Origin of the sequence: Collinsella sp. AF05-9 (assembly GCF_003465595.1) — a bacterium.
In the GTDB taxonomy this organism is placed as follows: Bacteria; Actinomycetota; Coriobacteriia; order Coriobacteriales; family Coriobacteriaceae; genus Collinsella.
This window is the reverse complement of sequence record NZ_QSBB01000003.1, coordinates 1-57671: the sequence shown is the minus strand read 5'-3', so window position 1 is coordinate 57671 and position 57671 is coordinate 1. Positions and strand designations below refer to the sequence as shown.

Sequence of the window (57671 nt, the reverse complement as noted above, 5' to 3'; positions counted from 1 at the left end):
GATTCTGGACGCTTCGTATTCGCAGAGCGAGGAGTGAGAATGGTTCCATCGCAGCATTCCGCGTTGAGGGGCGCTTTTGAGTGGGTCGCGGTCATCGCGATCGCGCTCGTGGCCACCTTCCTGATCCGCACCTTTGTGGTCGAGCCCTTTGTGGTACCCACCGGCTCCATGGAGGACACGATCGAGATTGGCGACCAGATCCTGGCACAAAAGGTGAGCCTCGAGCTCGGTCAGCCCGTCAAACAGGGTGATATCGTGGTGTTCCACAACCCCGATGCCACTTCCGAGCATGATGTTCTTGTCAAGCGTGTTATTGCCACGGCCGGTCAGACGGTCGACCTGCAGGACGGCAAGGTGGTCGTTGACGGCCAAGCGCTCGACGAGGACTATACGACGGGCATGAGTTGGCCGCTTTCGGTCCAAGCGCCTGGCGCCCAGGTGAGTTATCCCTACACCGTTCCCGACGGGTGCGTGTGGGTGATGGGCGACAACCGCGAAAACTCTGCCGACTCGCGCTACTTTGGTCCCGTCGATCGCTCCGATTTGATCGCTGTGGCGCTTGTGCGCTACTGGCCGCTCAACCGCATCGGCGCTATCGACTAAAAATCGCTATAGTACAGTACCTAACCGTGTAATCGTTTCGACGAGGGGATATTAGAGGCATGAACGCTTCATCGCTTTCCTTCCAAGACATCATCCTGCGCCTCCAGCAGTACTGGGGCGAGCAGGGCTGCGTCATTATGCAGCCCTATGACTCCGAGGTCGGTGCCGGTACCTTCCATACCGCGACCACGCTGCGCTCGCTCGGTCCCGCCGAATGGCGCACCTGCTATGCGCAGCCTTGCCGCCGTCCCGCCGACGGCCGCTACGGCGAGAACCCTAACCGCATGCAGCACTACTATCAGTTCCAGGTGCTCATCAAGCCGTCGCCGGTCAACGCCCAGGAGCTCTACCTGGGTTCGCTGGCCGCCATTGGCCTGGACCCCAACGACCATGACGTCCGCTTTGTCGAGGACGACTGGGAGAGCCCGACCTTGGGCGCCTGGGGCCTTGGCTGGGAGGTCTGGCTTAACGGTATGGAGGTCACGCAGTTCACGTACTTCCAGCAGGTGGGCGGTATCGAGGTCGACCCCGTGCCCGTCGAGATCACCTATGGCCTGGAGCGTATCGCCATGTACGCTCAGGGCGTCAACTCGGTCTACGATCTGGTGTGGAGCTATCTGCCCGACGGCACGCCCATGACCTACGGCGACGTGTTCCTCGAGAACGAGCGCGAGTTCAGTGCCTATAACTTTGAGGTCGCCAACGTCGAGATGATGCGTCAGAAGTTTGACGACTACGAGGCCGAGTGCCATTCCTGCCTGGAGCGCAAGCTGCCGTTGCCGGCGTACGACTGTGTCATGAAGTGCAGCCACGCCTTCAACCTGCTCGATGCCCGCGGCGCCCTGTCCGCGGTCGAGCGTGCCAACTACATCCTGCGCGTCCGCGCCGTCGCCAAGGCGTGCTGCGAGGCCTACATGGCCGAGGTCGCCGGAGTCAACGAGAATGCCGACCAGGAAGGCGAGGTGGCGTAAGCCATGGCAGACGCTAAGGATTTCCTGTTTGAGATCGGTACGGAGGAAATGCCCTCTGCACCGCTGAACAATGCCGTCAAGCAGCTTGGTACCATGATCGCCAAGGGTCTCGACGAGGCCGGTCTGGCCCACGGCGAGGTCCGCGTGATCTCGAGCCCGCGTCGCCTGGCTGCGCTCGTTGCCGACGTTGCCACCGCGACCGATGAGGTTCACGAGGTCAAGCGTGGCCCCGCGGCAAACATCGCCTTCGACGCTGACGGTAACGCCACCAAGGCCGCCCAGGGCTTCGCCCGCAAGTGCGGTGTGGCTGCCGAGGACCTGGTCCGTCGTGAGGATACCGACGGTCGCGAGTATGTCTTTGCCGAGAAGAACATTCCCTCCGCACCGGCAACCCCGATCCTGACGGCCCTGTGCGAGAAGACCATTGCCGGCCTGCAGTGGCCCAACTACCGCTCCCAGCGCTGGGGCCACGAGCACGCGACGTTCGTGCGTCCGGTCCGCTGGATTTGCTGCCTTCTGGGCGAGGATGTTGTGCCCGTGTCGTTTGCCGACGTGACGAGCGGCAACACCACGCGCGGCCATCGCGTGCTCGGCCCCGGTGACCACGTTGTCGCCAGCCCCGCCGCCTACGAGCAGGTACTCGAGGACGCCGGCGTGCTTTCTGCCGAGCGCCGTCGCGAGGCCATCCTTGCCGGTATCTCCGAGGTCGAGGCCGCTCGCCCCGGCTGCCATGTCGATACGCCCAAGAAGGTCTTTGAGGAGGTCATTAACCTCTGCGAGTGGCCGACGGTGCTCGTCGGTACTTTCGACGAGGAGTTCCTCAAGGTCCCGCACGAGATTATCTGCGAGTCCATGCTCACCAACCAGCGCTACTTCCCGATCTATGACGGGGAGGGCAAGCTGACGCGTGAGTTCGTGGTCGTCTCCAACAGCAAGCCCGAGAACGCCGAGCGCGTGATCGACGGTAACGAGCGCGTCGTGCGCGCCCGTCTGGACGACGCTAAGTTCTTCTACGAGGAGGACCTGAAGATCTCCCTCGACGAGTTCCGTGAGCGTCTGTCCAAGGTTGCCTTCCAGGAGAAGCTCGGTAGCGTGCTCGCCAAGTCCGAGCGCATCGAGCAGCTCGCGCTCGCTATCGCCCGCGAGGCTCACCTGGGCGCCCATCTTGCCGCCGACGCTGCTCGCGCCGCACACCTGTGCAAGGCAGACTTGGTGTCCAACGCCGTCGTCGAGTTCACGAGCCAGCAGGGCGTGATGGGCGGTTATTACGCGACCGCGATGGGGGAGAACGACGAGGTCGCCCATGCTATTCGCGATCACTATCGTCCCCGTTTTGCCGGTGACGAGCTGCCCGAGGGCACCGCTGGCTGCATCGTGGCCTGCGCCGACAAGCTCGATACCATCGCCGGTATCTTTGCCATCGGCGAGCCCCCGACCGGCTCCTCCGACCCCTACGCGCTGCGTCGTGCCGCTATCGGCATTATCAACATCCTGCGCGACCGTCTGCCGATCGACCCCACGTCGCTCATCGACTTTGCCCTCGAACTCTACAGTGAGCAGGGCATTGAGTTCGACGCCGCCGAGGTCGCCCAGCAGGTTCGTGACTTCTTCCATGGCCGCCTGGTGAGCATGGCCCGCGACGAAAAGATTCCGGCCGATACCGTCGCCGCCGTCTCCGCGGTGCACATCATCGCCCCGTCCGTCTTCTTTGCCCGCTGCGCCGCCCTCGACGAGGCCCGCAAGAACGACGCTGAGACGTTCGACAACCTGGCGACCGCCTATGCCCGCGCCGCGCATATCTCCAAGCCCGAGCTGGGTGCGGAGTATGACCGCAGCCTGATGGGCGAGGTCGAGCTTGCGCTCGCCGACGCCTCCGAGGCTGCTCAGACCGCCGTCGATGCCGCCCTTGCTGCCGAGGACTACCCGGCCGCATTTGCCGCCCTCGCCGCCCTGCGCGCGCCCATCGACCGTTTCTTCGATGAGGTCATGGTCATGGACAAGGACGAGCAGCTTCGCGATAATCGCCTTAAGCTGCTCAACCGCTTCGAGGCCGTTTTCTCCGGCATCGCCAACATCGGTGAGCTTGCCCGCAAAAAGTAAGCCAGCCTGCGCATAAGCGCAAAAGGAGCCCCGCATGGATTGCCCGGTCACCGCTCGTCCCACCGTTATCGTTATCTCCGATTCGCTCGGCGATACCGCTTGTGAGGTGGTGCTTGCGGCGTCCGGGCAATTTGATGAAGGGGCTTTTCGTCTCTTGCGCCTGCCCAAGGTGACCTCGGTGGAGCAGGTCAAGTCATTTGTGGGGCCGCGCGTCGATGCCGACCATCGCGATGTCGCCGTGTTCCATACCATTGTCGATCCGGCGCTTCGCGCCCGCGTGCTCGATTACCTGGGTATGCTGCATATCCGTTCGGTCGACCTGATCGGCCCGACGCTTGCCGTGCTGTCGTCGCTCATCGGTGTGCCGCCCAAGTGCGTTGCGGGCGTGATTCACAAGACCGATGACCGCTATTTCCATCGTATCGAGGCCATGGAGTATTTCGTTGAGCACGATGACGGTCGTGGTTGCGACGATCTGTCGGGTGCCGATATCGTGCTGCTGGGTGTGTCGCGTACATCCAAGACGCCGCTGTCGATGTATTTAGCCTATCAGGGCTACAAGGTCGCCAATGTCCCACTGGCGCATGGCATGGAGCCGCCCAAGTCGATTTACGAGGTTGACCCGATGCGCCTGTTCGGCTTGATTTCGACCGTCGATGTGATTTCCGAGATTCGCGATAGCCGCTTGGGCGACGACTACGCCCGCGCCGTCGCAGGCTCCTATGCCGAGCCCGAGAGCGTGCGTAGTGAGCTTGCGGAAGCCCGCGCGCTCATGAAACGCCTGGGCTGCTTTGTAGTGCGTACCGACGGCAAAGCCATCGAGGAAAGCGCTGCCGAGATCATTGCTCACCTCGAAGAGATTCAAGAGGCAAGAGCACGCCGTGCCGCCCGCCGCGCTCAACAGCAGTAGTCCTTTCTGTGATGATTTTTCTGGGACGGGGATTAAAAAATCATTAGGTACTCAATGATTTTTTTAATCCCCGTCCCAGAAAAATCATCGGAGTGGCTAAATAGCCTGAATTGATAAAGCGATTTAGCAAATACATCGCATCTGACCTGCATTCTTCTTGTAGTGGTATCTTCATAAGGTAACCAACTTTACCTACCGTTTACCGCCTGTTTTAGCACGTTTACCAAACCGCGCACCCTCTGCTCAAGCCTGCCCAAAACCCGCCGTATAGTTCCCTCACGGCCTGCATCCGGCGGGTCGATTCGTTACCACGGTCGTGCGCGTAAGCGCATGGAAGGGGAAGTATCGTGAGCGATTGCAAGAGGGTTTACCGTTTTGGAACCGACGCCCAGGGCACCTGTGTCACCGAGGGCGACAAGTCCATGAACTTCGTGCTTGGTGGCAAGGGCGCTAACCTTGCCGAGATGAGCCGTATCGGCCTGCCGGTTCCCGGTGGCTTTACCATTACCTGCCAGACTTGCGTTGAGTACTCCGGCGCCGGCAACGTGTGGCCGGAGGGCGCGCTCGACGAGATCGTTGCCGCCGAGGTCGACCTCGAGGCCCGCTGCGGCAAGAAGCTCGGCGATGCCTCTGATCCGCTGCTCGTGTCGGTCCGCTCGGGCGCTCCGTTCTCCATGCCCGGCATGATGGACACGGTTCTCAACCTGGGCCTCAACGACGATTCCGTCCAGGGCCTTATCGCCCAGACGCAAAACCCGCGCTTTGCCTGGGATAGCTACCGCCGCTTTATCCAGATGTTCTCCAACGTCGTCATGGGTGTCGATGCCGACTTGTTCGAGAATGCCCTGACCCAGGCCCGCCTGGTCGCCGGCGTTCGCGTCGATTCCGAGCTTTCGGCCGAGGACCTGCAGGAACTCGTCGAGACCTTCAAGGGCATCTTCTCCGAGAACGTCGAGGCTGCCCTGTATCCCGAGCTCGAGGTCGCTGACGGCAAGCCCGTCTTCCCGCACGACCCGGAGCTTCAGCTGCGCCTTGCCATCCAGGCCGTCTTTGGCAGCTGGATGAACGAGCGCGCCTGCATCTACCGCAAGCAGCATGGCATTTCCGATGAGCTCGGCACCGCCGTCAACGTCCAGGCTATGGCCTTTGGCAATAAGGGCGAGACCTCGGCGACCGGCGTCGCCTTTACGCGCAACCCGGCCGACGGAACCAAGGAGTTCTACGGTGACTTTCTGGTCAACGCCCAGGGCGAGGACGTCGTCGCCGGCATCCGCAACACCGAGCCCATCGCCGACCTCAAGACCACCCCAGGCCTCGAGTCCGCAGGTGAGGAGCTTGAGCGTGTCTTCCTGACGCTTGAGGACCACTATCGCGATATGTGCGATATCGAGTTCACCATCGAGCAGGGTAAGCTCTGGATGCTCCAGACCCGCGTGGGCAAGCGCACCGCCACCGCCGCCCTGCGCATCGCCATCGAGATGGTCGAGGAGGGCCTCATCACCCGCGAGGAGGCCGTGAGCCGCATCGACCCTGCACAGCTCGACCAGCTCCTGCACCCGCAGTTCGACGCCTCCAAGAAGTACGAGGCGCTCGCTACCGGTCTTAACGCCAGCCCCGGTGCCGCCGTGGGCGAGGTCGTGTTCTCGAGTGATGACGCCGTCGCGCGCGCCAACGAGGGCCACAAGGTCATTCTGGTTCGCTGGGAGACCAACCCCGACGACCTGAAGGGCATGGTCGCTGCCGAGGGTATCTTGACGAGCCATGGTGGCAAGACGAGCCACGCCGCCGTTATCGCCCGCGGCATGGGTACGCCCTGCGTCTGCGGTGTCGAAAGCTTCCATATCGACGCCGCCGAGAAGGTCGTGCACATCGAGGGCAGTGACCGCCTGCTGCATGAGGGCGACATCATCTCCATCGACGGCACCCAGGGCATCGTCGTCGACGGCGCGGTCGACTTGGTCTCTGCAGAGCTCACCGGCGACTTGGACACCATCCTGTCCTGGGCCGACGAGATCCGTCTGGACGAGACCAGCGGCCACGCCAACCACGTGCGCGTCAACGCCGACAACCCCGAGGATGCTGCACTCGCGCTCGAGTTTGGCGCCGAAGCCATCGGCCTGTGCCGCACCGAGCATATGTTCCTGGGCGACCGCAAGAACATCATCCAGAGCTTTATCCTGTCCGATGACGAGGCCGTAAAGCAGCAGGCCCTGGCCGACCTGCTCAAGGTCCAGACCGAGGACTTCCTGGCGATGTTCAAGACCATGTCCGGTCGCGATGTGGTCGTTCGCCTGCTCGATCCGCCACTTCATGAGTTCCTGGATGATCCTCGCGAGCTCGAGGTCGCCATCACCAAGAAGGAAGCCGCTGGCGCCAGCGAGGAAGAGCTTGCCGCCCTGCGCACCCGCCTGCGTCGCATTGACAGCATGGTCGAGTCCAACCCCATGCTGGGCCTGCGTGGTGTGCGCCTGTCCGTCGTCTTTAGCGATCTGCCGCTCATGCAGGTTCGCGCCGTCGCCACGGCTGCTGCCCGCCTTATCAAGGAGGGTGTCGACCCGCGCCCCGAGATCATGGTTCCGCTCGTTTCCATCACGGCCGAGCATGTCCAGACCCGCGAGGTTATCGAGCGCGTGATCGCCGAGGTTTCCGCCGAGGAAGGCGTCGAGCTCAATATTCCCGTGGGCACGATGCTCGAGCTGCCGCGCACCTGCATGGTCGCCGACGAGATCGCCCATCACGCAGATTTCTTCTGCTTTGGCACCAACGACCTCACCCAGACGACCTTTGGCTTCTCGCGCGACGACGCCGAGGCCAAGTTCATCCCGCTGTACCTGCACAAGAAGATCCTGAAGGACAACCCCTTCGAGACCATCGATACGGCGGTGCTGGAGCTCGTGCGCATGGCCGTCGAAAAGGGTCGCGCCACCAACCCTGGCATGCACTTTGGCGTGTGCGGCGAGCACGGCGGCGACCCCAAGTCCATCAAGGGCCTGTTTAACGTGGCCGATGTGGACTATGTGTCCTGCTCGCCCTACCGCGTGCCCCTCGCGCGCCTAGCTGCCGCTCAGGCCAAGCTCGAGGCCAAGCGCAACGCCTAGCCCCCCCTGCGCATCGACGCCTAGCGTAGCCCCCCCCTTCATGCCGCCCGTCTCATTCGTGAGACGGGCGGTTATCATGTGCGGGTTTTGTCTTTTTGTCTGCGTAAAAAATTGTTCTTGCAGCAGAAACCCGCGCGTGTATACTCGAATACGTTTGTTCAACTACGTGCCGGCCAAGGTGGTACGGCACCTCTAGAAGAGTAAGGAATTGCACATGGATTACATCCGCGCAATCGAGCGTCAGCAGATCCGCGAGGACATTCCTCAGGTTCGCGTCGCCGACAACGTCAAGGTTCACTACCGCATTAAGGAAGGCGACCGCGAGCGTATTCAGGTCTTCCAGGGCGACGTTATCCGCATGGCCGGCGCCGGTGCCCGCGAGACCTTCACCGTCCGCAAGATGTCCTTCGGTGTCGGTGTTGAGCGTACCTTCCCGCTTCACAGCCCCAAGATCGCCAAGCTCGAGGTCGTTCGTCATGGTCGCGTCCGTCGCGCCAAGCTGTACTACCTCCGCGACAAGGTGGGCAAGGCTGCTCGCATCCCCGAGAAGCGCTAAGAAGATCGCAGCGTCTGTCCACTCGTTTGGACACAAGGGTCACCTTCGGGTGGCCCTTCTTTTTATCTGATTTGCATGCAAGGAGGGCCTGGTATGGCCAACATGACGAGCTCGGTTTCGGCATCGCAGGTTGCCGGTGAGTTGGCGAGCGCTACGTTTGAGGAGATTCCCGCCCTCGTGGAGCATTATCGCGAGGACCCACGCCAGCAGGTGATCAAGGCTTGTGAACGCGCCCTCAAACGCCATGCCAAAGAGCTTGCCGAGCGCGAGCGCGTCAATGACATGTACGAGCTTATGCATGAGCTTGGTGGCGATGGGGTGGTCGTTGGTGTCGACGAGGTGGGTCGCGGATCGGTGGCCGGCCCTTTGACGGTATGCGCCGTCTGTCTTCCTATGGAGCCGCGCGTCTGGGGTATCAACGATTCCAAAAAGCTCACGCCCGCGCGCCGCGAGTTGCTCTCAGTGAAGATTGCCGAGGTGGCGACGGCGATCGGTTTTTGCCATATCGCGCCGAAGGATATCGATGAAATGGGCATGGCCCGTGCTATCCGTACTGCCGTTGCGGGCGCCGTGGCCGATACGGGACTTGAGCCCGACTGCGTCCTCATGGATGGTAACCCCTTGGGCGCCGTTCCTAACGAGCGCGATGTGGTAAAGGGCGATGCCAAAATCGCCTGCATCGCCGCGGCGTCCATCATGGCCAAGGTCACGCGTGACGAGATGATGGTCGAGTACGACGCCGAGTATCCCGAGTACCATCTGGCCGAGTCGAAGGGCTATGCAAGCCCCGAGCATATCGAGGCCATTCGCAAACATGGACTTTGTCCACTGCACCGCGTGAGCTTTTGCGGAAACTTTCTGCAGACTGAGCGCCTTTTCTAGGTCAATTGTGGAGACAGGGACCTCTGGGGTTTTATAAACTTGCTGGTAACGGGCCGTATGCAACACCATTGCTGCGTACGGCCCGTTTTTTGACGGCATTTGGTCAGCTTTTGGTTTGCTTCCGGTACTTACCCGCACGAAAGGTGCCCTCATCATCGGGGCAATGCAGCGTGCGGGAAAGGAGACCCCATGAGTGCCGCAAGCAAAAAGAGCAAGACGCAGCAGCTCAAGGAGCGTTGGGAAAACGGCGAGCTCGACTGCGGGGCGATGACGCCCGAGTTTATCAAGGGACTCAGTCCCCGCGAGCTGGGCATGCTGGGCGAGCTGATCACCATCGACTACTTTAACGAGCGCGGCTACACCTTGCTGGAGCAGGGTTATCGTTGCACCGAGGGCGAGGCCGATCTGGTGCTGCTCGATGAGCTCGACGATGTCGTGGTGATGGCCGAGGTCAAGACCAGACGCGTCGCACTGGATTGCAACACGCGGGTCTTTCCTGAGGAGGCCGTGGACGCCCAAAAGCAACGCCGCTACCGCCGCATCGCAAGTTGCTATCTCATGGAGCATTATCCGCTCAAGGCGATTCGCTTCGATGCCGTGGGTGTCACCATTCGCGGCGGGCATATCGCCGAGATCGAGCATCAGTACAACGCATTCGATTGGCAGGTGTCGTGATGGCGTTCGAGACGTTTGCCGTTCACGCGGCCTGCATCCGCGGCGTCGAGGCGATTCACGTCACGGTCGAGGTCTCGCTTGCCGGTGGTGTTCCGGGCATCCAAATGCTCGGCATTCCGAGTATGGAGGTGATGGAGTCACGCGGTCGTATTCGCTGCGCGATGCGCTCCGCCGGGTTCGAGATCCCACGCTCGGGCATTACGGTCAACCTAGCGCCCGGCGATATTCGCAAGACCGGTAGCGGCTTTGATCTGCCCATCGCCATCGCGGTTCTGGCGGCCGATGGGCAGATTCCCCGTGACAACCTCGATCGCTGCCTTATCGCCGGCGAGCTCGGCTTGGACGGTACGGTGCTTCCCGTCAAGGGCGAGGTGGCGTTTCAGCTGCTGGCTCGCGACATGGGGCTGTCTTTTATCGCCGGCAGGTCAGACCAGCATGTGCCACTCGCGGGCGTGGATTGTGGATTCATCGATCATTTGTCTCAGCTTGCCCATGGCATGGGCGATGCCGCGCGGCACTACTTGGATTCTGAAGTGCTCGAGGCGACCTTTGAGCCCGAGCTCGACTATGCCGACGTACTGGGGCAGGAGGTCGCCAAGCGCGGCATGGCGCTTGCGGCGGCAGGAGAACTCGGCTTGCTCATGATCGGGTCCCCGGGGTCGGGCAAGACGATGCTCGCGCGTCGTATGACCGGCATCCTGCCCGAGCTTTCCGTTGAGGATCAACAGGAGGCGCTGTGCATCCATTCGGTTTTGGGTGAGAACATTGATGGCTTGTTGGCGGGGCACCGGCCCTTCCGCAGCCCCCATCACAGTATTTCGACCGCAGGTCTTATCGGCGGTGGGCGCCCGGTGCACCCGGGTGAGATCAGCCTTGCTCATGGCGGCGTGCTATTTTTGGACGAGCTTGCCGAGTTTCCCACGGGTGTGCTGCAGACGCTGCGTCAGCCCATCGAACGCGGCTACGTCAGGATCGTACGCGTCGACGGGGCTTTTACCTTCCCGTCGCGCTTTCAGCTGCTGGCTGCGAGCAATCCCTGCCCCTGCGGCTTTTTGGGCGATCGTGAGGTACCGTGTCGCTGCTCGGCGGCGATGGTCGAGCGCTATCGGTCTAAACTGCGCGGTCCTTTGGCCGACCGTATCGACATGATGATCGATGTGACCCGTCCCGACCCTCAGGTGATTATCGAGGGCGCGGAGGGTATGTCGTCAGCTGAGTTACGTGACTACGTTGTGCGCGGTCGCGCTTTTCGCGCTTGGCGCGAATCCCGTATGGACGATGCTGATGCCGAGGCCGGGGATGACGAGACACGGTCCATTGACGGCGTCGTTTCGACCTTTGAGCTCGATGATGCGGCGGAGAAGTGTGTGCTCGGCCTGTCGAAGCGCACGCATCTCACGGGCCGCGGCATCGTGCGCCTGGTGCGTATCGCGCGTACAATCGCTGACGTCGCCGAGAGCGAGCAAGTGACGCAGGACCACGTGCTCGAGGCAGCGATGTACCAGGGAAGGAGGGACCAATGATGGCCGAGGGGACCTTCGAGCTGCATCCAGGTGACGCGTTGTATCCCGAGACCGTTTTGGAGCTTTCTGATGTGCCCCAGACACTCTATGTGCGCGGCAACCCCGAGGTGCTTTCGACGCCCGCGCTCTCCATCATCGGCGCGCGCAAGGCCTCTCCGTATGGTCTTGCCGTGGCAGAGCTTGCGGCAAAGGTTGCGGTCGAGGCGGGCGTGACGGTAGTTTCGGGCGGCGCGGTCGGTTGTGACCAGGCCTCGGGTTGGGCTGCGGTCAATTCCGGCGGCAAACACGTCGTGGTGCTGGGGACGGGCGCCGACGTGGTCTATCCGCGCTCGAGTGCTGGCCTCATCACGCGCACACTCGATACGGGCGGCGCGGTCGTGTCGATCTCCCCGTGGGGCATGGGTCCGCGCAAGTTTGCCTTTCCGCGCCGCAATCGCGTGATCGCGGCCCTGTCGCAAGCCCTCTTTGTATCCGAGGCGGGTATGCCTTCCGGGACGTTTTCTACAGCCGAGGCTGCTATGGATTTGGGGCGAGAACTTCTTGCCGTGCCGGGGTCGATCCTATCGCCCGAGTCGCGTGGCACGAATTACCTCATTGCGAACGGTGCCTGCTGCATCATCGACGAGGAATCTATCGAGATAGCTATCTCACGCATCTACGGCACCCTGCGCTACTCGCGCCCCGATGCTCCCGGCATTGCCGACCTGGATCCAACGCAGCAGACCGTGATGCATGCGCTCATCGCCTCTCCGCTCAAAGTCGACGACATCGCGGCGCTCGTCTCGCTCGATGCCGTCGGCGTACTTAAACTCCTGGGTTCGCTTGAGCTCGAGGGCCTTATCGAGCGCATGATGGATGGAAGGTATGCGCCCTCCAAGTTTGCTCTTCACGCCCAGACACCCTTCGGTCACAATGGAAAACATGTCAATTAGAAAGGTGTTTGCAGATGCTGTTTGATCAGGTGACGGTTGTCGGTGGCGGTCTGGCGGGTTCGGAGTGCGCGATTCAGCTGGCAGACCGCGGGTTTGCCGTAAAGCTGCGCGAGATGCGCCCCCAGGTGAGCTCCCCGGCCCACCATACCGATCACCTGGCAGAGCTCGTCTGTTCCAATTCGTTTAAATCGACCCGTCCGGACTCTGCGGCGGGCTTGTTAAAGGCCGAGCTTGAGCGCATGGGTTCAGTCCTGCTCGATTGCGCCCATCGCGCGGCTGTTCCCGCCGGTGGCGCCTTGGCGGTCGACCGCGTCAAGTTTTCCGAGCTTGTCGAGGCCGAGGTTGCCGCCCGTCCCAATATCGAGGTCGTGCACGGCGAGGTCACGCAGATTCCCGAGGGCCACGTGGTCATTGCCGCGGGCCCGCTGTGTTCACCGGCGCTGAGCGAAGAGGTCATGAAGCTCGTTGGTGGCGACGCCCTTGCGTTCTTCGATGCCGCGGCGCCGATCGTCGATGCCTCCACGCTCGATATGGACGTGCTGTTTTCGCAGTCGCGCTACGAGGAGCAGGGGAGCGGCGACTATCTCAACGCTCCGCTCAACAAGGAGGAGTACGAGGCCTTTATCGAGGCACTTACCACGGCCGACCGCGTGGTGCTCAAAGACTTTGAGGGCGGCGATCTGTTTCAGGCCTGCCAACCTGCCGAGGAAGTTGCGCGCACCGGCAAGGACGCCATTCGCTTTGGCGCCATGAAGCCCGTCGGCCTCACCGACCCGCGTACCGGACGTCGCCCTTGGGCGGCGATTCAGCTGCGTGCCGAGAACAAGGAGAAGACCGCCTATAACCTGGTGGGCTTCCAGACCAACCTGACCTTTGGCGAGCAGAAGCGCGTCTTCCATATGGTGCCGGGCCTGGAGAACGCTGAGTTCTTCCGCTACGGTGTCATGCACCGCAATACCTTTGTCGACGCCCCGCACGTGCTCGATGGCACCTTTGCCGTGCCTGGTACCGGCGTGCGCCTGGCCGGTCAGATCACCGGCACCGAGGGGTACATGGAAGCCGTGGCGACCGGTCTGCTCGCGGCGCTCAACACCTATGCCGAGGCTATCGGCGCCGCGGGCGTCGAGTTGCCCCGCGTGGGCGCCCTGGGCGCGCTCGTGGGCTATGCGACCGATCCTGCCACCGTGGGCTACCAGCCCATGCATGTCAACTTTGGCCTGGTGCCGCCACTCGAAGATGGTAAGCGCCACAGCAAGCGCGACCGCTACCAGGCCTATGCGGACCGTGCGCTCGAGGCCCTTGATGCCTATCTGGCTACTCGCCCCGATCTGTTTGGAGGCGACCGGTCATAGCCTTTGACCTGTACGACACCGTCGACTCGTTTATCGCCTATATCGCACGTGTCGAGGGGCTTTCTCCCAATACGGTGACGGCCTATGGCTCGAGGCTGGAGCGCTTTGCTGCCTGGTGCGAGCGCGAGGATATCGATGCTTTCGCTGCCGACGTGCGCACCATTCGTCGCTATCTTGCCGAGCTTTCGCGTGAGCAGGTGGCTCCCCGAACGCTTGCGGCGCATCTGTCGGCTATCCGATCGCTCTATCGATGGATGGCTGCCGAGGGGGTCGTGGAGGGCGATGTGGTCTCGGCAATTTCCTCGCCCAAGCTCCCGCGCGATCTACCCGGTGTGCTGACGACCCAACAGGTGGAGGCGCTTCTCAAGACGCCTGATACCTCAACACCCGCGGGACTGCGCGATGCGGCGATGCTCGAGCTGCTCTATGCCTCGGGCGCCCGTATCTCTGAGCTCGCAGCACTCAATGTGGAGTCCATTGCGTGGTCCGAACGCACGCTGCGCCTGTGGGGCAAGGGGAGCAAAGAACGTATCGTCCCTCTGTATCGTCGTGCGCTCGAGGCGACGCGTCTCTATATTGAGGAGGGAAGGCCGGAGTTGCTCGCTCAGGCAAAGCGTCGTGACCCCGTTACCGGGCCGCATCCGCTGCTTATATCGGCGCGCGGTAATCGCATGAGTGCCGCCATGCTCAGGCGGCGGTTTCATACGCTGGCGACGCTCGCCGGCATACCTGCCGACATCGCCCCGCATGCGATGCGCCATACCTTTGCGACCGACTTGCTCGAGGGCGGTGCGGACCTGCGCTCGGTTCAAGAGCTGCTGGGCCATGCGAGCCTGTCCACGACGCAGATCTACACGCATCTCACACCCGATCGGCTTAAGCGGGCTGTGGCTCAAGCCCATCCCCGCGGCGAATAGTGGCTGGGACGTCCCGCGCCGCGCTCAGGTGTGTGGTTTTGATTGCGGGTTGGCAGGAAGATGCATTCCTGCTATCATTCATCGGGTTGCTTCACGGCAACAGGTTTTTATCACGCACGCGCGGCTACTTCATACCGTGGTGCCCGGGCTTTGGTAGCACATGTCCGGGTTGGTTTTGGAGGATGACCCCGCGCGGAGGCAAACCACAGGAGGTTTAACATGGCTACCAAGATTAATATCCGCACCCTGCTCGAGGCCGGCTGCCACTTCGGTCACCAGACCCGTCGTTGGAACCCCAAGATGAAGCCGTTCATCTTCGGTGAGCGCAACGGCATCTACATCCTCGACCTCAAGCAGACCATCCTCGACGCCGACCAGGCCTACACCTTCGTCAAGAACGTCGCCAAGGGCGGCAACGTGCTGTTCGTCGGCACCAAGAAGCAGGCTCAGGAGGCCGTCAAGAACGCTGCTGAGCGCGCCAACATGCCTTACATCAACCAGCGTTGGCTCGGCGGCATGCTGACCAACTTCGTCACCATCCGCTCCCGCATCAACCGCATGGAGGAGCTCGAGGCCATGGTCGAGGACGGCCGCATGGCAGTGCTCCCCAAGAAGGAGCAGGCTGTGCTCGGCAAGGAGCTCACCAAGCTCCAGACCAACCTCGGTGGTGCCCGCGACATGAAGGGTCTGCCCCAGGCTCTCTTCGTCATCGACACCAAGCGCGAGGAGAACGCCATCAAGGAGGCTCAGCGCCTGAACATCCCCGTCGTCGCTCTGATCGACACCAACTCCGATCCCGACGAGGTCGAGTACGGCATCCCCTGCAACGATGACGCTATCTCTGCTGTCACCCTTATGTGCGAGCTCATGGCTGACGCCTGCCTCGCTGGCTCCGGCAAGGAGCAGGTCTCCGAGGCCGAGATGGCCGCTGAGCCCAAGGCCGAGTAAATCAGTCTTAGTTAATTCTTTTTCATCTCTTTGAAAGGAACCACAATGGCCCAGATTACCGCCGCTATGGTCAAGCAGCTCCGCGAGATGACCGACTCCCCGATGATGGAGTGCAAGAAGGCTCTCGTCGAGGCTGACGGCGACATGGACGCCGCTGTCGACGTTCTGCGTAAGAACGGTCTTGCCAAGGCTGCCAAGAAGGCTGGCCGTGAGACCAACGAGGGCGCTGTCGCCGCGTTCGTCTCCGAGGATGGCAAGACCGGTGCTCTGCTCGAGCTCTCCTGCGAGACCGACTTCGTTGGCTCCAACGCCAAGTTCACCGGCTTTGCTTCTAAGGTCGCTGAGGTTGTCGCTACCACCGAGCCTGCTGACGTCGACGCTCTGCTCGAGAAGCCGATGGGCGAGGAGACCGTTTCCTCCGAGCTCACCGAGATGATTCACATCATGGGCGAGAACATGAAGATCTCCCGCTTCGCTGCCCGCAAGGCCGAGAACGGCGCGCTCGCTTCTTACATCCACATGGGTGGTAAGATCGGCGTCCTCGTCGAGTTCGCCTTCGAGAAGGCCGAGACCGCTCAGGCTGAGTCCTTCAAGACCTTCGCTCACGACGTTGCCCTTCAGGTTGCCGCCGTCGCCCCGATCTGCGCTACCCGCGATCAGGTTCCGGGCGAGACCGTCGAGCACGAGAAGCAGATCTACATGGCCCAGGCTGCCGAGTCCGGCAAGCCCGAGGCTATCCAGGAGAAGATGGCTGTTGGCCGTCTGGAGAAGTTCTACAAGCAGTCCGTGCTCACCGAGCAGGAGTTCATCAAGGACAGCTCCCTCACCATCAAGAAGTACGCTGAGCAGGTCTCCAAGGAGCTCGGCGACACCATTACCGTCGTTGCCTTTGACCGTCTGGTCCGTGGCGAGTAAATAAGCTCTTGTAGCTGGTAATGAGCAGGCTGTGGGTTTTACTCACAGCCTGCTTTTTCATGGCTCTTATCAGAGCCTTTGATATCATATTGAGAGTCTAATTAAAGGAGGATCGCTTTGTCCGACATCCGATATAAACGAGTGCTTCTTAAGCTTTCCGGCGAAGCGCTGATGGGCGACGGCCAATATGGCATCGACCCCAAGGTTACCGATCATCTTGCCAAGCAGGTCAAGGAGCTGCTCGCCGTTGGCCATGAGGTCGGCGTCGTTGTCGGCGGCGGCAATATTTTCCGCGGCATGGCAGGCGCTGCCGGTGGCATGGAGCGTGCTCAGGCCGACTACATGGGCATGCTCGCGACCGTTATGAACGCGCTCGCCCTGCAGGATGCTTTCGAGCATAACGACGTTCCCTGCCGTGTGATGAGCGCTATCCAGATGAACGAGATCTGCGAGCCCTATATTCGCCGTCGCGCCATCAACCACCTTTCCAAGGGCAACGTCGTTATTTTTGCCGCCGGTTCGGGCAATCCGTACTTTACGACCGACACCGCCGCGGCTCTTCGTGCGTGCGAGATCGGCGCCGAGATTCTGATTAAAGCCACCAAGGTTGACGGCATCTACGACAAGGATCCCGTCAAGTGCGCCGATGCCGTCCGTTTTGACAAGATTACCTATCACGAGGTTCTCGTCCGTGGTCTGCAGGTTATGGATTCCACGGCTACGGCACTGTGCCAGGATAACCGTATGCCGATTTTGGTCCTCAACATCGATGGCGAGGACACCGTCAAGCGCGCGCTTTCGGGTGAGCCCGTCGGCACGCTCGTCTATCAGGAGGATTAAGCATGGCAGAGAACATCACCGCCCACATGGACAAGTCGCTCGAGTCCCTCAAGCATAACTTCTCCAAGGTCCGTACCGGCCGCGCCAATGCCAACATTCTGTCCGACATCACCGTCGATTATTACGGTGTTCCCACGCCGGTCACGCAGGTTGCCGCCGTCAAGACCCCCGAGGCCCACATGCTGCTCATCGAGCCGTGGGACAAGGCGCTCATCAATGCTATCGTCAAGGCCATCGGCGCTTCCGATCTGGGTATTACCCCCAACTCCGATGGCACCGTCGTTCGTCTGCCGTTCCCGGCTCCCACCGAGGAGCGCCGTCGCGAGCTCGTCAAGGAGTGCCGCGAGTACGCCGAGCAGGCCAAGGTGTCTATCCGTAACATCCGTCGCGACTTCAACAACAAGCTCGAGCGCGATGAGGAGCTCACCGAGGACGATGTCCGTCGCGAGCAGGCCAAGGTCCAGAAGCACACCGATGAGTATGTCGCCAAGGTCGAGGAGCTTCTGAAGGAAAAAGAAGCCGAGGTCATGGAGATCTAAGGTGCAATACGACGAGCATAAACTGGTCGAGTACTTTGCCGACGCCCCTGCGGGCGTCGGTTTTTCCGACCTTGACCTCAATAACATTCCGCACCATATCTCGTGCATCATGGACGGCAACGGTCGTTGGGCCACGTCGCGCGGTCTTGCGCGCACTGAGGGCCACAAGGCGGGTATCGTCTCGCTGCGCGAGATCATTACCGCCTGCGTGCGCCTGGGCGTCGACGTGCTTTCGGCGTATGCATTTTCGACCGAAAACTGGAATCGACCGCAGCACGAAGTCAACGTTCTGATGCACCTGTTTGCCAAGACGTTTATCGACGAGCTGCCGCTTCTGAAGCGCGAAAATGTGCGCGTAGGCTTTTTGGGTGACATTTCCGCGCTGCCCAAGAAGACTCGCGACGTTTTTGAGCGCGGTCTTGCCGAGTGCGCCGATCACACCGGTATGACGCTGGCGCTTGCCGTCAACTACGGCGCGCGTGCCGAGATTACCCGCGCTGTCCGTCAGATCGCATCCGACGCTGCCGCCGGTAAGATCGATCCTGCCGCAATTGATGACGACATGGTGGCTTCCCACCTCTATACCGCCGGCCTTCCCGATCCTGAGCTTGTGATTCGCACTTCTGGTGAGCTGCGCCTTTCGAACTATCTGCTGTGGCAGGTGGCTTATTCCGAATTCTACGTCACCGATACCTATTGGCCCGACTTTGATCGTTGGGGCCTTGTCGACGCCATTTTGGCCTATCAGGGCCGTGACCGTAGGTTTGGTGGTCTGAGCAAGACCGAGGAGGCTTAATCGTGTCCGATCGTCCCAAGGCAACTGCTCCCAAGACCTCTGAGCGCAAGGCTGCCGCTGCGGGAGCGCCTGCAGCAAAGAATGGCACCGGTTCGTGGCTTGCGGGCTTTATCACCCGGGCCGCCGCCGGTATCGTCTACGCCGTCGTCTTTATCCTGTGTCTGGTTTTGGGTATCGTCCCTACGGCCATCTTTGTTTCTGTTATGAGCGGTCTGTGCTGCTATGAGTTTTTCCGTATGACGAGGCTCGATGGCAAGATGGCTAACGAGCGTATGGGTATCGCTGCCGCCGTACTCTTTCCGCTGTCGGCGTTGGGCGATTCGATGTTGCTAAATGCCCTGCTTTTTGCCCTGATGCTCGCTGTGGGCATTTGGTATGTCTGGTCGCCGCGTACCCGTATCTCTGATGTGGCCGTGACGCTCATGGGTCCCATCTACACTGGCTTTATGCTGTCGGCTATCGTGTTGCTGCGCGATGCCGTGCCCGGTTTTGCCGGCGCCCTGCTTTCGGTGGGCGTTTGCGCGTCCCTTTGGGTCTCCGATTCGTTTGCCTACATCGTGGGAAGCCGTATCGGCAAGCACAAGATGGTCCCCAAGATCTCTCCCAAAAAGAGCTGGGAGGGGTTTGTCGGTGGCATCCTGGGCTCGGTTTTGATTTGGCTCATCCTGTGGGCGACGCACTTCTACAAGCTCAGCCTGCCCTATGCGCTGCTGTGCGGCGTGGTCGTGTCCGTCCTAGGCGTTATCGGCGACCTTATCGAGTCACGCATCAAGCGCGGTGTGGGCGTCAAGGATTCCGGCAACCTTATCCCGGGCCATGGCGGCATGCTCGACCGTAGCGACTCGCTTATCTTTGGCTGCATCACCGCACAGCTGTTGCTGATGATCGGAGGCGTGCTGTAATGTCCTTCCAGACGACGTATGGCCCCGATGGACGCCTTCGCGTTGCCATCCTGGGTTGTACGGGCTCTATCGGCACCCAGGCGCTCGATGTGTGCCGCCAGCATGCCGATCGCCTGCAGGTGACGGCGCTGTCCGTTAATTCCAGCACCTCGGAGCTCGTTGCCGCTGCCCGCGAGTTCTCGGTTCCGGCGGTTGCCGTTGCCGATGTCGCTCATGGCGATGACGCCGTGCTGCAGGAGTTGCCCGAGGGCACACAGCTCGGCGTTGGCGCGCAGGCGGTTTGCGAGCTCGCGCGTCGCGACGATGTCGACTGCGTGCTCGTCGCTATTGTGGGCGCCGCCGGTCTCGAGGCGAGCCATGCGGCCTTGACCTCGAATAAGCGCCTTGCCCTTGCTAACAAGGAGTCCCTCGTCGTCGGTGGCGACTTGCTTATGCCGTTGGCGCAACCGGGCCAGCTTATTCCGGTCGACTCTGAGCATTCCGCCATCTACCAGTGCTATCTGGGGGAGAACCCGCGCGAGGCCCACTGCATTTGGCTCACCTGCTCGGGCGGTCCGTTCTTTGGCCGCACGCGCGACGAGCTCGATCGCGTGACGCGTGCCGATGCCCTCGCGCATCCCACGTGGGCCATGGGTGCCAAGATCACCATTGACTCCGCCACCCTCATGAACAAGGGCCTGGAGCGCATTGAGGCCATGCATCTGTTTAACTGCGACCTCGATTTCATTAACGTGGTCGTGCAGCGTCAGTCCAAGATTCACTCTATGGTCGAGTTCGCCGACGGCTCCGTGATGGCGCATCTCGGTGCATCCGACATGCGTATTCCCATCCAGTTCGCGTTCTCGTATCCCGAGCGTTGGGATACTCCGGCGCCTCGTATCGATTTCCGCGAGCTGGGGCAGCTCACGTTTGATGCTGCCGACATGGATACCTTCCGCTGTCTGGCACTGGCCGAGCGTGCCGGCAAGACGGGTGGCACCATGCCGTGCGTGCTCAATGCCGCCAACGAGGTCGCCGTCGATGCCTTCCTGCACGATGGCTGCAGCTTTACCGATATCGATCGCATTGTGGAATCCTGCATGGACGCCCACGATATGCAGGTGGTCGATTCGTTTGAGCAGCTTCGCGACATCGATGCGTGGGCGCGTGAAAAGGCTGCGCAGGTGCTCGCCGCAACCCGTTCCTAACCCATAAGGATTGCTTTTTCGTTTTATGGATACTGTTCTGAGCGTTCTCTCATCGGTCTTTTGGGGCCTGCTGATGCTTTCCGTCCTCGTGTTTTTGCACGAGGGCGGCCACTTTTTGGCGGCGCGCGCCTGCGGCGTCCGTGTGACCGAGTTCTTTTTGGGTCTGCCGTGCCGCTTTGACATCCATTACACGTCGCGTCGCATTGGAACCAAGTTTGGCGTGACCCCGCTGCTGCTGGGTGGCTACGCTGCCATCTGCGGTATGGATCCGACCGATGTTTCGTGCGCCGACCGCGTGCTCGCGGCTATCTATCGTCATGGTCGCGTGACCGTGGCCGACCTTGCTGTCGAGCTCGAGCTTTCCGAGGAGGATGTGCTCGAGGCATGCGCCCTTTTGCTGGGCTGGGGCTCCATCGCGCCCTGGTATGAGGAAGGGGAGAAGCCCTCGCCGAGCTACTATCCCACCAAATATCAGACGTTGCCGCGAGACAAGGCAGGCTATACCACCTTTGATGGTCGCCGTTTCGATCGCGAACATGCGACTGCCGAGGGCGATGTGTGGGAGCTGCCGTGCGGCGAGGCCGAGTTCCTTGCGCAAGAGCGCTCGCACACCTATCTTGGCCAAGGCTTTCTCAAGCGCGCTTTTATGCTGCTCGCGGGCATTATCGTCAATATCTTGACGGGTTTTTTGCTCCTTATGAGCATCTATTCCATTGCGGGTGTCACCGTGCCGATGGATACCAACGTGATCGGTCAGGTTGACGAGGGGTCTATTGCCGCCAAGGCGGGTATCGAGGGCGGTGACGCGATCCTTTCGGTTGACGGTGTCTCATGTTCCACTTGGATGGATGTCTACGATGCCATCGGCAAGGCTGCCGGTAAGGACGATATCGCCATCGAGTACGAGCGTGACGGCAAGCAGCATTCGACCACGGTTGCGCTCAAAGAGGACGAGCGCCTAGGTGTGTATGCCTCTACGCAGGTGGTCCGTTTAGACCCCATCACTTCGGCTCGCCTGTCGTTCTCCTATGTCGTGCAGACAGCGGATGGCGTGATGCGCCTGCTCCAGCCGCAGCATACGATGGAGATCCTCGATCAGTCCTCTTCGATCGTGGGTATTAGCGTCATGTCCTCGCAGGCAGCTGCTGCCGGTCCCGTCACGTTCTTCTCGTTTGCCGCGCTCATTTCGTTCTCGCTTGGCTTTATGAACCTGCTGCCCATCCCACCACTCGATGGCGGTAAGCTGGTCATCGAGATCATTCAAAAGATTGCGGGCCGCGAGCTGCCGCTCAAAGTGCAGACAATCGTCAGCTATGTCGGCATCGCGCTCTTTGCACTGCTGTTTGTCTATATGCTTCGTTCCGACATCCTTCGATTTATTCTGTAGGGGAGTGTTTGGATTGTCTTTATCCCATCCTTTGCCTCGCGAGTTGACGCGCCCCGTGCATGTGGGCGGCGTGCAGATCGGTGGTGGCGCTCCGGTCGTGGTTCAGTCTATGACCTGCACCGATACTGCTGATGCCCAGGCAACGCTTGCGCAAGTGTGCGCGTTGGCGCAGGCTGGCTGCGATATCGTGCGCGTGAGCGTGCCTACCGAGGCTGCGCTCGAGGGCTTTCGCACGATTTGTGCCGAGTCTCCGGTGCCAATCGTCGCCGATATCCATTTTAACCATAAGCTTGCCATTGGCGCTGTCGAGGCTGGTGCCTCTAAGCTGCGCATCAACCCCGGCAATATCGGCGATTGGGCTAAGGTCGATGCCGTCATCGATGCCGCGGGTGCCGCGGGCTGCGCGATTCGCATTGGCGTGAACGCGGGCTCGCTTGAGCAAGATATTGCCGAGCGCGACGACCTCACGCAGCCCGAAAAGCTCGTGATGTCGAGCGAACGCTTTGTGCGGCACTTTGAGGACCGTGGGTTTACCAACATCGTGCTATCCGCCAAGGCCCATAGCGTACAGACGACACTTGATACCTATCGCGCCCTGTCGCGCGAGATACCGCATGTTCCGCTCCACCTGGGCGTGACGGAGGCGGGGACCAAGCTTCAGGGCACCATCAAGAGCTCTGTAGGCTTGGGTATCTTGCTTTCCGAAGGTATCGGCGACACCATGCGTGTGTCGCTCACGGCCGATCCGGTTGAGGAGCCGCCGGTCGCCTGGGGAATTCTACAGTCGCTGGGCCTGCGTCGCCGTGGTCCCGAGATTGTCTCGTGCCCCACGTGCGCCCGCTGCCAGGTTAACCTCATTCCCATCGCCGAGGAGGTCACCGAGCGGCTTAAGAACTATTCCGCGCCGCTTTCGATCGCCGTGATGGGATGTGCGGTCAACGGCCCCGGAGAGGCATCTGATGCCGACCTGGGCGTTGCTTGCGGACGTGGTCAGGCCTTGCTCTTTTCGCATGGCCAGATCATTGGTAAAGTAGCTGAGGACCAAATTGTCGACGCGCTTATGGCCGAGGTCGACAAGCTTATTGAGGAGAAGTAAATGACTCGAGCAATGTATATGTCTAAGCTCTATGCGCCGACGCTTAAAGAGGATCCGGCGGACGCTGAGCTCGCCAGCCACCGCCTGTTGCTCCGTGCCGGCATGATCCGCAAGGAGGCCGCCGGCCTGTATTCCTATCTGCCGCTTGCTTGGCGCTCGATCCGCAAGATTGAGAACATCGTGCGCGACGAGATGGACGCTGCCGGCGCCCAGGAGCTTATGATGCCCATCATGGTCGATGCCGAGCTGTGGCGTGAGTCCGGCCGTATCGACGCCTATGGCAAGGAGCTTGTGCGCTTTGACGACCGTCATGGTCGCGAGTTCGTCCTGGGCCCCACGCACGAGGAGACCGTCACGGCCCTAGTGCGCAATGAGCTGCGCTCCTATAAGCAGCTGCCCGTCAACCTGTACCACATTCAGGACAAGTTCCGCGACGAGTTCCGCCCTCGCTTTGGCCTGATGCGCGGTCGCGAGTTCATCATGAAGGACGCCTACAGCTTCTCCGCCACGCAGGAGAGTCTGCAGGAGGAGTACGACAAGATGAAGCAGGCCTACGCCAACATCTGCGAGCGCTGCTACATCAAGGCTCTGCCCGTTGTCGCCGACTCCGGCGAGATCGGCGGCGATACCTCCGTCGAGTACATGGCTTTGGCCGACGCCGGCGAGGCTTCGCTGGTCTACTGCGACGATTGCGGCTTTGCTGCCGATGACGAGGCGGCAAGCACCAAGGTCGTCGTGACCGAGGGCCCCGGCGACGGTACGCTCACCAAGGTCGAGACTCCGGGCATGGGCACCATCGAGGCCGTTGCCAAGTTCTTTGGCTTCCCCGAGAACGGTACGCGAAAGTCGCTGGCGTTGATCGATGCCGAGGGCAAGCCAGTCGTGGCCATTGTCCCGGGCGACCACGAGCTCAATGACTGCAAGGCCGAGCACGTCTTTGGCAAGGGCTATCGCATGATGACCGACGAGGAGCTCCAGACCTACGGTCTGCACAAGGGCTTTATCGGACCGGTTAACTTGCCCGAGGGCATCCGTCTGGTGTGCGACGAGAGCCTGCGCGAGTCCAAGCAGTGGGCCTGCGGTGCCAACGAGGTCGATTATCACTTTACCGGTGCCTGCCCCGAGCGCGACTTTACCGTCGATGAGTGGGCAGATCTGGTCACCGTCGTTGCCGGCGATCCCTGCCCGCACTGCGGCAAGCCGCTCTCTGCTGCTCGCGGCATCGAGGTCTCGCAGGTCTTCCAGCTGGGTACCAAGTATTCCGAGGCCATGGGCGCCACCTTTATGGACGAGGACGGCAAGGAGAAGCCGCTTATCATGGGTTGCTACGGCGTGGGCGTGTCCCGCTCGCTTGCTGCCGTCGTGGAGCAGCACAACGACGAGCACGGTATCGTCTGGCCGGTTTCCGTTGCCCCGTACGAGGTCGCTGTGATTCCGCTCGATCCCAAGAAGGAGGAGTGCGCAACCGTCTGCGACCAAATCGTCGAGGGCTTGTGCGCCGAGGGTATCGAGGTCGTCGTCGACGACCGTGACGAGCGTCCCGGCTTTAAGTTTGCCGATAACGACCTTATGGGATTCCCGTATCAGGTGGTGCTTGGCAAGCGTGGCCTTAAGAATGGCACCGTTGAGCTCAAGGACCGTGCCACGGGCGAGCGCGAGGACGTGGCGATTGACGAGGTCGTCGCCAAGGTTGCCGAGCTTGTTAAGGCGGCCCGCCGTTAATCGACGTTTCTGCTATTAGATGTAATTGCGGGACTGCTCCGTATCTCTCTTAGGAAGAGATGCGGAGCAGTCTATTTTGTTGCGTGAATAAACTCGATGGGTAAAGGAAAACCCCACAGCCCATATGAGCTGCGGGGTTTTCTTGTGCCTCCGATGCGAAATAAATCGCTCAGATATTACTGATAATCGACGACGTCGATCCAGTTCTTCAGGAACTCATCGTTCACGTTGCGCTTACGAGCGAGCTCGGAAGCGGCGACGATGCTCGTCCACTGACGCACGACCTGCATGGGCATGTCGGCGCGGTCGCAGTAGAGCTCCAGGTAGGCCTCGGCCTGATCCTTGCTGTTGAGGGCGAAGAGCAGGTAGGTGGTGGCAACGTCGGCAGCAGGGGAGCCCTGGGTGGCGTGTGCCCAGTCGCACACATAGAGCTGGCCGTCGTCGCCGACGATGACGTTGGAGGGGTTGAAGTCGCCGTGGCAGACCTTGAACTCCTTGGTCATGCCGTCCAGACGCTCCTGAAGGTTGTAGCGCGTGGTGGCATTGAGCTGATCAAGGCTGTCGATCATGCGGGCGAACTTGTCGCGCTGACGGTTGAGCAGCGGGGAGGTGTAGCCGTGGATCTCGATTTGGAGGTCGACGAACATCTCGAGATACTCACCAAAGCGCTGGGGCTCGGCAGTCATCTTCTCGGCAAGGGTGGTGCCCGGAACCTTCTCGGTCACGAGCGCCCAGCCGTTGGCGTTCTCGAGCTGGGAAACCTCGAGAGCCTTGGGGCTGCGGATGCCGCACTCATTGATGCGGGCAAGATTCAAAGCCTCGTTGAACACGTCGGAGACAGGCTTGGTCTCGTTAAAGACCTTGACAATCTTGTCGCCCAGGTCGTAAACGACCTTGTTGCCACGGCGGACGAGCTCGGTCTTGGAATCGGGTAGCAGCATGGTTGCATCCTTTCAACGATGCGATAGAAGCGACGGCGGGGGTGTGTGAAACACCCGTGCACCCCCGCCGTTAAAAACCGTGCTAAAACTAGCAGACGGCGTAGTCCTGAGGCTCGCGGCCGTAGTAGGCGTCCAGGTAGAGCTCCTTGATCTCGCTCATGAGCGGGTAGCGCGGGTTAGCGCCGGTGCACTGGTCGTTGAATGCCTGCTCGGTCATCTCGTCGAGGGTGTCGAGGAAGTACTGCTCGTCAACACCGTAGTCGGCGATGGTCTTCTTGACACCGATGAAGTCCTTGAGCTCCTCGAGCTTCGTGATGAAGTTCTCGAAGACCTCCTTGTCGTCCTTGCCCTCGATGCCGCAGTACTTGGCCATCTCGGCGTAGTTGTGCAGCGCGTTGGGGTAAGGATACTGGGAGAACGTGCCCATCTTGACGGGAGCCTCGGCGGCGTTGTAGCGCATAACGCGGGTCAGGATGACGGCGTTGGCGAGGCCGTGGGGCAGGTGATGGAAGGCGCCGAGCTTGTGAGCCATGGAGTGGTTGAGGCCCAGGAAGGCGTTGGCGAAGGCCATGCCGGCCATGCAGGAGGCGTTGTGCATCTCCTCGCGGGCGTGCGGGTCCTTGGCGCCGTTCGTGAAGCTGGAGGGCAGGTTCTCGAAGACGAGCTTAGCAGCGCGCTCGGAGAGGCCCTTGGTGTAGTCGGAAGCCATGATGGAGACGTAGGACTCGATGGCGTGGGTCATGACGTCGATGCCGGAGGCAGCGGTCAGGCCGCGCGGGGCGGTCATGCAGTTGTCGGCGTCGACGATAGCCATGTTGGGGAGCAGCGCGTAGTCGGCGAGCGGCCACTTGATGCCGGTCTCCTTGTCGGTGATGATGGCGAACGGCGTGCACTCGGAGCCGGTACCCGAAGAGGTCGGGACGGCGACGAAGTAGGCCTTCTTGCCCATCTCGGGGAAAGTGAAGATACGCTTGCGGATGTCCATGAAGTCCATGGCCATGTCCTCAAACTTGCACTCGGGGTGCTCGTACATCATCCACATGATCTTGCCGGCGTCCATAGCGGAGCCACCGCCGACGGCGATGATGACGTCCGGCTCAAAGAGAGCCATCTGCTTGGCGCCGCGACGTGCGCACTGCAGCGACGGATCGGGCTCGACGTCGTAGAAGCAGTCGTGGGCGATGCCCATCTCGTCGAGCTTGGCCTCGATGGCGCGGGTGTTGCCATTCTTGAAGAGGAACTGGTCGGTGACGATGAAGGCGCGCTTCTTGCCCATGACGGTACCGAGCTCGTCGAGGGCGACGGGCGTGGAACCCTTCTTGAAGTAGACCTTCTCGGGAGCGCGGAACCACAGCATGTTCTCACGGCGCTCGGCCACAGTCTTAACGTTGATCAAGTGCTTCACCCCAACGTTCTCGGAGACGGAGTTGCCGCCCCAGGAGCCGCAGCCCAGGGTCAGAGACGGCTTCATGCCAAAGTTGTACAGGTCACCGATGCCGCCGTGCGAGGACGGGGTGTTGATGACGATACGGCAGGCCTTCATGACGTGCTCGAACAGGCTGATCTTCTCGGCCTGGGCGGGGTGCACGTACAGAGAGGCGGTGTGGCCCGGGCCACCGGCGAGCACCAGGTGCTCGGCCTTGTCGACTGCCTCCTGGAAGTCCTTGGCGTGGTACATGGCCAGGACCGGGGAGAGCTTCTCGTGGGAGAACTCCTCCTTGGCGGGGTCGGTGGAGGTGACCTCGGCGATCAGGATCTTGGTCTTGGCGGGAACCTCGATGCCTGCGAGCTCGGCGATCTTGGCGGCAGCCATGCCGGGGATGCGGTGGTCGAGAGCGCCGTTCTTGAACATGGCGGCACGCAGAGCCTCCATCTCGGCACCCTGCTTGACGAAGTAGCAGCCGCGCTTCTGGAACTCGGCCTTAACCTGGTCATAGATGGTGTCGATGACGGTCACGGACTGCTCGGAAGCGCAGATCATGCCGTTGTCGAAGGTCTTGGAGTGGATGATGGAGTTGACGGCGAGCAGCACGTCGGCGGTGTCGTCGATGACGACCGGGGTGTTACCGGCGCCAACGCCCAGGGCGGGCTTGCCCGAGGAGTAGGCGGCCTTGACCATGCCCGGGCCACCGGTGGCGAGGATGATGTCGACGTCGCGCATGACCATGTTGGTCAGCTCGATGGAGGGGACATCGACCCAGCCGATGATGCCCTCGGGGGCACCGGCCTTGACGGCGGCGTCAAGCACGAGCTTAGCGGCGGCGATGGTGCACTTGGCGGCAGCCGGGTGCGGGGAGATGATGATGGCGTTGCGGGTCTTCAGGCTGATCAGCGTCTTGAAGATCGCAGTGGAGGTGGGGTTGGTCGTCGGGATGACGGCGCCCACGATGCCGATGGGCTCGGCGATCTTGGTGATGCCGTAGGCCTCGTCGCGCTCCAGGACACCACAGGTCTTGGTGTTCTTGTAAGCGTTGTAGATGTACTCTGCGGCGTAGTGGTTCTTGATGACCTTGTCCTCAAGAACGCCGCGGCCGGTCTCCTCGATGGCCATCTTCGCCAACGGGATACGAGCCTTGTTGGCGGCCATGGCGGCCTCATAGAAGATCTTGTCGACCTGCTCCTGCGTGTACGTAGCAAAAAGCGCCTGGGCCTCTCGCATCTGAGCGAGCTTAGCCTCAAGCGCCTCTACGTTGTCCACAATTGCGGGAGTAGTGTTTTCCGGTGACTTTTTCACCATTTGTGTCTCCTTGCGATCGGAGATTTACCCTACGTCTTGCATGATAGCAAGAAATAATTCGGTAAACGGGAAGATTCCCGTAAAAGGCATACTAAAACGCTTCAATAAACTGAAGCGTTTTAACTAAAACTATCTGCCAGTGCATCGCCCCGCTCATTGGGGACAGGCTTACATGAGTGCTTTCACTCATTTGGGACAGACATCGATTTGTCATTTTGTCGTTTTGGGTATGTTTTTGTCGTTCATTGTATATAAATAGGTCACAGGCTCAGCATTTCGCGTTGCTTCTCTCCTTTTAGGTGTTGCCTGTACAGTTTTGAAAGGAGAGATTATGCCCCGATGCGCCCGCGCCGTTTCGCTCACCGGCTATTACCACGTCTATGACCGCGGCAATTCCAAACAGATTATTTTTGAAGATGACTCCGACCGCTATCGTTTCTTATCGGACATCTCGGACAGGTTTGCTTGCCATGACGTGGCGGTGTTGGCCTGGTGCCTTATGGACAACCACTTCCATTTGATGGTTGATGACCCATTTGACAACCTTTCAAAGGCAATGCAGTGCGCGCTGACGGCCTATGCCAAGTATTTCAATGGGAAAACCGGAAGAACGGGCCACCTGTTTGATAATCGCTATTCGCGGGTCGCGGTCGAGTCGGACACGCAGGCGGTGCAGTTGCTCGATTATATCCATCTCAATCCCGTGAAAGGTGCGCTCGACTCGCTTGATGCCTACCGCTGGTCAAGCTACAAGGCATACCAGCTGGGATACGATCCCTTTGATATCTGCGATGCGGCCCCCATGCTCGATATTGTCGGGGGTTCCCGTCGCTATTGCGAGCATCTTAAGGAAGTTGCCGAGCGGATCTGGTCAGTTGAGATTCTTCCGCGTCGACGGATTCCCGACGAGGATGCCCTTACCGTCGCACACGAGGCCCTGCCGAGCATTGATCCTGCGCTGCTCAAGGCCCTGCCACGCCCCGAACGCGATGCCTGTCTGCTAAGGCTCAGGCGGGCCCATCTTACGGTCAAGCAAATTGCCCGTATCACCGGTATCGGCGCTACAAGCGTAACCAAGGCCACCACAGGCTGGAACGAGGCGGCCTGAGGTATGGATTGGGGCCGATCGATGCACTGTGAGCTTAGGAAAGCATTCATCTAAGTCTGTCCCCAATGCGTGAAAACACTCATGTAAGTCTGTCCCCAATGAGTGCAAAAAGGCGCCCTCCGTGGGGGAGGACGCCTTTGGTAAGTTCTATGTGAACGCGAGGTCTTTGACCCGGAGAGTCCGAGGTACTTGTTGGTAAGACCTTATTTAGGAGCGCGCAACCTTGCCGGACTTGAGGCAGGTGGAGCAAACGTTCATCTTGCGACGGTGACCATCGACGACGACGTAGACGCGCTGGATGTTGGGGCGGAACTTACGGTTGGTGACGCGGTGAGAGTGGCTGATGGAGCGACCGGCAACGGGGTGCTTACCGCAAACTTCGCAAACTTTGGACATAACTGACCCTCCTTGGGCGACAAACGAACATGTCGCGTTAACAAACAAGCCTGAACTATAGCACAGAAGCATGTCTCTGTGCGCAATCTACACAGAGATATTTCTCTTTTGGCGATAGTGCCCACGCTACGGCCCTGGACGTAGATCCGATTTGCGTGCAGCAGAGGGGATTATGCCAGCTCGCAACAAGGTTTTCAAGCGCGTCCCACAAATATATATAGGTTTATGGAGCTATTGGCTCCGTTTACGGATTGACTAGTATTTATGCTCGCATTTGAGCCCGAGGTTGGCTACACTATGCCTTGACCATTAAAGGGGTACGAGATACCCACATGGAATTACATAGCTGTCAATGAGCAGTACTTCCTGTGGGTGTCTGGTTCCGCTTTGAGCGGTCGGGCATCTATTTTTTTGACTGTGTCAGCAGTCAAGACATGTGAGGAAGGAGATCGATGGGCACGACTTCCCCCAAGGCGGTCATCATGGACGAGACCGCCGTCAATCGAGCGATGACCCGCATCGCGCACGAGATTCTCGAGCGCAACGAGGGCTGTGAAGACCTCGCTCTGGTCGGCATCGTCACGCGCGGCGACCTTCTGGCAAAGAAGCTCGCCGAGGAGATCAAGGAGATCGAGGGCGTCGACGTTCCGCTCGGCAGCCTGGACATCAGCTTCTACCGCGATGACTATGCGACCAATTTCGCTCCCGCGATCCACGCTACCAACATTCCCTTCAGCGTCGACGGCAAGCGCGTCGTGCTGGTGGACGACATCCTGTATACGGGCCGTACTATCCGCGCCGCTCTGGACGCCGTTATGGACCTGGGCCGTCCGAGCCGCATCGAGCTGGCAGTTCTCGTTGACCGCGGTCACCGTGAGCTCCCCATCTCGCCGGACTTTGTCGGCAAGAACGTTCCCTCGTCGCATGAGGAGAATGTGCACCTATATATGAAGGAAGTCGACGGCCACACCGCCGTCGAGATTAACGACGTCGCGCCGGGTTCCCACGTGGGCTCCGCGCCGCTGGGAGGTGAGTAGTACCGTGGCGTTCAACCATAAGCACCTGATCGACATTACCGAGTACTCCGAAGAGGACATCAAGCTCATCCTCGAGACCGCCAAGGCGTTCTCTGAGGTCAACGAGCGTGCGATCAAGAAGGTCCCCACGCTCAAGGGCAAGACCATCGTCAACATGTTCAACGAGCCCTCGACGCGCACCCGCAGCTCCTTCGAACTCGCCGAGAAGCGTCTTTCGGCCGACAGCCTCAACTTTGGCGGCTCCTCGACCTCCACGGTCAAGGGCGAGAGCCTCGTCGACACCGTCGAGACCCTCAATGCCTACAAGATTGATTGCATCGTCGTTCGCGATAAGCACGCCGGTGCTCCCTACATCGTCACGCAGAACTCGCCCGCGAGCGTCATCTGCGCCGGCGACGGCAAGCACAACCACCCCACGCAGGCCCTGCTCGACCTGTACACCATCTGGGAGCACAAGGGTGACTTCCACGGTCTGAAGGTCGCCGTCGTCGGCGATATTGCGCACTCCCGCGTGTGCGGCTCGCTGATCCCCGCACTTAAGATCATGGGCTGCGAGACCTACGCCGTCGCCCCCGGCACGCTGCTGCCGCCGGCGCCCGAGGTCCTGGGCTGCGACCACGTGACGAGCGACCTCGATTCCGTCCTGCCCGAGCTGGACGTCGTCTACATGTTGCGCGTGCAGCAGGAGCGCCTCGAGGGCGCACCGTTCCCCACGATTCGTGAGTACCACAAGCTCTTCGGTCTGACCAAGGACCGCGAGAAGCTCATGAAGCCCGATGCGATTATCTGCCACCCGGGCCCCATCAACCGCGGCGTTGAGTTCGACTCCTATATGGCCGACCACCCGCAACGCTCCGTCATCCTGGAGCAGGTCTACGCCGGTATCTGCGTGCGTATGGCTATCCTGTATCTGCTGCTTGGAGGTGCCGATAATGGCCTTGCTTCTTAAGAATGCCCACGTCGTCGATCCGTCCGTCGAGCTTGACGGTGTCGTCGACGTCCTGATCGACGGTGACAAGATCGCCGAGGTCGGCGAGAACCTCGCCGCCGAGGGAGCCGAGGTCCGCGACCTTTCCGGCAAGTATCTCGTCCCCGGCCTGGTGGATATGCACGTGCATCTGCGCGAGCCTGGCTATGAGGTCAAAGAGGACATCGAGAGCGGCACCCGCGCTGCTGCCAAGGGCGGCTTCACCGGCGTGTGCGCCATGCCCAACACCGATCCCGTCACCGATAACGGCACCGTCGTGGAGTTCGTCAAGTCCCGCGCTGCCGAGGTCGGCCACTGCCGCGTCTATCCGTCGGGCGCCATGACCCGCGGTCTTAAGGGCGAGGCCATGTCCGAGATGGGCGATATGGTCGCCCACGGCGCCGTCGCCTTCACCGACGATGGTCGCGGCGTGCAGGGCGCGGGCATGCTCCGTCGCTGCATGGACTACGGCAAGATGTTCGGCAAGGTCTTTATGAGCCACTGCCAGGACGAGGATCTGGTCGGCCACGGCCAGATCAACGAGGGCAAGGTCTCGACCCGTCTGGCCCTCGAGGGTTGGCCGGCCGCCGGCGAGGAGCTTCAGATTGCCCGCGACATCGAGATTGCCAAGCTGACCGGTGCCAAGCTGCACATCCAGCACATCTCCACCGCTCATGGCCTGGAGCTCGTGCGTGCCGGTAAGGCTGCCGGTGTCCAGGTGACCTGCGAGGCCACCCCGCACCACATGTTCCTGACCGAGAACGACCTGGACGAGACCTACAACACCTCGCTCAAGGTCAATCCGCCGCTGCGCACCGACGAGGATGCCGAGGCCATCCGTCAGGGTGTCATCGACGGTACCGTCGACGCTATCGTTACCGACCACGCTCCCCACACCCCGTGGGAGAAGGCCCGCGAGTTCGAGCTCGCGCCCTTTGGAATGATTGGCCTCGAGACTTCGCTGTCGCTCGTGCTCACTGAGCTGGTCAACACGGGCAAGATGAGCGTGAGCCGCATGGTTGAGCTCATGGCCATCAAGCCGCGTGAGATTCTGGGCCTCGATCAGGTTCAGGTCAAGGCGGGCTCTGTCGCCGACCTGACCGTGTTCGACCCCTCCGCAACCTGGACGGTTGGCGAGGACGGTTACGAGTCGCGCGCCGAGAACTCCGGTTTTGCCGGCCGCACGCTCACCGGTCGTGCCACCGATGTATTTGTCGGTGGCAAGCAGACGCTCGCCGACGGCTGCATCTGCTAGCATAGCCTTATCGCTTTTGTGCGCGGCGCCCTTGCGGTGCCGCGCTTTCTGTTCGTTTAGACCATGCAACCGCATGGGGGATTGGAGCGTCTATGCCCACACCTTCCACTGCACGCATGCACGACTTCGAGGTCGTCTCGAACCGGGAGATCGCCGACGGCATCTTCTCGCTCGTAATCTCGGCCCCCAAGCTTGCAAGTGCGCTCAAGCCCGGTCAGTTTGTGAACATTGCCGTGCCCGGCGATGCCTCCTCGCTGCTTCGCGTGCCCCTGAGCTTCTATCGCGCCGACGCCGAGGCCGGCACCGTCGAGCTGTGGTACGCCGTCGTGGGCGACGATACCCGCCGTTTGTCTCAGATGGGCCCTGGCTCCACCTCTAACCTGTTGGGCCCCGGTGGCCGTGGCTGGATGGTACCCGAGGGCACCAGGAAGGCACTGCTCGTCGCCGGTGGCATCGGCGTTCCGCCTGTGCTGTGTCTTGCCGGCATGCTTGCCGAGCAGGGTGTTGATGTGGACGTGTGCCTGGGCTTTGGCACCGCTTCCAAAGTCGTGGGTGTCGATGAGTTCCGTGCGCTGGGCGCCACGGTTAACGTGTGCACCGACGACGGTTCGCTCGGCACGCACAGTTTTTGCACCGATCCGGCAGCCGAGCTGCTTGGAGAGGGCGGCTACGACTACGTCGCCAGCTGCGGCCCCGCCGTCATGATGAAGAAGGTCGCCGCCGCTGCCGCCGAGGCCGGTGTGTACTGCGAGGTGTCGCTCGAGCGTATGATGAGCTGTGGCTTTGGCGCCTGCAACACCTGCAATGTCGAGACGGTCGACGGTATGAAGGGTGCTTGTATGTGCGGCCCCGTGTTCGATGCTTCCAAGGTGGTGGTCTTCTAGTGGGTACCGTGAACATGGCCGTCGATTTCGGCGGCGTCAAGATGCAGAACCCCATCAACACCGCAGCCGGTACCTTTGGCTACGGTTGGCAGTTCCAGAACTTCTTTGATGTTTCCCAGCTGGGCGCCATTACCACCAAGGGCTGTGCCGCCGAGCCTTGGCCGGGCAACCCTGCGCCCCGCATGGCCGAGATTCCCGGCGGTATGATCAACTCCGTGGGCCTGCAGAACCCCGGTGTCGCCGCCTTTGCCCGTGAGTCCGGCCCGTGGCTCGAGCAGCTGTCCAAGGACGGTTGCCAGGTCATTTGCCAGGTTGCCGGGCACTCCGTTGATGAGTTTGTGCGCGCGCTCGAGATGTATGTCGAGCTATGCCCCTGGGCTGCCGGCTACGAGATCAACGTGAGCTGCCCCAACATTGCCGCCGGCGGTGCCGCCATGGGCTCTACGCCCGAGGGCGCCTCTTCCGTCATGGCCGCCTGCCGTAAGGTGACCGATAAGCCGCTGTTCGTCAAGATGGCTCCGGTTAACGTCGCCGAGATTGCCAAGGCTCTCGAGGCCGCGGGAGCCGACGGCCTTTCGGTCATTAACTCCATCCAAGGCATGGCCATCGATGTTCATACCCGCAAGTCCCGCGTGGCCAAGCCCAAGGGCGGCCTTTCTGGCCCGCTTTGCCACCACATCGCCGTGCGCATGGTCTGGGAGGTTGCCCAGGCCGTCGATATCCCCATCAACGGTGTCGGCGGTGTCATGACTGGCGAGGATGCGGCTGAGTTTATCCTGGCCGGCGCCACCTGCGTGTCGGTCGGCATGGCCAACTTCGTCGATCCGTGTGCTTCGCTTAAGATCGCGCATGAGCTCGAGGCCTGGGCCGAGTCCCAGGGCGTAAAGGACATCAACGAGCTGGTGGGTGCTTTCGAATGCTAGAGAATGATGCCCGCGACCGTGTTATCGTCGCCCTCGACTGCGACCGTGAGCGCGCGCTCGAGCTCGCCCACGAGCTTTCGGGCCATGCCGCCTGGCTCAAGGTCGGCATGACGCTCTATTACGCTGAGGGTCCCCAGATCGTCAAGACCTTTAAGGACCTTGGCTTTAAGGTCTTCCTCGACCTTAAGTTCCATGACATTCCGCATCAGGTGCGCGGCGCTGCCCGCTCGGCCTCGCTTGCCGGTGCCGACCTGCTTTCGGTCCACGGCCTGGGCTCGGGTGCTATGCTCGCTGCCTGCCGCGAGGGTGCCGAGGAGGCGCGTGAGGACCGCGCCAAGCTCGTCGCCATCACCGTGCTCACGAGCATGAATCAGGATGCCTTGAGCGAGATCGGCGTCGAGTCGCCCGTGGCCGAGGAGGCCGCCCGCTTGGCAAAGCTTGCTCAGGCCAACGGCATCGATGGCATCGTGTGCTCACCGATGGAGGCTCATGACATGCGTGAGCTGCTGGGTCCTGATGCCCTGATCGTAACTCCGGGTGTGCGTCCGGTGGGTGCCGCCCTTGGTGACCAGTCCCGCGTGGCGACGCCTTCCCAGGCTATCGAGCGTGGCGCAAGCCACATTGTGGTGGGCCGTCCCATCACCGGTGCCGACGATCCGGTTGCCGCCTTTGACGCCATCGTCGCCGAGCTGGTCGAAAACGTCGCGTAAAAGATTCCCCTAAGTCACCACTTTTGGGTCTCATTAGCACAAAATAGCCCCTGTGCCTGCGTAAACTTTCCCATCCTTTGTGTGGAATCGCAGGTCAGGGGCTTAACTTTGGGCGCAGTATATTGCACTTTTTGCGGGTATCGTCTAACCTATGGAGCCGCGATTAGGCATTTTGTACGTTCTACGTGCTAAAATGCCAATTATTGAATCAGATATAACCCAACTATTTGGAGGTACGAATGGCACTCCCTCAGCTTACCGACGAGCAGCGCAAGCAGGCTCTTGAGAAGGCTGCTGCCGCACGTCACGCCCGCGCTGAGCTTCGCGAGCAGATCAAAAAGGGCGAGAAGTCCCTCGAGTCCGTGCTCAACTCCGATGACCCCATCGCTTCCCGCATGAAGGTTTCCACCCTCATCGAGTCTCTCCCCGGTTATGGCAAGGCCAAGGCCGCCAAGATCATGGAGGAGCTCGGTATCTCCGCTACTCGTCGCGTCCAGGGCCTCGGCGTCCGTCAGCGCGAGCAGCTCCTCGAGCAGCTGACCAAATAAGTGAGCGCTCAGGATTCCAAGCTCTTTGTGATTTCTGGACCGTCAGGCGCAGGCAAGGGTACGCTCGTCGCTCGTGTGCGCGAGCGCCGCTCGAACCTGGGTCTGACGGTTTCGGCTACCACGCGAGCACCACGCAAAGGTGAGGTCGACGGCGTCAACTACTTTTTTCTGACGCGCGAGGAGTTCGACCGCCGCGTGGCAAACGGTGAGTTTGTTGAGTGGGCCGAGGTCCACGGTAACTGCTACGGCACGTTGGTGAGCGAGGTCACATCCAAGCTCGCCTCGGGCTCGTCTCTGATTTTGGAGATCGATGTCCAGGGCGCCCTGCAGGTGAAGGAGCGTTTCCCCGAGGCCGTGCTGATCTTTATCAAGCCGCCTTCGCTTGAGGTGCTCCGCGAGCGTCTAGTCGGTCGCGGTACCGAGACGCCCGAGACGATTGAGCTGCGTATGGCAAACGCCGCCGATGAGCTTGCCCTTGCCGACCGCTACGACGACGTCGTGGTGAATGACGATCTCGACCGCGCGACCGATGAGCTCGTTCGCGTTCTCGATATGCATGAAAGGATCTGAGGTCCGTGTCCGTTGTAAAGCCTTGCATTGACGATCTTCTGGAGAAGACCGATCACAACCGCTTCCTGCTCGCTTCGCTTGCCTCCAAGCGCGCCTGCGACATCAATAGCATGCTGCGTGGCCAGCACAACCGCGTGCTTGCCGTCCAGGATGTCGATGACATCACCATCGGGCTTTCCGGTGCCGATACCATCTCGATGGCTATGGACGAGATTGTCGACGGTGACATCTCTTACGACGAGGCTCGTTACGAGAAGGCGCTTGGCCACAAGGTTGCTGAAGCCTAAATGGCGGCTCGCGTCTGCCTGGTCCACTATCACGAGGTTGGACTGAAGGGCAAGAACCGCGCACATTTTGAGCATATCCTCATGGATAACATCAAGGCGGCCTTGGCCGCCTTTTCCGTGAACGCCGTGTCTCGAATTTCCGGTTATATCCTCGTGACCTTTAACGAGCATCAGGCCGACGAGGCGGCGCGTGTCATTCGCACCGTTCCCGGCGTTGCCCGTGTGTCTTTGGCGTATCACACCAACCGCGACCCGCAGGAGTACTGCGCCGCCGCCGTGAAGGCGCTGCGCGAGTTTGGTTCCTTCGATTCGTTTAAGGTGCACGCCAAGCGCTCCAATACCGACTATGAGCTCACCTCGATTGATATCAATCGTCAGGTGGGCGAGGTACTGTGTGAGGCCTTCCCCGATAAAAAGGTCCAGATGCACGACCCCGATGCGATGGTGCACGTACTGGTGGTCCAGGGTAGCGTTTACGTGTACGCGCGCTCCGAGCGCGGCGTGGGCGGTCTGCCGGTGGGTTCTGCCGGCAAGGTCGTGACGCTGCTGTCGTCGGGTATCGATTCTCCGGTGGCGACCTGGATGCTCGCGCGTCGCGGCGCGGTGTGCGTGCCGGTGCATTTCTCCGGTCGTCCGCAGACGCCCGATACGAGCGAGTATTTGGTGCAGGACATCATCCGTGCGCTTGAGCCGGGTGTCCAGATCGGCCGTCTGTACGTGGTGCCGTTTGGCGACTGCCAGCGTGAGATTTCGGTCACCTGTCCCAGCAACCTGCGCGTGATCATGTATCGCCGCATTATGTATTCGGTTGCTGAGCGCATTGCACACATCGAGGGTGCCAAGGCCATCGTTACGGGCGAATCGCTTGGACAGGTTGCCTCCCAAACGCTTGAGAACATCATGGCCGTCAACGAGGCCGTGAAGATCCCCGTGTTCCGTCCTCTCATCGGTTCGGACAAGCAGGAGATCATCGCGCGCGCCGAGGAGATCGGTACGTTCGATATCTCGACTGAGGCCGCTCCCGACTGCTGCACGCTGTTTATGCCGCGCCGTCCCGAGACGCACGCTAAACTCGATGCCGTGCATGAGGCCTGGGAACTGTTTGATCACGAGGAGATGATTGAGCGCCTGCTCAAGCAGACCGAGTACATCGACTTCGAGAGCAACACATATAAGGCCCCTAAGACCTTAAAACGCAAACATTCGGAGCTTGCTCCGCGTGAGATTTACCAAGATTACGAGTAAATTTGTGCATAGACCGACGATGCGCCTGCATCGTCGGTCTTTTGCTATCTGGGCATTTTGCGGCTAAGTGTTCATTTGCTGACGTGTGCCTGAATAAATGGACAGATTTGTGCAAGGTTTTGGTCAGCTTTTGTTTTGACCTCGAAAACCGGTTTTGGGGCGTGGCTGTTGCGGAGCTCCTTTCCTGACACGATGATGTCGGGAGGTTTTGCTATGGCGCAGCGCGAACAACACGAACGAGTCAAAAAGATGGACCGCTGGGCGGGCAAACTGCTCGGTCATAAGGCAGTGGTGATGGCGATACTGGTCGTCATTGCGATGGCGAGTGGACTGGCAATGGCGAACTTTGGCGGCGGTGCCGGCGGTGTGTCGTTTGAGCGCACTGATGGTTCGGGCACGTTAGTGGAGCCGGGATCCGGCGATGCTTCGAGTGGAAAGACATCTGAAGGCTCTTCGCCTAAGGCGTCTGCCGCGGCAGAGGTCTATGTCGATGTTGATGGCGCCGTGGTGTCACCCGGTGTATATCGCCTCAAAGACGGGGCGCGGGTGGCTCAGGCGATTGATGCCGCCGGCGGGCTGGCGCCCGAAGCAGACGTTACGGGGCTTAATCGTGCATCCAAGGTCACTGATGGACAAAAAATTCATGTTCCAACGGTAGGGGAGCAGCAGGTGTCCATTGCGGAAGCCGGTGTTGATGGTGGGACTTCCGCATCATCAGGCGTCGGTGGCGCAACAGGCCTAGTAAACATTAATACGGCAAGCTCGGCAGAGCTGCAGACGCTCTCGGGAATCGGTCCCTCAATGGCACAGTCGATTATCGATGAGCGGACAAAGAACGGTGCTTTTGCTTCGGTTGACGATCTGATGCGCGTGTCGGGAATCGGCGAAAAGAAGCTTGCCAAAATCAAAGATTGCATCTGCGTATGAGTGCGACCGAGCGAGAGCACGTGATGCCTCCGCGGCCCCTGATTCCGTGGACGATGGCCCTGTGTGCCGGCATGTGCGTGAGCTGCGCCTTGGTGCTCAGCATAGCCGCTGATGCGCTGCTGAGGGAGCAGGCGACGGCGGTCGGGCCGCTATGGGCCATTCCCGTTGCGGCAGCGGTTTTCGTTGTGCTGGCTCACTCTTGTGCGCGGCTTGCCCCTTTGAAGCGGTGGCTGTATGCCGCGTCCGTCGGTCTCGTGGCGGGAGCGGTCGTCTCGGCGTGGTGGGCTGTGGGTGCGCTCAGCGCCTCGAAGGCGCTCGACGGTCGAGCGGCAAGCGGCCTCGAGTTTGTCGTGCAGGGTGATCCATCCATAAACGACGACGTGTATTCCTATACCTGCGAGGCACGCGCGGACGGTAAGAACTTAGCAACGGTTCGCCTATCGTGTGATCGTGAGCTCAAGGTCGGGGCGCACGTGCGTGTTATCGGTCGCGTTTCGCGTTTTGAGAACGACGCATATGGACGATCGCGCGTGCTCCGAGGCGAGGTGCGCAAGGTTAAAGCCGTTCGGATTTTATCGGTCGATGAGGGCTCTCCGGGGCCGCTGCTTCGGCTGCGAAATGGGCTGCTTGCGTCCATCGCGCCTGCGACCGACCCGGCGCGTGCGCTCATAGCCGGTGTCGTCTGCGGTCGTTCGGCCAGGCTGCGCGCCCAGCCGGCGGGCGACTGGTTTTCTGCGACGGGAACGGCACATCTTATCGCCGTCTCGGGCAGCCATTTGGCTATCGTGGGGTTTGTAATCGAGGGTGTATTGCAAAAGACTCGGTGCTCACGTGGTCTTCAGCGGGCGATATTGGCGATAACGCTTGTGGGCTATGCTGCCTTTACGGGCGCGTCTCCCTCGGCCGTGCGTGCGTGCTGCATGGTGTTCGTGACGCTTGTCGTAAACGGCGCGGGGCGTCGTCGGCACGGCCTTTCGGCACTCTTCGTAACCATGTCCATCTTTGTGCTGCTGCGGCCGACGGTGCTGTTCGAGATGGGCTTTCAACTCTCGTGTGCCAGCGTCTTAGCCATTCTGTGCTTTTGTCCCTATGCGACCTACGCTTTGGGTGAGCTAGGTGTGCCATCAGGCGTTGCCAGCGTGCTTTCCGTCACGCTGTGCTCACAACTGGCGACACTTCCCATTACCATTCCTGCCTTCGGTACGTTCTCGCTCATTGCTCCGCTGGCAAATGCGGTCATCGGTCCGGTGGTGAGCGCACTGCTCGCTGTGTCGATCGTGCTGGCTCCCTTTTCGCTCGTGGGACCGTTGCGGACTTGGGCGCTCGTTGTGCCCATGATTGCCGCCCGTTGCGCGCTGTTCTTCGAGCAGCTGTTTGCCGCCGTGCCGGGTGCATACGTGAGCGTGCCGCCCGATAGCATGTGGATTTACCTAGTGCCGTGTTTTCTGGCGGTTCTGCTGGTCTGGTGGCCGCGTCCCCGTGCACGTCCTATGGCGGTGGGGCTTGCATGCCTGATGCTCTTGGCTGCGATTCCGTACGTCTATTGGGATCGATTCGCTCCGCCTTCGGTGACGGTTCTCGATGTGGGCCAAGCCGATGCGATTCTTATCCGCCAAGGCGGCGCAGTAGCTCTCGTCGACTGCGGGCTCGACGAGCGTGTGGTTGCGGCGTTGGTTCGCAATAACGTGCACCATATCGATGCCGTTTTTGTGACGCATTGGGATGAGGACCACTGGGGTGGTTTGCCTGCCGTGCTCGAACAGTTTTCGGTCGGAACGATTGCCGTGGCGGCGGATGCGCTGGAGGATGCTCCTGCCGAGGTATTGAACCGACCTGGCGTGGAGTATCGGCAGGTGCGCCGTGGGGATACGGTCGACATCGGCTCATTTTGCGCCCGCGTGATGTGGCCATTCGAGTCCGTGGATGGCGAGGGAAATGAGGACTCGCTTGTCCTGCTGCTCTCTTATGTTCAGGAAGGTAAGGGCCTGCGAATACTTCTCACCGGTGATGCCGAGCTCGACCAAGAACGGGAATTCGTGCAGGAGGTGGGGGATATCGATGTGCTTAAACTTGGACATCACGGCTCCAAGGTTTCAGTCGATGGTGAGTTGCTGGACGTCCTGAAGCCCGAGCTTTCCCTCGCAAGCGCTGGTGAGGGGAATCGATACGGCCATCCGTCCGATGCCTGCATCGATGCCGTTAAGGAAGCGGGTGGTGTGTTCGCGTGTACCATCGAACACGGCGACATTACCGTCACACCGACTGCGAATGGCTTTGTGATGCGATGCCAGTGACCGTGACGACGTCGTTGGCGTGTGGTGGGCCCCTGGGCTAAAATGGCACGGAACGAATACGAAGGCCTGTGGGAGGGGAGCGCAATGTCCGAAACCGGTTTGCTGCCGGCATATCTGATCGTCGGTACCGACGGAGTTAAGCGCGACCACGCCGTCTCGCGTATGAAAGCGCGTCTGGAAAAATCGGGTATGGTCGAGTTCAACCTCGACGAGCGAGACATGACCAAGGACCCCGATATCGAGTCCATTATCGGATCGCTTAACACCTTTCCGATGGGCAGCGAGTTTCGTCTGGTAATCCTCGATGGCTGCTCAAAGCTCGCCAAGGCGGTCTCGGAGCCGCTCGTTGGGTATCTGGCGAGTCCCAGCCCAACAACGGTCTGCCTCATCATCGCCGACTCACTTGCCAAGAATACGCGCCTGTATAAGGCAATCGCCAAGATCGACAAGAAGGCTATCGTCGATTGCTCGGGTACCAAGCGCTGGGAACTGCCGCGCCGTGTTCAGCAGATGGCGACGCAGCGCGGTAAGTCGATTTCGACGGCGGCCGCCGAGGAGCTCGTCTCGCGTTCGGGCGAAAACACGCGCATGCTCGATAACGACTTGGCTAAGCTTGCCCAGATGGTCGAGTCGCCCCAGATTGAACTTGCCGATGTTGAGCGCTGGATTGCACGTACGGCCGAGGTCCAACCCTGGGACTTCCTCAACGCCGTCTCGGCTCGCGATATGCGGCGTTCGCTCGAGCTCTTTAAGCTCCTGCCCTCCAAGAGCTACGTGTGGACTTACACATTGCTGTGCGGTCGCATTCGCGAGCTTATCGTCGCCAAGGCGCTCGACGCGCGTGGGCAGGGTCGCGAGCTGGCCGCAACGCTCAAGCTCCAGTCCTGGCAGGTCAAGAATCACCTTACCTGGGCGCGTCGTTTTTCGATGACCGAGCTCGTCGCAGCGCTCGAGGGTGCCGTTGATGTGGAGCTCGCGCTCAAGGGTTCGGCCGATTCTGAGACCGCGCTTTTGCTCTGGATTACGAACATCTTGAGAAAATCGTGATGATACCTGCCTATTTGACAAATTCGTTCTATCCCTTTGAGAGGGAGCGTGCTATAGTAGGCGCTTGCATGACCTCACCGTGTCTCAGAGGTGTCATACATTTTTTGCAAGGAACTCGAAAGGAACTCCAGAAGTGGCAAACATCAAGTCTCAGAAGAAGCGTATCCGCACCAATGAGGCAGCTCGCATGCGTAACAAGGCTGTCAAGTCCGAGCTCAAGACGCTGACCAAGCACGTCCAGTCCGCCGTCGCCGAGGGCGACGCCGAGAAGGCCCAGGCTGCCCTCAAGACCGTCACCAAGCGTCTCGACATGGCTGCCGCCAAGCATGTTATCCACAAGAACCAGGCTTCCAACCGCAAGTCCGGTCTTGCCAAGCTCGTGAACAGCATCAACGCCTAAGTTGTAAATTTCACACCACACAGATTACGCGCATAAATGGAGCCTGTTTTATGGAACAGGCTCCATTTTTTGTACCGCTCGGGTAAGATAGTCCGCATGAATACTTCAATTGACATTTCCCACATCCGCAACTTCTCGATCGTTGCGCACATCGACCATGGCAAGTCCACGATCAGTGACCGCATCCTCGAGCTCACCCATACCGTCGACGAACGCGACATGGAGTCGCAGCTGCTCGATACCATGGATATCGAGCGCGAGCGCGGCATTACGATCAAGTCCAATGCCGTCCGCGTTTCCTATGACGCCGACGATGGTGAGACGTATCAGTTCAATCTGATCGATACGCCGGGCCACGTTGACTTTACCTATGAGGTCTCGCGTTCTCTGGCCGCCTGCGAGGGCGCGGTGCTCGTCGTCGATGCCACCCAGGGTGTCGAGGCGCAGACCGTCTCCAACGCGACGCTCGCCATGAACGCCAACTTGGACATTGTTCCGGCCATCAATAAGATCGACCTTCCCTCGGCGCATCCCGACGAGGTTAAGACCGAGATCGAGGATGACCTGGCGATCCCTGCCGATGATGCCGTGTGCGTCTCGGGCAAGACCGGCGAGGGCATCCACGATCTGCTGGAGTCCATTGTCTTTTTGATCTCTCCGCCCAAGGGCGATGCGAACGCGCCGCTCAAGGCACTCATCCTGGATTCGTACTTCGACGAGTATCGTGGTGTCGTCGCCACGGTGCGCGTCTTTGACGGCTCTATCAAAAAGGGCGATACCCTGCTTATGATGCAGGTTAAGGGCGACTTTTTGGTCGACGGCGTGGGCGTCAAGCGTCCTGCCGAGACCCCGGTCGACGCGCTGACGGTCGGCGAGGTTGGCTATGTGGTCACGGGTCTGAAGGACCCCGAGGCTGTGCGCGTGGGCGATACCCTTACGTGGGCTTCCAACCCCTGTCCCGAGCCTCTGCCGGGCTACCGCGAGGCCAAGCCCATGGTCTACACGGGCCTGTTCCCGATCGACAACAAGGACTACGAGAACCTGCGCGACGCGCTCGATAAGCTGCACGTCAACGATCCGTCGTTGGTGTGGGAGCCCGAGACGTCGGTGGCGCTCGGTTTCGGCTTCCGCGTGGGCTTCCTGGGCCTGCTGCACATGGAAGTCGTCAAGGAACGCCTGGAGCGCGAGTTCAACCTGGACCTCATTGCCACGAGTCCCTCGGTCGACTATCACGTCTACAAGACCGACGGCGAAATGATCGATGTCCGCAGTCCGCAGGACCTTCCCGAGGCCACGCGCATCGAACGTATCGAGGAACCCTACCTCAAGGCAAAGATCATCTGTCCGCCTGAGTACACGGGTGCCGTCATGCAGCTCGCCATCGAGCACCGCGGCGTCACAACCGACATGATCCACCTGACGAGCAAATCGGTCGAGATGCGCTTCGATATGCCGCTCGCCGAGCTCATCTTGGACTTCTTTGACCAGCTCAAGAGCCGTACCAAGGGCTATGCTTCGCTCGATTACGAGTTCAACGAGTATCGTCCCTCCGAGCTCGTGAAGCTCGATATTTTGCTTTCGGGCGACGAGGTGGACGCGCTGTCGTTTATCGTCCATAAGGACAAGGCATATGGCCTGGCCCGTGGCCTGTGCGACAAGCTCAAGGAGATCATCCCGCGTCAGCTGTTCGAGGTGCCCATCCAGGGTGCTATCGGCAACAAGATCATCGCCCGTTCCACCGTCAAGGCGCGTCGCAAGGACGTTCTTGCTAAGTGCTACGGCGGCGATATCTCGCGTAAGCGCAAGCTGCTCGAGAAGCAGAAAGAGGGCAAGAAGCGTATGAAGGCCATCGGATCGGTCGAGGTCCCGCAGGAGGCCTTTATGGCGATCCTCAAGGTGGACGAGTAGGTCTATGGCTCTTTCCGAATATAGTCTGCGGCTGCTGGGCGCCTATGCCGAGCAGCCGTTCCTTATGGCTCCCATGGCGGGCGTGACCGACCCTGCCTATCGCATCATGTGTCGCCGCCGCGGTGCCAACCTTGCCTACAGCGAGATGGTGAGCGTGGCAGGCCTTGCCTATGCCAGTAATAAGACGTGGCGCCTGGTGCTACCGGCCGACGAGGAGCAGCAGATTTGCGTGCAGCTCTTTGGCTCCAAGCCCGATCAGTTTGCGAGCGCCGTCGCCGCCGTCGAGGAGCGCGTTGGCGATCGCCTGTCGCTCATCGATATCAATATGGCATGTCCCGCCCGCAAGGTCGTTACCAAGGGCGAGGGTTCGGCGCTCATGCGCACGCCCGACCTGGCCGAGAAGGTCGTCGAGGCCACGGTGGGCGCGGCGCACGTGCCCGTGACCGTCAAGATTCGCAAGGGCTTTTATGCCGAGGACCGCAATGCCGCGACATTTGCCCAGATGCTTGAGGGCGCAGGGGCTGCCGCAGTCGCCGTGCATGGTCGTTGCGCCACGCAGCTCTACACGGGCCAGGCCGATTGGTCGGTCGTCGATGAGGTTGCCGACGCTGTCGAGATTCCCGTGATTGGTTCGGGCGATGTGTTCTCGGCCGAGGACGCTGCTGAGCATCTGCACGGCTCGGGTGCCAGCGCGGTGTTTATCGCGCGCGGCATCTACGGCAATCCGTGGGTGTTCGGCGATGCTCGCGCCCTTGCGCTCGATGGCACGCCGGTTCCTTCTCGCTCCTCGGTCGAGCGCTTGGACGCTCTGCGTGAGCACCTAACGCTGACGCATGAGCTCTTGCCTCTCATGTCGCGCGCCCGCACGTACGCAAGCTGGTACTTAAAAGGCATGCCCCATGCCGCCGCCTGGCGCGCTCAGGTGGTGCGTTGCTCTACGTACGAGGAGTTCATGTCGCTGGTCGATGATATCGAGCGCGATGTGGTGGCCTGCGAGGCCGCGCTTGCCGCCGGTGAGTCGGTGCCCGCTCATCCGCTGGAGGCTTAAGGGTGGCCGTTACCGCGCTGTACGTGCACGTGCCGTTTTGCGCTCAAAAATGCCGCTATTGCGACTTTGACTCGCGCAGCTTTGCTCTGTGTGATTTGGATGCTGCGCTCTATGCCTATTTTGAGCAACTGTATGCGCGGCTCGATGCTTTTGGCAACGCTGGGGCACTCAGACAGATCCGCACTGTCTACGTAGGCGGCGGCACGCCATCGCTGGCAGGGGAGCGCCTGGTGATACTTGCCCGTCGTATCTCCATGTGGTGCAAGCCCGTTGAGTTTACTTGCGAAGCCAATCCTGAGTCGCTGACCGCTGAGCTTGTCATTGCGCTTGCCAAGGCTGGTGTCACACGCGTTTCTCTGGGCGTGCAAACCCTCGACAATAACGAGTTGACTGTCATCGGCCGCATCCATAATGCCGAACGGGCGCTTGAGGCTATCGCGACGGTGAAGGACGCTGGCCTCGATGTGTCGTGCGACCTTATGTGTGGCCTTCCCGGACAGACGGCCACGAGCTGGCAGCGCACGCTCGATGGCGTGCTGGCGGCGGCTCCGCATCATGTGTCGGTTTACCCGCTCACGCTCGAGGAGGGGACGCCCCTCTATCGCATGGCATGCCGTGACGAGTCGCTCGAGCCCGATGAGGATTTTCAGGCTTCGTGCATGGACGCGGCGCGTGAGCGCCTGGGTGCGGCCGGCTACCATCCGTATGAGGTGGCAAGTTACGCGCTCGACGGCCATGAGTGCGCCCATAACATTGCCTACTGGACCGGACGGGGCTACCTGGGCCTGGGTCGTTCTGCCGCGGGCATGCTTGATGCCGAGGATTTCGATTGCCTGGCTGGACTGTTTCCCGGCGTGGCCCCCCGTTGTGACTTTCACCGCGTGCGTCTGGTTCAGCGCAACGATGACGCGACGGCGTTTGATGCCGAGTATCTGTCCCAGCGCGAGGCGGCGGCCGAGGACCTGATGCTTGCTTGTCGCATGACGCGCGGTGTTGCTTCCGACCTGTTGGTTCGCGCGGCTCGTGTCATCCCTGCCGATGAACTGACAGCGGCTTGTGACCGCGCTCTTGAGCTCGGGCTTGCCACTTGGGTGCCCGAGCACGGCGATAACCATACGGGGCCTATCGTCTCTGTCGATGTCATCGCTGGTCGCACCTGTGCCCGCCTGGCGCCGACCCACCTAGGTTGGCTCGATGGAAATGTGCTGTTCGAGCTGTTTTGGGGTCTAGCTTAGGCCGCTCGGGTAGAATTACCGCAATATATACGCTGCTGTGAGCAGGAGGTTGCCGCGCATGGCGACGATGAACGAAAAAGATTACTACGAGATTTTGGGCGTCTCCAAGGACGCCACCTCGCGTGATATCCAAAAGGCTTTCCAACAAAAGGCCCGCAAGCTCCATCCGGACGTCAATAAAGAGCCGGATGCCGAGGAGAGGTTTAAAGAGGTTTCCGAGGCCTACGCCGTGCTCTCGGACGAGCAGAAGCGTGCGCGTTACGACGCCATGCGGTCGGGCAATCCCTTTGCCGGTGCACCGACGGCTTCGCCCTATGGCGGCGGCTATGCCGGCAGCGCCGGTTACGGCAATCCCTTTGACGGCGGTTTCCCCTTCGGAGGCGCCTGGGGCCAGCCCCGTCGCGGCCAGGCGGCCTACAACCCCGAGAGTGGCGCCAACGTGGTCGTCGATATCAAGCTCGACGCCAAGGAGGCCAAGAGCGGTGCCCACAAGACCGTTCGATACACCCGCTTTGACACCTGCGGGCATTGTGGCGGATCGGGCTCCGTTTCGTCAGAGCATGCCCACACCTGTCCGAGCTGCGGTGGTCGCGGCCATATCGATGTCGACCTGTCCTTCCTGTTTGGTGCGGGCACGTTCCAGACGGTTTGTCCTGAGTGTGGCGGTTCCGGCAAGGTCGTTGCCGACCCGTGTCCCGATTGCGGCGGCAGCGGCCGTACCCGCGTAACCTCCGAGCAGACGATTGAGTTTCCCGCCGGCACGCATGATGGCGACGAGGTGCGCATCCCCAACATGGGTCACGCCGGCACGAACGGCGCTTCGGGCGGTGACCTGGTCGGTCGCGCGCACGTTGAGGCCGAGCGCCTGGAGGGTAAGGCTCGCACCGGCTTCTACCTCATGGGTATCATCGCGCCGTTTTTGGTACTGTCGGCCATCTCGGGCGTGTTCTCCGCCTTTGCCATGATGTGCTTCATTCCGTTTGCCATGGGCCTGTTCATGGTGCTGTCGGACGGCGTGCTTCATCGCAGTCTCTTGTGGTGGAAGCGCGGTGCGATGCAGTTTGCCAATGGTTTTGCCAACGGTTTTATGTTCGCGCTCGTTTCGGTTTGGTTCGCGAGCTGCTCGCAGCGGGCCGTGCTTTCGCCGTACGGAATTCAATAACATCAAACCCTCTGTTTGCGCCCGGCCCAGCTTGGGTATAGGACGCACTGTGACAATAATGAAAGTTGGAAGGATTCGGTCGTGTCGGAAAATAGGGATTACTACGAGGTACTTGGCGTTGACAAGGATGCCGACGCGCGGACGATTAAGCGCGCGTTTCTAAAGAAAGCCCGTACGGTACACCCAGATGTTTCGGACGACCCCGAGGCCGAGGCCAAGTTCAAAGAGCTCAACGAGGCCTATTCCGTTCTTTCCGACGAGCAGAAGCGTGCCAACTACGACCGTTACGGCACCGCGGACGGCCCCGGTGGCTCTGGCTATGTCGACATCAATGATATCTTTGGCGGCATGGGCATGGACGACCTGTTCTCGTCGTTCTTTGGCGGTGGCGCCGGTGGTGGCGCTCGCAGCCGTCGCGAGCGCCGTCGCGGTCGCGATATGGCCATCTCCCTTTCGGTGACGCTCGAGGAGGCAGCGCTCGGCTGCAAAAAGACGATCAGCTACGACCGTCTTGCCCCTTGCGATGACTGCAATGGTACCGGCAAGGCCGAGGGCGCGACCGAAAAGCAGTGCAGCCGCTGTCACGGCACAGGCTATGTGACGACGGTCCAGCGTTCTTTCCTGGGCCAGGTTCAGTCCTCTTCGCCCTGTCCTGACTGCCACGGCGAAGGCACGGTCATCGATCATCCCTGCGAGACCTGTGATGGCCAGGGCCGCACGCCTTCTCACGAAAAGATTGACATCGATATTCCCGCCGGTGTTTCGACCGGTCGCCAGCTGCGCGTGAGTGGTTTTGGTGAGGCCGGCCTTCGTGGCGAGCCGTCGGGCGACCTGATTGTCAACGTGCGCGTTGCCGACCATGAGCGCTTTAAGCGCAACGGTGACGACCTGTATCTGGTGAGCGATATCTCGATTGCGCAGGCCGCGCTCGGTTGCGAGATTGAGGTCGAGGGCATTATGCCTGACGAGGTCGTCAAGCTGTGCGTCCCCGCCGGCACACAGTACGGTGACACCGTGAGCGTCAACAATTACGGCATGCCGCGTATCGGCGGTGGCGGTTCGCGCGGTCGTCTGGTCGTGCAGCTGCGCGTTGTCGTCCCCACCAATCTCTCCAACAAGCAGCGGGAGCTGCTTCGCGCCTTTGCCGACGAGATGGGCGATGACGTCGCATCCGGTAAGAAGTCGGTGACCGACCGTATCAAGAGCGCCCTCGACGACATCCTCGATTAAGGAGCCCGTGTGCTCGCACCCCATATTTCCGTCGTCAACCTCGGTTGTCGTGTCAACCGGGTTGAGTCCGACCGTATCACTGCCGATCTTATGCGCCTGGGCTTTGCGATGGTGGAGCCCCGGGACGCCGACCTGATCGTTATCAATACCTGTGCCGTGACGGGGGAGGCCGAGGCCAAGACCCGCAAGGCCGTTCGTCACGCCCTGGCCTATCCGGGCGAGCCTTACGTGGTCGTAACCGGATGCGTCGTTAACTTGCATCCCGAGGAGCTGCTGGAGCTTTCCGATCGTGTGATCGCCGAACCGTCCAAGATTGACGTCGCCGAGCGCGTCTGCGAGGTGCTGGGTGTCGAATCCGATAGCGTGCCCGCCTGCAGCGATGGCGACGTTGTCGATGCGCTCGGTCGTTCGCGGCTGGGCGTGAAGATCCAGGACGGCTGCAACCACCGCTGCACCTATTGCATCGTGTGGAAGGCCCGCGGCCCCGAGCGTTCCGTGCCCGTCGAGTCCGTGCTCGAACAGGTGCGTGAAGCTCAGGAGGCCGGCGTGCCCGAGGTCGTGCTGACCGGTGTGAACCTGGGTGCCTATGACGGCAAGAGCGCGACTGACGAACATGTCGAGATCGATGAACTGCTCCAGGCCATCATGGAGCGCACCGAGATCGCCCATGTGCGTATCTCCTCGGTTGAGCCCATGGATATTTCCGAGCGCTTGCTCAAGGTGATGGCTCGATATCCGAAGCGTATCGCGCCGTTTTTGCACCTGCCCGTGCAGTCTGGCTGCACGGCGACGCTGCATCGCATGGGCCGTCCCTATAGTGCCGAGGCCTTTGAGGATACGGTGCGCATGATTCGCGCGAACCTGCCACAGGCCGCACTTTCGTGCGACGTTATCGTCGGTTTTCCTGGCGAGACGGACGAGGAGTTCGAGGAGTCGCTGGCGCTGTGCCGTCGCGTGGGCTTTTCGCGCATGCACGTGTTCCGCTATAGCAAGCGCCCCGGCACCCTCGCCGCCGACATGCCCGACCAGGTACCCCCCGAGGTTATGGTCGAGCGCAGCCGTCGCATGCGCGCGGCGGCTCAGGAGCTCGCGGTTGCCGATGCCCGCCGTCGCGTGGGTACCGTCGAGCGTGCCGTGCTTGAGTACGGTGACAATTTGACGCTCGGATCGTTCCATCATGCCCGTCTCGATGATACCTGTGGACTCACAGCCCCGTGCCTGCTCGATGTTGCTATCATCGGAGTCGATGATTCCGGCTTGGTCCATGCACGCAGGGAGGTTCATGGAAGCCTCGAAGATTAGACTTACCGTTCCTGAGGGTATCGACCCCTCGCGCGTTTTGGGCGCCGGCGACGGCGTCCTTCGTGCGCTCGAGAATTTGGTGCGTGCCCATGTGGTTGCCCGCGGTGACAGCGTTGCCGTGAGCGGCGATCCGGACGAAGTCGAGCTGGTCGCGCGTTTTTTCGAACATGCCTTTCGTGAGGCTGATGCCGGGCGCACGCTTTCTGCCGATGATGTCTCGCGCTGTCTGGCCGTTCTGCGCGACGGCGAGCATGATGCCTCGTCGCTGCGCGATGACGTGCTGCTATCGTATCGCGGTCGCGTCATCCGCCCCAAGACGCTCGGCCAAAAGCGCTATGTGGATGCTATCCGCTCTTCTACCATCACGTTTGGCCTCGGTCCCGCCGGTACCGGTAAAACCTATCTGGCCATGGCGCTCGCCGTCGCCGCGCTTAAGCGCCATGAGGTAGGCCGCCTGATCCTGACGCGCCCGGTTGTCGAGGCGGGGGAGAACCTGGGCTTTTTGCCCGGCACCCTCGAGGAAAAGATCGACCCGTATATGCGTCCGCTCTATGATGCCCTCTTTGACATGATGGATCGCGAACGCACCGATGAGCTTATGGAGCGTGGCGTGATCGAGATCGCTCCTCTCGCCTACATGCGCGGTCGAACGCTGAGCGATGCCTTTGTGGTGCTCGATGAGGCGCAAAACACAACGCCCGAGCAGATGAAGATGTTCCTGACGCGTCTGGGTTTTAATTCCAAGTTCGTGATTACCGGCGACCTGAGCCAGCGCGACCTGGTGGGTCGTCGTGGCGGCTTGGCGGATGTCGAGAAGATTTTGGGCCGTGTCGACGATGTGGCATTTTCTCACCTCGAGCGTGCCGACGTGGTGCGCCATGCCTTGGTGGGTCGTATTGTCGAGGCATACGATGCTTATGATGACGTGCGTGAGCAGCGCTCGCGCGACCGAAAGGAGTCCCGTTGAGTGTATTGATCAGCAACGATGCCGAGCTCGATACGCTGCTCGACGCGCAAGAGGTGGAGCACATCTGCGAGGTCGTGCTTGCCGCCGAGGACGTTGAGCGTGACGTCGAGATTTCCCTTTCGTATGTCGACGAGGACGAGATGCACGAGCTCAACCACGAGTGGCGCGGTATCGACCGCACCACCGATGTGCTCTCGTTTGAGTGCGATTCGGCCTTTGACGATGACATTCCCGCCGATGAGACGCTCGAGCTCGGCGATATTATCTTGGCCCCGCAGGTTATTGCCCGTCAGGCCCCCGGTTTTGGCAATAGTCCCGCCGATGAGTGCCGTCTGATGCTCGTACACGGAATGCTGCACCTGCTGGGCTATGACCACATCGAGGACGACGAGGCCGAGGTCATGGAGGCCCGCGAGGACGCCATTCTGCGCGACCTGGCGCTTGAGCGCGGTGAGGACCCCAAACTCGTCCACGTCGGCCCCATTACCAATCATGCCCACGACTAGGAGCCGTCTATGATTCCCGGATCGAACAAGGACCATCCGTCCTTTTTAAAGTCGTTCTCATACGCCATGGAGGGCTTCGTCACCGCCGTCAAGACCGAGCGCAATATCAAGGTCATGCTCGTGGCGGGCGTGTGCACCGTCATCGCCGGCTGCATCGTTGGGCTCGATATTGCCGAGTGGGCTACGGTCATCATCTGCTGCGGCCTGGTGATTCACGGCGAGTTGTGCAATACCGCCATGGAGGCGATTGTCGACCTGGCGACCCAGGAGCTGCATCCGCTGGCCAAGCGCGCGAAGGATATCGCCGCTGCCTCTGTATACGTTCTTTCCATTACCGCCGCGATCGTTGGCTTGCTTGTCTTTGCCCACGCGCTCGACTTAATTTAGAAAGGGATTCCCATGTCCGACAATATGCAGCCTACCGATGAAGTTTTGGATGACGAGGTCCTGGACGAGGCTGAAGGTGCCGATTCGTTTGACGAGGTCGAGGAGTTCGATCCGTTTGAGGGTATGAGCGACGAGGAACTCGATGCCCTGTGCGACGAGGATGAGAGCCTCGCGGGCTTTGGCGACGTGGAACCCGGTTTCCGCAGCGGCTTTGTGGCCCTGGTCGGTCGCCCCAACGCCGGCAAGTCCACGCTGCTCAACGCCTGTTACGGCAAGAAGGTCGCCATCACCTCTCCGGTGGCCCAGACGACCCGCCGCCGTATGCGCGCCGTGGTCAACCGCCCCGGTTACCAGCTGGTCTTCGTTGACACGCCGGGTATCCACAAGCCCAAGGACGGCCTGGGCTCCGAGCTCAACAAGAGTGCCCTGTTTGAGCTCAATGACGTAGACGTCGTCGCGTTTTTGATTGATGCCACCAAGCCGATTGGCAGGGGAGACGCCTGGGTTGCCGAGCGCGTCAAGAACGCTCGTTCCAAAAAGGTCCTGGTGCTCACGAAGGCCGACGAGGCCGATCCCGCCCAGGTTATGGAACAGCTCAAGGCCGCTCACGAGCTTATGGAATACGACGATGAGATCGTGACGTCGTCGGTCAAGAACTTCAACGTCGATGCGTTTATCGAGACCGTCGCTCACTTTTTGCCCGAGGGCCCGCGCTGGTTCCCCGAGGACATGGGCACCGACACGTCCGACGAGACCCTCGTTGCCGAGTTTGTGCGCGAGAAGGTCCTGCGTCGCACCCGCGACGAGATCCCTCACTCCGTGGGCGTCATCTGTGACGCGCTCGAGCAGACCAAGAAGGTCCTTCGCGTGCACGCCACGATTTACGTCGAGCGCGAAGGGCAGAAGGGCATCATCATCGGCAAGGGCGGCGAGATGATCAAGCATATTGGCATTGATGCCCGTCGTGACCTTGAGCGCATCTTTGGCACTCAGGTCTTTTTGGAGCTCGACGTGAAGGTCAAGGCCGGCTGGCGCGATGACGAGGCGCAGATTCGCCGCTTTGGCTATAACGCCGAAGATTAAGCCTCGGCGTTCATGGCAGGCTCTCGCACATATCGCACAAAGGTGCTCGTCCTCGACAAGACGAAGCTCAAGGAAACCGACCTGATCTTGACGATGCTCGACGAACGGGGACGGCAGGTGCGTGCCGTGGCTAAGGGCGCGCGTAAGCCTGGCGGTCGCCTTGCAGCCCGCTGCGAGCTCTTCTGTACCGTCGATATGCTGCTCGCGCATGGACGGTCGCTCGACGTGGTTTCTCAGGCGGAGCTTATGGAGGCGCCGCTCGGTGCCGCTCCTGACTACGAGTCGACCTGTGCCGCTAGCGCGATTGCCGAGGTTGCGCGCGTGTGCTCGTTCGAGGATGCCGAGGATCCATTTACCTTTGCCATCACGCAGCGGGCGCTCACGCTTGTCGGCTGCGGGCTCGACTCGGCACATATGGACCTGCTCGTGGCGGCCTTTGTCTTTAAACTGCTGTCGCACGTTGGTTACCGCCCCGATTTCACGGCATGCGTCTCGTGCGGCGATCCCATGCTCTCGCATTTCTCGGCCCAGGCCGGCGGGCTTCTGTGCGGGTCGTGCGCCTCGAGTGTGCCTGGCGCCGAGTTGGTATCGGTCGGCGAGGTCGCATGGCTGCGCGCTCTGATGTCCATGACCTTCGATGCCCTTATGGACGAGCAGATCGATCCGCATACGGCTGCGTTTTTGCTGGGGCTTTCGCATGTTTGGGCCGCCACGCACACCGATCAGCGGCTCCGTGCGATGGAATTCATGTTGGGTCGGTGATGATGCGCAGGCGCGCGCCGCTTGTGGTAACATACCGACCTGTTGGTACCTCGACCTTGGATGTTCGCTCCACCGGCGGCTTCCCAGTCCGAGGCGAATGGAGTCGCCCACAGGCGACGCGAAACGAAAGGTGAAACAATGACTGTTTCCAAAGAGCGCAAGGCGGAGCTGACTGCCCAGTTCGGTAACTCCCCGGTCGATACCGGTAACCCCAAGGTTCAGGTCGCCATCCTGTCCGAGCGCATCAAGGAGCTGACCGAGCACATGAAGTCCCACCAGAAGGACTTCCACACCCGTCGTGGCCTGCTCATGCTCGTCGGCCGTCGTCGTCGTCTTCTCTCCTACATCAAGAAGAACGACATCGTCGAGTACCGTGAGCTCATCAAGGCTCTGGGCATCCGCGACAACATCCAGTAAGGATTTGTACATGCTAAGAGCGTCCTGCGCAGCGGGGCGCTCTTTTTGTGTAAGGGCGTGAACAATCACGCTCTGAAGCGTGGCGGGGGCAGGGGGCCCGCGTCACATGAGAAGCCTGCAGGCAAGGGGCCTGTGGGGTAAAGGAGAACAATGACACTCGTATCCAAGACCTTTGAGCTGTACGGCAAGACCTACACCTTTGAGTCCGGCGAGCTTGCCAAGCAGGCCACCGGCGCCTGTCTGGTCAAGCAGGGCGACACCACGATGCTCGACACCGTGGTCGTCTCCAAGGAGCGTAAGAATTACGACTTCTTCCCGCTGACCGTCGACTTCAACGAGAAGATGTACGCCGCCGGCCGCATCCCGGGTGGCTACCTTAAGCGCGAGGGCCGTCCCAGCGAGAAGGCCACGCTCACGGCTCGCATGATCGACCGCCCGATCCGCCCGAGCTTCCCGGATGGCTTCCGCAACGAGGTGCACATCGTCGCTACCTCGCTCGTCGCCGACCAGGTCAACCCCTTCGACGTCATCAACGTCATGGGTGCTTCGCTGGCCATGACGCTCGGCGGCGTGCCCTTCGAGGGCCCGCTTGCCTGCGTGCGCATCGGCCGCAACGTGGAGACCGGCGAGTTTATCGTCAACCCCACCTATGAGGAGCGCGAGAACTCCGATCTGGACCTTGAGCTGGGCGGCTCTGCCGACTTCATCTCGATGGTCGAGGCTGGCGCCGAGGAGATCTCCGAGGACGACATGCTCGCCGCCATGAAGTTTGGCCAGGAGGCCCTCGCTGCCTTCTGCCAGGCCCAAGACGAGTTCGTCGCCGAGTGGGAGCAGGTCAACGGCGCTATCGTCAAGAAGGAGTACCCGCTCGACCAGCCCGTCGAGGAGGTCCAGGAGCGCATCTTCGCCCACTACGACGAGATGGCCGCTGCCCTGCGCGACGCCGACAAGCTTTCCCGCATCGGTAAGGTCGAGGCTCTGAAGGAGTCCATCCGCGCCGAGTTCACCGACGAGGAGCAGGCCGCCTGGGAGCGCGAGATCCCCGTGGCGCTCAAGAAGCTCGAGAAGAAGGCCATGCGCACCATGGTCGTCGAGACCGGCGAGCGCGTCGACGGTCGTGCCGCCGACGAGATTCGCCCCATCATGGTGAAGGATAACTACCTGCCGCTCGTTCACGGCTCCGGTCTGTTCCAGCGTGGCCAGACCCAGGTGCTTTCCGTCCTGTCGCTCGGTATGCTCAACGAGGGCCAGCGTCTGGATACCATCGAGCCCACCGAGGGCAAGCGCTATATGCACCACTACAACTTCCCGCCGTTCTGCACCGGCGAGACCGGCCGCATGGGCAGCCCCAAGCGCCGCGAGATCGGCCATGGCAATCTGGCCGAGCGCGCTTTGCTTCCGGTGCTTCCCGACGAGAACGAGTTCCCCTACGCCATCCGCGTCGTCTCCGAGGTCATGGAGTCCAACGGCTCCTCTTCGATGGCTTCGACCTGCGGCTCCACGCTCGCCCTTATGGACGGCGGCGTGCCCATTAAGCGCCCGGTCTCCGGTATCGCCATGGGCCTGATCCAGGAGGAGGGCAAGACCGTGGTCCTGTCCGACATCCAGGGTCTCGAGGACTTCCTTGGCGACATGGACTTTAAGGTCACCGGCACCACCGAGGGCATTACCGCTCTGCAGATGGACAACAAGGCCACCGGCCTTACCTTCGACATCCTGGCCCGCGCCCTGCAGCAGGCCAAGGAGGGTCGCGCCTTCATCCTGCAGAAGATGCTCGATGTGATCCCCGAGCCGCGCCACACCACGCGCAGCACCGCTCCGCGTATCGTCTCCATCCAGGTTCCGACTGACAAGATTCGCGACGTCATCGGTTCCGGCGGTAAGGTCATCCGTGGCATCCAGGACGAGACCGGCGCTTCGGTCGACATCCAGGAGGACGGCACCGTCTTTGTCGGCGGCACCGGCGAGTCCGTCGATCAGGCTGTCGAGCGTATCAAGCTCATCATCAAGGTTCCCGAGCCGGGCGAGGAGTACACCGGTCGTGTGGTCTCCATCCAGCCCTTCGGCGCCTTCGTCAACCTGCTGCCTGGTAAGGACGGCCTGCTGCACATCTCCCGCGTCGCCAAGGGCCGCGTGGAGAAGGTCGAGGACGTCCTCAACGTCGGCGACGAGGTCAAGGTCGTCGTCATCGAGGTCGACGATCGCGGCAAGATCTCGCTCGATCGTCTTGACAAGCCTGAGGCTCCGGCTCGCGCCGAGGGTTCCTCCGAGGGCGACGGCGAGCACTTCCAGCGCCGTGAGCGTCCGCGTCGCGAGCGCTCCGAGCGCAGCGACCGTCCGCGCCGTCCCGGTGACAACGGAGGCCGCAAGCCCCGCCGTCACCACGACGCCGAGTAACAGCCGTACATAACCAGCACCGCAAGGGCGACTCCGGACAGGGGTCGCCCTTTTGCTTGCGCCCGGGAGGGCCGCATATGAAGTTTCCTGCTCTACAGTCCTGCGCAAGACGGAAAGCACATTAAGTGCTTTCCTTTGCG

General features: G+C 61.0%; 54 protein-coding genes (1 of these 54 running past the window's edge). 51 read left to right on the top strand and 3 right to left on the bottom strand.

Features of this window, described 5'->3' with window-relative positions; translation table 11 throughout:
- From trmD to DWV43_RS01595, 23 genes are all read left to right on the top strand, one after another.
- On the top strand, nucleotides 1-37 hold the end of the coding sequence (gene trmD / locus DWV43_RS01705; RefSeq protein WP_055250008.1) for a tRNA (guanosine(37)-N1)-methyltransferase TrmD. It extends 722 nt beyond the left edge of the window; only the last 37 of its 759 coding nucleotides appear in the window; the start codon falls outside the window, past its left edge; its stop codon occupies nucleotides 35-37.
- 2 nt (nucleotides 38-39) lie between these two features.
- Complete coding sequence (gene lepB / locus DWV43_RS01700) at nucleotides 40-603, top strand: signal peptidase I (RefSeq protein ID WP_055250011.1); 564 nt, start codon at nucleotides 40-42, stop codon at nucleotides 601-603.
- A gap of 59 nt (nucleotides 604-662) precedes the next feature.
- Entirely contained in the window at nucleotides 663-1574 is a 912-nt protein-coding gene (locus DWV43_RS01695; RefSeq protein ID WP_006236091.1) for a glycine--tRNA ligase subunit alpha, read from the top strand.
- A 3-nt stretch (nucleotides 1575-1577) separates the two neighbouring features.
- Nucleotides 1578-3674 (top strand): glycine--tRNA ligase subunit beta, encoded by a 2097-nt coding sequence (glyS, locus tag DWV43_RS01690; protein WP_117816863.1) that lies wholly within the window; start codon nucleotides 1578-1580, stop codon nucleotides 3672-3674.
- A gap of 34 nt (nucleotides 3675-3708) precedes the next feature.
- Nucleotides 3709-4584, top strand: a complete 876-nt coding sequence (locus tag DWV43_RS01685; RefSeq protein WP_117637236.1) for a pyruvate, water dikinase regulatory protein — start codon at nucleotides 3709-3711, stop codon at nucleotides 4582-4584.
- 347 nt (nucleotides 4585-4931) lie between these two features.
- Nucleotides 4932-7682: a pyruvate, phosphate dikinase gene (gene ppdK, locus DWV43_RS01680; protein WP_117816864.1), complete on the top strand. Its 2751-nt coding sequence runs from the start codon at nucleotides 4932-4934 to the stop codon at nucleotides 7680-7682.
- 214 nt (nucleotides 7683-7896) lie between these two features.
- Complete coding sequence (gene rplS / locus DWV43_RS01675) at nucleotides 7897-8238, top strand: 50S ribosomal protein L19 (RefSeq protein WP_006236098.1); 342 nt, start codon at nucleotides 7897-7899, stop codon at nucleotides 8236-8238.
- A gap of 93 nt (nucleotides 8239-8331) precedes the next feature.
- A complete protein-coding gene (locus DWV43_RS01670; RefSeq protein ID WP_055250018.1) occupies nucleotides 8332-9120 on the top strand; it encodes a ribonuclease HII in 789 nt (262 codons plus the stop codon).
- 189 nt (nucleotides 9121-9309) lie between these two features.
- Complete coding sequence (locus DWV43_RS01665) at nucleotides 9310-9795, top strand: YraN family protein (RefSeq protein ID WP_006236100.1); 486 nt, start codon at nucleotides 9310-9312, stop codon at nucleotides 9793-9795.
- Entirely contained in the window at nucleotides 9795-11318 is a 1524-nt protein-coding gene (locus tag DWV43_RS01660) for a YifB family Mg chelatase-like AAA ATPase (RefSeq protein WP_117816865.1), read from the top strand. The genes DWV43_RS01665 and DWV43_RS01660 overlap by 1 nt, the downstream gene beginning before the upstream one ends.
- Nucleotides 11315-12250 carry a DNA-processing protein DprA gene (locus tag DWV43_RS01655; RefSeq protein WP_369832299.1) on the top strand — a complete coding sequence of 312 codons (936 nt, stop codon included), beginning with the start codon at nucleotides 11315-11317 and terminating at the stop codon, nucleotides 12248-12250. Before DWV43_RS01660 ends, DWV43_RS01655 begins: the two co-directional genes overlap by 4 nt.
- A gap of 14 nt (nucleotides 12251-12264) precedes the next feature.
- Nucleotides 12265-13602 (top strand): methylenetetrahydrofolate--tRNA-(uracil(54)-C(5))-methyltransferase (FADH(2)-oxidizing) TrmFO, encoded by a 1338-nt coding sequence (gene trmFO, locus DWV43_RS01650; protein ID WP_117816866.1) that lies wholly within the window; start codon nucleotides 12265-12267, stop codon nucleotides 13600-13602.
- Entirely contained in the window at nucleotides 13599-14519 is a 921-nt protein-coding gene (locus DWV43_RS01645; protein ID WP_117816867.1) for a tyrosine recombinase, read from the top strand. The genes trmFO and DWV43_RS01645 overlap by 4 nt, the downstream gene beginning before the upstream one ends.
- A gap of 219 nt (nucleotides 14520-14738) precedes the next feature.
- Nucleotides 14739-15467, top strand: a complete 729-nt coding sequence (gene rpsB, locus DWV43_RS01640) for a 30S ribosomal protein S2 (protein WP_006236109.1) — start codon at nucleotides 14739-14741, stop codon at nucleotides 15465-15467.
- Nucleotides 15468-15512: 45 nt separating this feature from the next.
- Complete coding sequence (gene tsf, locus DWV43_RS01635; RefSeq protein WP_117816868.1) at nucleotides 15513-16382, top strand: translation elongation factor Ts; 870 nt, start codon at nucleotides 15513-15515, stop codon at nucleotides 16380-16382.
- Nucleotides 16383-16499: 117 nt separating this feature from the next.
- Complete coding sequence (gene pyrH / locus DWV43_RS01630) at nucleotides 16500-17222, top strand: UMP kinase (RefSeq protein ID WP_035138557.1); 723 nt, start codon at nucleotides 16500-16502, stop codon at nucleotides 17220-17222.
- Between the two features lie 2 nt (nucleotides 17223-17224).
- Nucleotides 17225-17761, top strand: a complete 537-nt coding sequence (gene frr / locus DWV43_RS01625) for a ribosome recycling factor (protein WP_006236112.1) — start codon at nucleotides 17225-17227, stop codon at nucleotides 17759-17761.
- 1 nt (nucleotide 17762) lies between these two features.
- Nucleotides 17763-18557, top strand: coding sequence for an isoprenyl transferase (locus tag DWV43_RS01620; protein ID WP_117816869.1), 795 nt, complete (start codon nucleotides 17763-17765; stop codon nucleotides 18555-18557).
- 2 nt (nucleotides 18558-18559) lie between these two features.
- Nucleotides 18560-19459, top strand: a complete 900-nt coding sequence (locus tag DWV43_RS01615; RefSeq protein ID WP_233539176.1) for a phosphatidate cytidylyltransferase — start codon at nucleotides 18560-18562, stop codon at nucleotides 19457-19459.
- Nucleotides 19459-20646, top strand: coding sequence for a 1-deoxy-D-xylulose-5-phosphate reductoisomerase (dxr, locus tag DWV43_RS01610; protein ID WP_117564265.1), 1188 nt, complete (start codon nucleotides 19459-19461; stop codon nucleotides 20644-20646). The genes DWV43_RS01615 and dxr overlap by 1 nt, the downstream gene beginning before the upstream one ends.
- Nucleotides 20647-20671: 25 nt before the next feature.
- Entirely contained in the window at nucleotides 20672-22033 is a 1362-nt protein-coding gene (locus tag DWV43_RS01605; protein ID WP_117816870.1) for an RIP metalloprotease, read from the top strand.
- Nucleotides 22034-22046: 13 nt separating this feature from the next.
- Nucleotides 22047-23129: a flavodoxin-dependent (E)-4-hydroxy-3-methylbut-2-enyl-diphosphate synthase gene (gene ispG / locus DWV43_RS01600; RefSeq protein WP_117816871.1), complete on the top strand. Its 1083-nt coding sequence runs from the start codon at nucleotides 22047-22049 to the stop codon at nucleotides 23127-23129.
- Nucleotides 23130-24851: a proline--tRNA ligase gene (locus DWV43_RS01595; protein ID WP_233502546.1), complete on the top strand. Its 1722-nt coding sequence runs from the start codon at nucleotides 23130-23132 to the stop codon at nucleotides 24849-24851.
- Nucleotides 24852-25027: 176 nt separating this feature from the next.
- On the opposite strand, the gene DWV43_RS01590 is transcribed toward DWV43_RS01595, so the two are convergent.
- Complete coding sequence (locus DWV43_RS01590) at nucleotides 25028-25792, bottom strand: aminoglycoside phosphotransferase family protein (protein WP_006236119.1); 765 nt, start codon at nucleotides 25790-25792, stop codon at nucleotides 25028-25030.
- 88 nt (nucleotides 25793-25880) lie between these two features.
- Nucleotides 25881-28529, bottom strand: a complete 2649-nt coding sequence (gene adhE, locus DWV43_RS01585; RefSeq protein WP_055250041.1) for a bifunctional acetaldehyde-CoA/alcohol dehydrogenase — start codon at nucleotides 28527-28529, stop codon at nucleotides 25881-25883.
- A 331-nt stretch (nucleotides 28530-28860) separates the two neighbouring features.
- Here adhE and DWV43_RS01580 point away from each other — a divergent pair, with 331 nt between their 5' ends.
- Nucleotides 28861-29637: a transposase gene (locus DWV43_RS01580; protein WP_117816872.1), complete on the top strand. Its 777-nt coding sequence runs from the start codon at nucleotides 28861-28863 to the stop codon at nucleotides 29635-29637.
- A gap of 207 nt (nucleotides 29638-29844) precedes the next feature.
- Here DWV43_RS01580 and rpmB read toward each other — a convergent pair whose 3' ends face one another.
- Nucleotides 29845-30033 carry a 50S ribosomal protein L28 gene (gene rpmB, locus DWV43_RS01575; RefSeq protein ID WP_022094725.1) on the bottom strand — a complete coding sequence of 63 codons (189 nt, stop codon included), beginning with the start codon at nucleotides 30031-30033 and terminating at the stop codon, nucleotides 29845-29847.
- Nucleotides 30034-30485: 452 nt separating this feature from the next.
- On the opposite strand from rpmB, the gene pyrR reads away from it, so the two are divergent.
- The 27 genes from pyrR to DWV43_RS01440 all read left to right on the top strand — a co-directional run bounded on the left by pyrR (nucleotide 30486) and on the right by DWV43_RS01440 (nucleotide 57531).
- Nucleotides 30486-31070, top strand: coding sequence for a bifunctional pyr operon transcriptional regulator/uracil phosphoribosyltransferase PyrR (pyrR, locus tag DWV43_RS01570; protein WP_006236123.1), 585 nt, complete (start codon nucleotides 30486-30488; stop codon nucleotides 31068-31070).
- 4 nt (nucleotides 31071-31074) lie between these two features.
- Nucleotides 31075-32019 (top strand): aspartate carbamoyltransferase catalytic subunit, encoded by a 945-nt coding sequence (locus DWV43_RS01565; RefSeq protein WP_035138537.1) that lies wholly within the window; start codon nucleotides 31075-31077, stop codon nucleotides 32017-32019.
- Nucleotides 32003-33292 carry a dihydroorotase gene (locus tag DWV43_RS01560; protein WP_117564269.1) on the top strand — a complete coding sequence of 430 codons (1290 nt, stop codon included), beginning with the start codon at nucleotides 32003-32005 and terminating at the stop codon, nucleotides 33290-33292. The genes DWV43_RS01565 and DWV43_RS01560 overlap by 17 nt, the downstream gene beginning before the upstream one ends.
- Before the next feature lie 116 nt (nucleotides 33293-33408).
- On the top strand, nucleotides 33409-34176 hold the full coding sequence (locus DWV43_RS01555; RefSeq protein ID WP_117816891.1) for a dihydroorotate dehydrogenase electron transfer subunit: 768 nt from the start codon (nucleotides 33409-33411) through the stop codon (nucleotides 34174-34176).
- Between the two features lie 14 nt (nucleotides 34177-34190).
- A complete protein-coding gene (locus tag DWV43_RS01550; RefSeq protein WP_006236128.1) occupies nucleotides 34191-35099 on the top strand; it encodes a dihydroorotate dehydrogenase in 909 nt (302 codons plus the stop codon).
- Nucleotides 35093-35809 (top strand): orotidine-5'-phosphate decarboxylase, encoded by a 717-nt coding sequence (gene pyrF / locus DWV43_RS01545; protein ID WP_117564271.1) that lies wholly within the window; start codon nucleotides 35093-35095, stop codon nucleotides 35807-35809. Before DWV43_RS01550 ends, pyrF begins: the two co-directional genes overlap by 7 nt.
- A 239-nt stretch (nucleotides 35810-36048) precedes the next feature.
- On the top strand, nucleotides 36049-36357 hold the full coding sequence (mihF, locus tag DWV43_RS01540; RefSeq protein WP_006236130.1) for an integration host factor, actinobacterial type: 309 nt from the start codon (nucleotides 36049-36051) through the stop codon (nucleotides 36355-36357).
- On the top strand, nucleotides 36358-36927 hold the full coding sequence (gene gmk / locus DWV43_RS01535) for a guanylate kinase (RefSeq protein ID WP_117629178.1): 570 nt from the start codon (nucleotides 36358-36360) through the stop codon (nucleotides 36925-36927).
- A gap of 5 nt (nucleotides 36928-36932) precedes the next feature.
- Entirely contained in the window at nucleotides 36933-37214 is a 282-nt protein-coding gene (locus DWV43_RS01530) for a DNA-directed RNA polymerase subunit omega (RefSeq protein ID WP_035138532.1), read from the top strand.
- Entirely contained in the window at nucleotides 37215-38459 is a 1245-nt protein-coding gene (gene thiI / locus DWV43_RS01525) for a tRNA uracil 4-sulfurtransferase ThiI (protein ID WP_117758525.1), read from the top strand.
- Nucleotides 38460-38672: 213 nt separating this feature from the next.
- Nucleotides 38673-39386 (top strand): helix-hairpin-helix domain-containing protein, encoded by a 714-nt coding sequence (locus DWV43_RS01520; protein WP_158550964.1) that lies wholly within the window; start codon nucleotides 38673-38675, stop codon nucleotides 39384-39386.
- The gene (locus tag DWV43_RS01515; RefSeq protein WP_117816874.1) at nucleotides 39383-41680 is read left to right on the top strand and encodes a DNA internalization-related competence protein ComEC/Rec2; all 2298 of its coding nucleotides are present in this window, start codon (nucleotides 39383-39385) and stop codon (nucleotides 41678-41680) included. Before DWV43_RS01520 ends, DWV43_RS01515 begins: the two co-directional genes overlap by 4 nt.
- A gap of 84 nt (nucleotides 41681-41764) precedes the next feature.
- Entirely contained in the window at nucleotides 41765-42727 is a 963-nt protein-coding gene (holA, locus tag DWV43_RS01510) for a DNA polymerase III subunit delta (RefSeq protein ID WP_117816875.1), read from the top strand.
- 133 nt (nucleotides 42728-42860) lie between these two features.
- Nucleotides 42861-43127 (top strand): 30S ribosomal protein S20, encoded by a 267-nt coding sequence (gene rpsT / locus DWV43_RS01505; RefSeq protein ID WP_022094714.1) that lies wholly within the window; start codon nucleotides 42861-42863, stop codon nucleotides 43125-43127.
- 96 nt (nucleotides 43128-43223) lie between these two features.
- The gene (gene lepA / locus DWV43_RS01500; RefSeq protein WP_117757122.1) at nucleotides 43224-45035 is read left to right on the top strand and encodes a translation elongation factor 4; all 1812 of its coding nucleotides are present in this window, start codon (nucleotides 43224-43226) and stop codon (nucleotides 45033-45035) included.
- Nucleotides 45036-45039: 4 nt separating this feature from the next.
- Complete coding sequence (gene dusB, locus DWV43_RS01495) at nucleotides 45040-46083, top strand: tRNA dihydrouridine synthase DusB (protein ID WP_117816876.1); 1044 nt, start codon at nucleotides 45040-45042, stop codon at nucleotides 46081-46083.
- Between the two features lie 2 nt (nucleotides 46084-46085).
- On the top strand, nucleotides 46086-47318 hold the full coding sequence (hemW, locus tag DWV43_RS01490) for a radical SAM family heme chaperone HemW (protein WP_117816877.1): 1233 nt from the start codon (nucleotides 46086-46088) through the stop codon (nucleotides 47316-47318).
- A 58-nt stretch (nucleotides 47319-47376) separates the two neighbouring features.
- Nucleotides 47377-48480, top strand: a complete 1104-nt coding sequence (locus DWV43_RS01485) for a DnaJ domain-containing protein (RefSeq protein ID WP_199569308.1) — start codon at nucleotides 47377-47379, stop codon at nucleotides 48478-48480.
- Nucleotides 48481-48561: 81 nt separating this feature from the next.
- A complete protein-coding gene (dnaJ, locus tag DWV43_RS01480) occupies nucleotides 48562-49710 on the top strand; it encodes a molecular chaperone DnaJ (protein ID WP_117816878.1) in 1149 nt (382 codons plus the stop codon).
- Between the two features lie 9 nt (nucleotides 49711-49719).
- Nucleotides 49720-51012, top strand: a complete 1293-nt coding sequence (locus tag DWV43_RS01475; protein WP_117816879.1) for a MiaB/RimO family radical SAM methylthiotransferase — start codon at nucleotides 49720-49722, stop codon at nucleotides 51010-51012.
- Nucleotides 50993-51979 carry a PhoH family protein gene (locus tag DWV43_RS01470; protein ID WP_117816880.1) on the top strand — a complete coding sequence of 329 codons (987 nt, stop codon included), beginning with the start codon at nucleotides 50993-50995 and terminating at the stop codon, nucleotides 51977-51979. The genes DWV43_RS01475 and DWV43_RS01470 overlap by 20 nt, the downstream gene beginning before the upstream one ends.
- Nucleotides 51976-52485, top strand: a complete 510-nt coding sequence (gene ybeY, locus DWV43_RS01465; protein WP_117816881.1) for an rRNA maturation RNase YbeY — start codon at nucleotides 51976-51978, stop codon at nucleotides 52483-52485. The genes DWV43_RS01470 and ybeY overlap by 4 nt, the downstream gene beginning before the upstream one ends.
- Before the next feature lie 9 nt (nucleotides 52486-52494).
- On the top strand, nucleotides 52495-52872 hold the full coding sequence (locus DWV43_RS01460) for a diacylglycerol kinase family protein (protein ID WP_117816882.1): 378 nt from the start codon (nucleotides 52495-52497) through the stop codon (nucleotides 52870-52872).
- A 12-nt stretch (nucleotides 52873-52884) separates the two neighbouring features.
- On the top strand, nucleotides 52885-53955 hold the full coding sequence (gene era / locus DWV43_RS01455) for a GTPase Era (RefSeq protein ID WP_199569310.1): 1071 nt from the start codon (nucleotides 52885-52887) through the stop codon (nucleotides 53953-53955).
- Between the two features lie 12 nt (nucleotides 53956-53967).
- Nucleotides 53968-54717: a DNA repair protein RecO gene (gene recO / locus DWV43_RS01450; RefSeq protein ID WP_117816883.1), complete on the top strand. Its 750-nt coding sequence runs from the start codon at nucleotides 53968-53970 to the stop codon at nucleotides 54715-54717.
- Between the two features lie 138 nt (nucleotides 54718-54855).
- The gene (rpsO, locus tag DWV43_RS01445; protein WP_006235963.1) at nucleotides 54856-55134 is read left to right on the top strand and encodes a 30S ribosomal protein S15; all 279 of its coding nucleotides are present in this window, start codon (nucleotides 54856-54858) and stop codon (nucleotides 55132-55134) included.
- Between the two features lie 150 nt (nucleotides 55135-55284).
- The gene (locus DWV43_RS01440) at nucleotides 55285-57531 is read left to right on the top strand and encodes a polyribonucleotide nucleotidyltransferase (protein ID WP_117816884.1); all 2247 of its coding nucleotides are present in this window, start codon (nucleotides 55285-55287) and stop codon (nucleotides 57529-57531) included.
- Nucleotides 57532-57671 lie beyond the last annotated feature (140 nt).

Bases quoted from the DNA above. Each gene is read 5' to 3' on its own strand.
- DWV43_RS01605 (WP_117816870.1), top strand. From the start codon at position 20,672: ATGGATACTGTTCTGAGCGTTCTCTCATCGGTCTTTTGGGGCCTGCTG.
- dxr (WP_117564265.1), top strand. From the start codon at position 19,459: ATGTCCTTCCAGACGACGTATGGCCCCGATGGACGCCTTCGCGTTGCC.
- DWV43_RS01660 (WP_117816865.1), top strand. From the start codon at position 9,795: ATGGCGTTCGAGACGTTTGCCGTTCACGCGGCCTGCATCCGCGGCGTC.
- adhE (WP_055250041.1), bottom strand. From the start codon at position 28,529: ATGGTGAAAAAGTCACCGGAAAACACTACTCCCGCAATTGTGGACAAC.
- rpsB (WP_006236109.1), top strand. From the start codon at position 14,739: ATGGCTACCAAGATTAATATCCGCACCCTGCTCGAGGCCGGCTGCCAC.
- rplS (WP_006236098.1), top strand. From the start codon at position 7,897: ATGGATTACATCCGCGCAATCGAGCGTCAGCAGATCCGCGAGGACATT.
- DWV43_RS01555 (WP_117816891.1), top strand. From the start codon at position 33,409: ATGCACGACTTCGAGGTCGTCTCGAACCGGGAGATCGCCGACGGCATC.
- DWV43_RS01685 (WP_117637236.1), top strand. From the start codon at position 3,709: ATGGATTGCCCGGTCACCGCTCGTCCCACCGTTATCGTTATCTCCGAT.
- pyrF (WP_117564271.1), top strand. From the start codon at position 35,093: ATGCTAGAGAATGATGCCCGCGACCGTGTTATCGTCGCCCTCGACTGC.
- DWV43_RS01655 (WP_369832299.1), top strand. From the start codon at position 11,315: ATGATGGCCGAGGGGACCTTCGAGCTGCATCCAGGTGACGCGTTGTAT.
- holA (WP_117816875.1), top strand. From the start codon at position 41,765: ATGTCCGAAACCGGTTTGCTGCCGGCATATCTGATCGTCGGTACCGAC.
- DWV43_RS01695 (WP_006236091.1), top strand. From the start codon at position 663: ATGAACGCTTCATCGCTTTCCTTCCAAGACATCATCCTGCGCCTCCAG.
- thiI (WP_117758525.1), top strand. From the start codon at position 37,215: ATGGCGGCTCGCGTCTGCCTGGTCCACTATCACGAGGTTGGACTGAAG.
- trmFO (WP_117816866.1), top strand. From the start codon at position 12,265: ATGCTGTTTGATCAGGTGACGGTTGTCGGTGGCGGTCTGGCGGGTTCG.
- mihF (WP_006236130.1), top strand. From the start codon at position 36,049: ATGGCACTCCCTCAGCTTACCGACGAGCAGCGCAAGCAGGCTCTTGAG.
- DWV43_RS01520 (WP_158550964.1), top strand. From the start codon at position 38,673: ATGGCGCAGCGCGAACAACACGAACGAGTCAAAAAGATGGACCGCTGG.
- DWV43_RS01460 (WP_117816882.1), top strand. From the start codon at position 52,495: ATGATTCCCGGATCGAACAAGGACCATCCGTCCTTTTTAAAGTCGTTC.
- lepB (WP_055250011.1), top strand. From the start codon at position 40: ATGGTTCCATCGCAGCATTCCGCGTTGAGGGGCGCTTTTGAGTGGGTC.
- era (WP_199569310.1), top strand. From the start codon at position 52,885: ATGTCCGACAATATGCAGCCTACCGATGAAGTTTTGGATGACGAGGTC.
- tsf (WP_117816868.1), top strand. From the start codon at position 15,513: ATGGCCCAGATTACCGCCGCTATGGTCAAGCAGCTCCGCGAGATGACC.
- DWV43_RS01595 (WP_233502546.1), top strand. From the start codon at position 23,130: ATGACTCGAGCAATGTATATGTCTAAGCTCTATGCGCCGACGCTTAAA.
- DWV43_RS01665 (WP_006236100.1), top strand. From the start codon at position 9,310: ATGAGTGCCGCAAGCAAAAAGAGCAAGACGCAGCAGCTCAAGGAGCGT.
- DWV43_RS01560 (WP_117564269.1), top strand. From the start codon at position 32,003: ATGGCCTTGCTTCTTAAGAATGCCCACGTCGTCGATCCGTCCGTCGAG.
- DWV43_RS01515 (WP_117816874.1), top strand. From the start codon at position 39,383: ATGAGTGCGACCGAGCGAGAGCACGTGATGCCTCCGCGGCCCCTGATT.
- DWV43_RS01440 (WP_117816884.1), top strand. From the start codon at position 55,285: ATGACACTCGTATCCAAGACCTTTGAGCTGTACGGCAAGACCTACACC.
- glyS (WP_117816863.1), top strand. From the start codon at position 1,578: ATGGCAGACGCTAAGGATTTCCTGTTTGAGATCGGTACGGAGGAAATG.
- DWV43_RS01485 (WP_199569308.1), top strand. From the start codon at position 47,377: ATGGCGACGATGAACGAAAAAGATTACTACGAGATTTTGGGCGTCTCC.
- rpsO (WP_006235963.1), top strand. From the start codon at position 54,856: ATGACTGTTTCCAAAGAGCGCAAGGCGGAGCTGACTGCCCAGTTCGGT.
- DWV43_RS01670 (WP_055250018.1), top strand. From the start codon at position 8,332: ATGGCCAACATGACGAGCTCGGTTTCGGCATCGCAGGTTGCCGGTGAG.
- DWV43_RS01580 (WP_117816872.1), top strand. From the start codon at position 28,861: ATGCCCCGATGCGCCCGCGCCGTTTCGCTCACCGGCTATTACCACGTC.
- pyrR (WP_006236123.1), top strand. From the start codon at position 30,486: ATGGGCACGACTTCCCCCAAGGCGGTCATCATGGACGAGACCGCCGTC.
- frr (WP_006236112.1), top strand. From the start codon at position 17,225: ATGGCAGAGAACATCACCGCCCACATGGACAAGTCGCTCGAGTCCCTC.
- DWV43_RS01550 (WP_006236128.1), top strand. From the start codon at position 34,191: ATGGCCGTCGATTTCGGCGGCGTCAAGATGCAGAACCCCATCAACACC.
- lepA (WP_117757122.1), top strand. From the start codon at position 43,224: ATGAATACTTCAATTGACATTTCCCACATCCGCAACTTCTCGATCGTT.
- dusB (WP_117816876.1), top strand. From the start codon at position 45,040: ATGGCTCTTTCCGAATATAGTCTGCGGCTGCTGGGCGCCTATGCCGAG.
- DWV43_RS01470 (WP_117816880.1), top strand. From the start codon at position 50,993: ATGGAAGCCTCGAAGATTAGACTTACCGTTCCTGAGGGTATCGACCCC.
- DWV43_RS01590 (WP_006236119.1), bottom strand. From the start codon at position 25,792: ATGCTGCTACCCGATTCCAAGACCGAGCTCGTCCGCCGTGGCAACAAG.
- rpmB (WP_022094725.1), bottom strand. From the start codon at position 30,033: ATGTCCAAAGTTTGCGAAGTTTGCGGTAAGCACCCCGTTGCCGGTCGC.
- recO (WP_117816883.1), top strand. From the start codon at position 53,968: ATGGCAGGCTCTCGCACATATCGCACAAAGGTGCTCGTCCTCGACAAG.